Genomic DNA, 57671 nt, shown 5'->3' on the forward strand with positions numbered 1-57671 from the left:
GTTTATTAGCCAAGGCAAGAGATAACAGTAAGGCATCTACAGTGCCGCCGAGCAAAGTAGCAAATTCAGCATGCTCAATAAAATCAGGAGTAATCCCCATATTGCCCGGTAAAATAATCACCGCAGGCAACAGCAAACAACTAAAGGCCATGATGAAATAGCGCGCTGGGGCAAAGCCTTTCATCAAACACACATTGCCACAGGTGATCGCCAACGCAATCCACAGCATGATTAAGACTGAGGCAATAATCGCGGTATAGGGCAATAACCAAATACTAGTTGGCAAGGCTAAAATACACGCAACCAATAAGTACTGGCTCAGTCGCCACAATCGGGGCGAATAGCTAGGCAACTGTAAAAAGTGCTTGTAGAACATAATATTAAATATCGGCAAACTGATAAAAAACAGATGATGTAGTTCTAATTGATGATAGTTAAACAAGTGAGCGGGTAAATGGAATGTTAATGCCCAACCTCCAAAATAGGCCAATACATAAAGGCCATAATATAAGAAGGCTTTATCAAAAATAGAGATATAAATCAGTATATTATATAAAGCGATAAACAGTAATCCCCCTAAACAAATCAGTATCGCCATGGCCACACGGTCGTTGGTTAACTGATGCACCTCTTCTGACGTTAAAGCCAGCTCCGGGGCGGAGGAATAATAGCGGCTACTCAGTCGAGTCACCAACCAATAATCAGTCCCAATATTCAGTTGAACCTTGCGACCGTAATCGAATAAAAATTCATAGGGTGCATAGTAACCACTGTGGGCCGTTTGCACTGAGCCATCACTACCAAGTAACCAATAATCGACCGATTCAACAATAGAATTACTGGCATCGACTACCCAACGAGTTTGACGGCTATTAACCATCACTGGAGACACCATCCAATAGTCGCCACCAGCCAGACTCACAGAGCTAGCTTCTTTGAGTAGGCTCATCCATTGAGTTACCTCATTAAAATCGGCAGGCGGGAGCTGGTTATCTTCTGCATGGAATAAATAAGGGGAGTCCAACGCAATTTCAGCGCTAAGGGCAAATGGACTAAATGTCCAAAACAGCAACAAAAAGCACCAGAAATTATGCACGTTAGTTTTGCTCATTGGTATCTTGGTTTATATACCCGCGTTTAGTTCCACGCAGAAAATCAATTTAGAGTGTTAACTTTATGACTACATTTTATTTTTTACAATTGATTAGACTAAATTAGTCGGCAATTGGATGCCTTATGATGATATTTTAGTCGTTAACTTATAGAACCACACTTTAGCCTCAATATCAGTCGTTAACATGGATACCTATGGCACCTTTATTGATGATTTTAGCGGCACAATTGTTGATAGCCAGCGGTAACCTATTGGTTAAGTTGCTTGAAACTAATACGCCAGTGTTTCAACTTGTACTTTACCGGCAATTATTTGCCACACTTTTGGTACTGCCCTTTGTCTGGCGTTTACAGGGCAATCTCAAGTTAAGTCCCTTTTACAAAGTGCACTTAAGCCGAGCGCTATTAATTGGTTTAGGCAATGCTATCTTTATGCTAGCTGTATTGCATCTGCCACTCGCAACAGTCACCGCAGTCATTTATACCTCGCCATTATTACTGCTGTTATTGTCTGCGTTCTTTTTACATGAGCGTATAGGCTATCGCCGAACAGTAGCAGGCATCATTGGTTTTACGGGCATATTACTGATAAGCCAACCAACCGAATTTAATCTCTACATTGGCTTAGCCTTTTTTGGGGCCATGACTTCGGCAACAAACAGCTTGATTTTGAAGGCATACTCAACCCACGAGCATCCCTTTTCAACACTCTTTTGGTCTAATGCCTTTGCGATGGTTTTTCTGATACCGGCAACTTGGTACGAGGGCGCAGATTTTAATCTCCCCGTCGCTCAAGTCGGCTTAACCTTAGGCGTGTTTTATATCGGCATGACCTACCTGATTATCCATGCCTATCGACGAGCAGATGCGAGCCAAATGGCACCAGTGGAATACACAGGCCTTATTTTTGCCGCGTTGTTTGGTTGGTGGTTTTTAGATGAACACTTAAGCATTGTGGTCTGTACTGGCATTGGGCTGGTGATTTTTTCCTCCATCCTGCCAAGCTACAGTGAACTGAAAGCCAAATGGAAAAGCCGGCGAAGTTAACCTTGGCCGGCTTTGAAATCGAAGTGGCCGCAGTGTAGGCCACTCAATAAAGGCGAGATTTAGAAGCGGAATTTACCGCCGATATAAACGCCATCTTCGAAGGTGAAATCACGGGCATTATCGTATTCAAAGGCAATCTTACGGTAACCCACATAAAGCGCCATATTGGGGTTGATATTGTATTGCACCTTAGAATCCAACTCGTATTGACCATCGACATTACCGAAAGACAATACCGATGGCGCATAGTAAGCGGCGGCATGCACAGAGATATTTGGCCCTAACGCTAAGGCATAACGACCGCCCACTGATACAGTACTGCCATTTGGCGCATCGTCTGCCCATAATTGGCTTAACTTAGCGCCCACTTCAAAATGATGCACTCCCGCATCGTGGGTCATGTGCATTGCACCTTGAGCAATATGACCGCTATCGTCTGAATAAATATATCCTAATACTGCATTAGTATCTTTATTCACTTGCAGCTCTAACTCAGTAGAAACCACATCGTTGTTTAAGCCAAGATTAAATTCTGACGCATTCACTTGCAGCGCGGCTGCACTCAATAATAAGACACTTGCTACTCTGAATTTAGCCATAAAAACACCTCAATAATGACTGTGGGTAATAGCGCGGATCATACCGAATAAAAAAAGAAAATCTGCATATTTAGAATTTTGGTGCCGATATTTTTGAATTTAAAACCAAATAAAAACCTGCAATAAACATCAGTAAAACCTAAATAAAACAATTTTTACACATTAAGGTACTGGTATACGATTTCCCACTAAGGTTTGCATCGTTCCTTCAATATCAATCTCATCACATAAGGTTAAGTAATACCAACCCACGGTATTCCCCGTTCCTCTAATGCTTAAATAGTTACGCCAAAAGTGAAATCCGGCCTTGAGTAAATTCACTCTGCTGGCGTTGTTTTCATCTCGAATAGTGGCATATAACAGGGCGATTCCCTGTGCTTTAGCCACTTCAATCCGCATAAGGGTAAGCCCTTGGGCGATGCCTCGGCGGCGATATAAAGGCGAGACCACCAGATAACCGAGTTCCCCTACTGGGCCAGAACCGGCCTTAATCGCTGCGCAGCCGACTATCTCGCCTTCGAGAGTCTTCGCCAATATCACGGCGCGGGACAGAGCAAAAGCCTGATGGTCGAGGGGATGCGCGTTGTCATCACGCAGGTCAATTAATGCCGCCGCAGCCGCTAATTCGGCCGCGTTTTGACAAAGAACAAATTGAATATCGTTTTGATTCATACAAATGAGTTAAACAACCTAAATCCACTTAAAGATAAAGTATCGTCGCCATACCGAGGAAAGTGAAAAAGCCCACCACATCGGTCACAGTGGTTAAAATCACCGAGCCAGAGAGCGCCGCATCTTGGTTAAATCGCTGCAAGACCATAGGCACGATCACCCCAGCTAAAGCCGCGACCGCCATATTGATTAAAATCGCACAACCTATCACTATGCCTATGGTGCTGTCGGCAAACCACCAGCCCGCCACCAATCCAATAACAATCGCCCACAGAGTGCCATTGACTAAACCAATCCCTAACTCATTCTTCATTAACGAGAATAAGTTACCCGCAGAGATCTGCCCCATCGCCATACCGCGGATCATCAAGGTGAGCGACTGACTCCCCGCAATCCCGCCCATGGACGCCACTATCGGCATAAGTACCGCAAGTGCAACCACTTGAGATAAGACGTTTTCAAACAATCCAATGGTTGCCGAGGCCAAAAATGCGGTGAGTAAGTTAATCCCTAACCACACGGCGCGGCGCTGCGCACCTTTGATGATCGGGGCGAATAAGTCGTCGGACTCATCCATACCCGCGGTCGCCATTAATTGCGCTTCGTAATGTTCACGCACTAAGGCAGTCGCAGCCCTCAGGGTGACACGGCCAATCAGCTCCCCGGCCTCATCGATCACAGGTAACTCAATTTCGCGGCTATGTTCTATCGCCTCGGCGGCATCGAGTAGCGTCGTATCCGCAGTTAATGCACGACTGTCTTCCGATAACAGTGAAATCAGCGGCTCAGAGGGATCATGCTTGAAAATATCATAACGTCTGACCGTACCTAGGTATTTATCCGCCTCATCGACGATAAATAAGTTGTCGTTACAGTCGAGTTCAATTCGCCTGAAAAACCGCTGCGCCTGAGCCACAGTCGCCTTATCGCTGAGCACTAACATTTGATGATCGGTATAACGACCAATTTCGTTTTCCGAATATTGGTCATATAACTCGAAACGCTGCCGCTGACGTTCACCCATCTGCGCCAAGGCGCGGTCGGTAAAACTTTCGGGGAGATAATCACTCCACTCAATCAAATCCTCAGGACTGAGCTGCGCGAATAGCAGATCCACCTCATTGTCGGGCATCTGCTTTAGGATACCCATACGCGGATCGGCGCGCATTAAACTCAGCACTGTCACACGGTCGCTAAACTCAACCTGTTGCCAACGCTCGTAACGCTCGTCTAAGGGTAAAGACTCCAGTGCTAATGCAATAGTACCAGGCTCTGCTTCATTTAAGATTTCACTGAACACTTCAGCCTGTTCTTCACCTTCAACTTCAGTGAGTTGCTGAACAACCTGCCCGACATCGGCCTGTGTGTTTGTTTCGTATTCGGCTTCATGTTCAGTCACATAAACGCCCTTCTGCTGAGATAAAAATTAGCGTAACTATATTGATATTGAAGAAGATTGGCAAACACACAAAATAAATTGCGCACAAATTGATTGATAACAACTTAACTATTATTTATGCTAATCATCACACCTAAGGAGGTAATGATGACATCGACTATCTATAGCCACAGCGCAAACGACATTCAAGGCAATCCAACGGCACTGGCACAATATCAAGGCAAGGTAATTTTAATTGTAAATACAGCCAGTGAGTGCGGTTTTACACCACAGTACAAAGGCTTAGAGGCGCTTTATCAAAAATATAAAGCACAAGGATTTGTGGTTTTAGGCTTCCCATGCAATCAGTTTGGTGCCCAAGAAAAAGCCGATGAGAAAGGCATCCAAAGCTTTTGTGAACTCAACTTTGGCGTGAGTTTTCCCCTATTTTCAAAAATCGAGGTAAACGGTGAGCATACTCACCCTTTATATCAGTATCTTAAAAAAGCAGCGCCGGGCCTATTGGGCACAGAACGGATTAAGTGGAATTTCACTAAATTCTTAGTTAATCGTCAGGGAGAAGTGGTCGCTCGCTTTGCGCCAACCACAAAACCAGAAGACATTAGCGACAAAATAGAAACGCTTTTAAAGTAATCAGCGAGCTATCCCGTTGAAACTTTAATATTAAATAAAAAAGTTAAGTTATTTTTTATTTTCGATGGAACTTTAACCCTATAAGCCCCTCAAACATATTGAACAGCGAATGTCTTTTTCATGTTCATCATTCTCCCAGGGGCTTCTAGCGCGGCCCCCTTGACCTAGGAAGAGGTCACTAGGCAACCAATTGGTTGCCTTTTTTTATGTCTATGTTTTATTTGTAAAATAAATGTAGTCAGCCACTGACTTCTATATTTAGCATGTCGGCATGGTCGAAAATAATTTCAAAAATTTTTAGCCGCAAACTGAACTTTATGAAAAGGCCTTAGTCTGACTATATGTAAGGATTAACAAATCCGCTTTAATGCACAATTGATTGCTAAATGAAAAGTTTAGCAAAGGATTAAATGGATAAAACATGCCGTTTAATTCAATGGAACAGTTTCAAGTTATTGCATAGAGTCGAATTGGTTGGTCGTTCATCATCATCTCCCTTTTGGGAAGCAATCGAATACACGCTAGCGCACTGAATTCCTTTGTCTCCTAGCTTGATTTTCTTATGGCAACCTTTGGTTGCCATTTTTTTTATCTGTTTTTACGAGTTAAACATCCTATCTAACTGCACTTGAATGGATGGGTGATAACCTGCGCGTGCGCTTGCATAAATCTTTTGTAACTCAGCATGATAACCTGCAATCTTTAACTCAGCGTAAAGCGGACGGACAAACTTGCCGCGGCCAATACGCTGTAAATAAGCGCTTAAAGCGGGCAGCACGGGATCGTAATGATTGCGGATAGCGACCCTAAACCAATCGCAGGCAATTTCGGCATTGCTCGACTCGGTTAACTTAAAGGTATCGTCCAAATCCATTAATTGCACCTGAGACAAGACTTCAGGCAATTGGGTCAAAAAGTATTGCCAGTGATGGACACGCCAGCCTTGCACCTTAAGCTCACTAGCCGCTTTGCCCTTTAGAAAGTCCTCCAAGGCGCTATCGACCTTATCTAAACTTCGCGATGTGGGCCCCACATAACCTTGAGGTAGCCCTTCGCCATAAATCCATTCCAGCAATTCGGCTTCGCTTATCTTATCGGAATAGGCTTCAACTAAAGCGACTTTGGCGTATTTGACAAACTCTTCAGTGGTAATTGCCTTAAAAGCAAAGTGCTGCACATAGGCAAACAGAAACTTATCGAATTCGGTGCGGCCAAGTCGATGCTCTAATTCATGGACGAACATCGACGCCTTATCATAAGTAAAACGGTTAAAGGCCAGATTAGGATCGGCCTGTTGTACATTGGCGGGTAGTGTTTGCCTATGGCACGGTAAAACGGCCATTTCTTCTTTTAGTCGACCAAATTCAATAACCCATTCTAGCTCAGCCTGCTCCTTGCCATAGACTTCCTCGACAATTCGATTGGTGAAATAGGTCGTAAAGCCTTCATTTAACCAGAGATCACGCCATGTGGCGTTACTAACCAAATTGCCCGTCCACGAGTGTGCCAACTCATGGGCAACCGTTGACACAAGACTCTTATCTCCCGCAATCAAGGTTGGAGTTAAAAAAGCTAAACGGGGATTTTCCATGCCACCAAACGGAAAGCTCGGCGGCAAGATGATCATGTCATAACGCCCCCAGGCATAGGGGCCTAATAGCGATTGCGCCACATCTAGCATATGTTCGGTATCGGCAAACTCAGTTGCTGCGGCGGCCAACATGCAAGGTTCTGTATACACGCCGCTGCGCGGGCCTATAGCTTGAAATGCCAAATCGCCTACCGCTAATGCCAGCAAATGGGTTGGGATTGGTTTCTCCATCTCAAACGTAAATATCCCTTCAAGCGGTGTATCTGGATGGTTCATCGCACTCATCACTGCACGCATTCCCTTGGGCACTTGGACTTTCGCATCGAAGGTTATCCGCGCCTTTGGCGTATCCTGCAAGGGGATCCAACTGCGGGCATTAATGGGCTGAGATTGACTAAAGAGATAAGGTAACTGTTTGCCGGCCGTTTGCTCAGGCATGAGCCACTGCAACCCTTCAGCTTCTGGCGAGGTGCGATAGTGAATACAGACTTGCTCACACTTTTCAGCGGGTAGCTGGATCACCAATTTCTGCCCGAGGATTTCATTTGGCACTTCAAGCACAAACTCAAGGAGCTCTTGAGTATCAGTCGTGACCGATAAAATATGTAAATCACGGCTATCGAGCCATAACTCGCTAGTCTGTGGTTCAAAGTAGCGAAGTGACAGAACCGCTTCCCCGAGCAAAGTGCGAGTCGCAAAGTCGATTTTCAACGCGAGGGATAAGTGCGTGACCTGCACTTGGTCGCTATTGGCAAAGGAATGGTAATCCCGAGTTAAATCCCATGCTGCGGGAGCGATTGGCATTTGCTGGCTTTCTGATGACATCACTTAGCTAACCTGTGAACGGTAAATTATCTAATCATATTATCGGACGCAGATTTACCGACGCGCAATCGAATAAACTGTCCTCGCATTGGCATTTTGTAACAATGCTTGAATCCAAGTTTTGCCATAATCGACTTTAGTTAACTCATGAAAATAAAATTTACATATTTTTCAATGCATAAAGAAAAATAGTAAAAATTTTTTCAAAAATTTTCTATTTTGGCTGAACTAATTTCGCGCCCTTGAGTCAGATATTATGAACCGAATCTTTGCAATGAGTTTCTTCGTTCATCATCATTCTCCTTTCGATGGTTTCTAGCGCGACCGTCCCCAGATTCCGAATTGGAATTTACAGCAACCTAATTAGGTTGCTTTTTTTATGCCCATTTTTCAGTCGTAAGCGCCAGTTAGCAATCACCTAGCATGATAACCCCATACTGACGTTGGTGGTTTAAGTCCCCAAAACAAAAAGGGCCTCCGAAGAGACCCTTAAGGTTTAGCGATTTAGCATTAGAGGCGGATGCCTAACTGTTCTAAATCTTTAGCAACGACGCTCTTAGGCAGAGTCACATAACCGTCTTTTTCTACCACTTGCTGACCTTGTTTAGACAGCACGTAACGGATGAATTCTTTTTCCATTGGTGCTAAGTCTTTGTTTGGTTGCTTGTTCACGTATACATATAAGTAACGTGATAATGGGTAAGTACCGTTAGCGGCGTTTTCTGCAGTCGCTTCGATAAACTCGTTACCTTTCTTCGCGATGGCAACGGCTTTCACGCCAGCAGTTTTGTAACCGATACCTGAGTAACCGATAGCGTTCAGTGATTGAGACACTGACTGAACTACAGAAGCAGAACCTGGTTGTTCGTTTACGTTGGCCTTGAAGTCACCTTTACACAGAGCGTGCTCTTTAAAGTAACCGTAAGTACCAGATACTGAGTTACGGCCATATAACTGTACGTCTTTAGCTGACCAGTTACCGTCAAGGCCTAAATCGCCCCAACGTTGGATGTCGCTGCTACCACATTTGTGAGTAGAAGAGAAAATACCGTCAACTTGTTCAACAGTTAAGCCTTTAATTGGGTTATCTTTGTGTACGAACACCGCTAAAGCGTCAATCGCAACACGAACTGCAGTTGGCTTGTAACCGTAGTGTTTTTCGAAGGCTTCTTCTTCATTAGGCTTCATCTTGCGGCTCATTGGGCCGAATTGTGAAGTACCTTCAGTTAATGCTGGTGGCGCAGTAGAAGAACCAGCTGCTTGAATTTGGATATTTACGTTAGGGTACATCTGTTTAAATTCTTCAGCCCACAGTGTCATCATATTGGCTAAAGTATCTGAACCTACAGAGGAAAGGTTGCCCGATACCCCGCTTGCTTTCTCGTAAGTTGGCAGAGATTGATCAACAGATGCCATTGCAGTGGCAGAGAATACACCAGCGGCAGTAAGAGTCATCGCGCCGACAAGCTTTTTCAGTTTCATTATGTGCTCCAGTAATAAGCTAACTAATTTGTAACTTAAGTTTCTTCAGACGCAGCCAGTATCAATCGCTACAATGACAATTCTATGTCCAAGATATGACACTTAGATGACAAAACACCTTTTTATAAAAAATCCGCCGATTCAAACCCGATAAAAAACAAAACAGGCCATAATGGCCTGTTTTTAATAAAAAATAACGTTACATTAAATAGCAATTATTTTTTACGTTCAATCAAATGCTGCGGGATCACAAAGCTGAAAGTGCTACCCTTTCCTAATTCACTGCTGATATTAAGCTCACTGTGATGATGACTTAACGCATGTTTCACAATGGCTAAACCAAGGCCGCTGCCCCCCGTTTGCCGTGAGCGCGCGCTGTCAACTCGATAAAAACGCTCGGTTAAGCGATTGATATGCTGCGGTGCAATCCCTTCCCCGGTATCTGTCACACTGAAGAGACCGCCAGTAGCAACGCTACGCCACTGCACCGTAATCTTGCCACCAGGTTCAGTGTAACGAATCGCATTCGAAATCAGGTTAGAGCAAGCACTTCTAAGCTGTAGCTCATTGCCATGGGAATCTAATCCCGGCTCACAATGGAAACTTAACTCATATTTATCCTGCGCTAATGCTTTAGCTTCTTCCTTTAAGACTTCCATTAGCTGCGACATGTTTACCGTGTTCTCAAGATTAATATCCACCGCATCTTCGATACGCGATAACACCAGTAATTGTTCGACCATCGACTGCATTCGCCGAGTCTGCTGCTGCATTAAGGCTAAGGGCTTAGCGTTCATCGAATCGGGTTCCGCCATGCTTTGCATCATCTCTAAATAGCCCTGCAATACAGTGAGCGGGGTTTTGAGTTCGTGTGACACATTGGCGACAAATTCTTTACGCATGCCTTCGAGTTGTCTTATCCGTGTAATATCGCGGGCAATCAACAGTAACTGCCGATCGCCATAGGCCATGATACGAATTTCGAGTAAACGCCGCTCCGATACTGGCGAAGCCAGCTCTAAGGGTTCCTTATATTCAGCCGCTTTGATATAGGCAGAAAAATCGGGATGACGAATTAAATTATCGATTCGTTGACCATTATCCTGTGGCCAAACGAATCCCAACATCAGCTGAGCTAATTTATTACACCATAAGATATTATGCTCTGAGTCGAGCACGACTGCTGCATCGGGTAAGGCTTCAGCGCCTTGACGGAAACGCCCAAGTAGAGCTGCCAATTGACCGACTCGGCGACGATTTTTACCTTGCAGGCGGTAAATACCATTAAATACACCTTCCCAACTGCCAGTGCCTTGGGGAGGCGTTAATTTTCTATCTCGCCATAACCAAAAATTAAGTCGCGCTAACTGACGGTAATGCCAGAACACTAGCCCTAGCAATCCAATGATCAGTATCCAGAGGGGTTTCCCTACCAATAAACCAATGAGCAAACAAAGCAGTAAAAATACGGCTAAGCGCGTAAACAACCGGTACCCTGAATAAGAGTCGAACATAAATAAACCCAAACATCAGGCTAAATAAGAGGAGCACAAGATAGCCGAAAAGCTAACCTGTGCCTATCTCTTATTTGGCACTAACTACGTGTTGAGAAACGATAACCCGCACCACGAACCGTTTGAATGAGACGATCATGGCCCGACTCTTCAACCGCTTTACGTAAACGACGGATATGAACATCTACGGTTCGGTCTTCGACATATACGTTTGTGCCCCACACATTATCAAGCAGCTGTTCGCGGCTATAGACACGTTCTGGGTGTGTCATAAAAAAGTGTAACAATCGAAATTCTGTGGGCCCCATATCGAGTACAGTATCGCCAACACTCACCCTGTGACTCACGGGGTCGAGTAACAATCCTTGTACGTCAATCGTTTCTTCAAGACGGGTCGGCGCGCTACGGCGTAGCACCGCTTTGATACGTGCCACCAACTCCTTGGGTGAGAAAGGTTTAGTGATATAGTCATCGGCGCCCACTTCGAGGCCCTTAACCTTATCTTCCTCTTCTCCACGGGCGGTGAGCATAATAATGGGGATCTGACGGGTAAACTCATCCTGCTTGAGGCGTTTAGCCAATTGAATACCGCTTCCACCAGGAAACATCCAATCCAACAAAATCAGATCGGGGTAAGGCTCCTTTAGCAGCGCAATGGCCGAATCAAAATCTTCTGCCGCAGAGGTGGTAAACCCATGCTGTTCCATTACAAAAGTCAGCATCTCGCGGATGGCTAACTCGTCTTCTACTATCAATATCCTTGCAGTCATAGGTGATTTTCTGTCAGTGAATGTCAACACGGCTATTATTAGTCATTTTTATTACAGATTTATGAATAAGTGTGCCGTACAAGCTATATAGTAGCGATAATTGTCATATTAAGTTTATATAACTGTTTGTTTATCGCAATAAAAAAGGAGGCCGAAGCCTCCTTAATTCAATCTTAATACTGAGATTAGAACTTGTGTTCTAAACCAACACCGATGTATTTATCATCATCTGTATTCGCTTCTAAAGAGCGATTGGTATAGAAAGCAAACACTTTAGTCGGCTTGCCTAAGCTGTAATCCGCACCCACTGACCATGAATCACCTAAGTCTTCCATGTCTTGATATTGTGCTTTTAATGTCACAGCATTGATATCATAAGCAGCACTTAACAGGTAGCCAGTCGCACTGTCTGCAGACACCTCAACTGGTTCGCCCGTTGTTGCATTGAATTTGTACGTTTGTTCCTGCTGCTGATACATACCACCCAACTTGATGCCAGCTAACTTGGCTTGTAAGCTAGCACGCACGATTTCATATCCAGACACATCAGAATCGTACGCAAGGGCTGCATAGACAGCGGTTTTCTTTAACTTAGCGTCACCATACATGGCGGCAGCACTGAAACCATCTTGAGCAAATTGACTTTTAACATCATTACCTTCCGCAACATAAGTGACACCAAACACGAAGTCACCAAAGGAAGGGGTTAAGTAAGTTGCCGTTTGCGCAGCACGAACTTCACCTTTAAATAATTTTGTTAAGTCGCCAGAAAGATCGTTAAATTGGTCAACATCACCTTGAGAAATCTTCAGCAAAGTATCGTTACGACCAACAGAGAACGAACCAAAGTCGCCTTTTAAACCAACAAATTGATTACGCGCAGTAAAGTTGTCGCTTGATGCATTGCCAGTATCTACTTGATACTCAACAGTATAAAAAGCAGTAAGTGAACTTGATAATTCGAAATCACCCTTCACACCAAAACGAGAAGCATTACTTTGAATAGTTGTTGTAGCGTCACCTTTCTCATCGTTTGATTGAGCGGTAACATTCAACTTACCATAAACAGTCAGTGGCTCAGCGGCATAAGCAGAAGCCAGAGTTGCAGAAGCTAGCGCAGAAGCAAGTAGAGTTTTACAAAAAACGTTCATCATTTAATCCTTTCGACGTTATGTTCGTCTTGGTTATTGGTTTGGAACGACCGAAAGTTTGCAATGAATCTGTTTCAGTTTTATTTCAATTGTGACAACTTAGGACTACCACCATAAAACCGCACCACCTACAAAAGACAAAACCCATTAACACCAAGGGTTATAGCTGAGTTTTTCTCAATGTTACATTTTGATGAATTCTGCAACCAAGGCAAAATTTAACGATTTCAGGTAGGTTTACCCCGCCGCAACTATGCCGTAAACTGCGACTTTATTTTTCCAATGAGCGCATCTTATGTGGTTTAAAAATCTTACTCTTTATCGTTTCAATAAACCTTTTTCCATCGAGACAGAAGCACTTGAAACCGCACTTGCCGATTTCACATTTTCCCCGTGCGGCAGCCAAGACGTCAGCAAATTTGGGTTTTCCAATGCCTTAGGTAAACAGGGCAGCACCTTAGTGCACAGCGCCAACAATCGTCATCTAATCTGTGTCACTAAAGAAGAAAAAATTCTTCCTGGTCAAGTAATTAAAGAATCATTAGAAGAAAAAGTGGCACAAATTGAAGACGAAGAAAATCGTAAACTCGCCAAAAAAGAAAAAGATGCGCTAAAAGATGAAATCATCACTAGCCTATTGCCACGCGCTTTTTCGCGCCGCAGCCAAACTCGCGCACTGATTTTACCTGAGCTAGAAATGATCCTCGTCGACAGCTCAAGCGCCACTAAGGCAGAAGAATTATTAGCCTTATTACGCAAGGCCTTAGGTAGCTTGCCAGTGATCCCATTAAGCTTTAAAGCACCGATTGAAAGCCAATTAACTGAATGGCTTAAAAATGGCAGCGCCCCCTTACCCTTTGAAATGCAAGATGAAGCTGAGCTGAAATCAGCCGCAGATGAAGGCGGCATAGTACGCTTTAAGCAGCAAGATCTAAAAGAAGACGAAGTACTTGCCCACCTCGAAACCGGTAAAGAAGTGCATAAGCTCGCCCTGCACTTTGGCCAATCGATTGCGCTACTGCTGCAATCCGATGCCAGTGTGAAACGCTTAAAATTCTCCGAAGAATTTAGAGCAGGCAATGATGAGTTGGGTAATGAAGATCCGATGGCGCGCCTCGATGCTGACTTTGCCTTAATGGGCAGTGAATTAGTCGCACTAATGCACGCCCTAGTTTCTGCATTGGGTGGCATTGAAGAGACTCAAGCTTAACGCTTAAAACGCTGTCTTATTTGGCCAAGGCTCCTTGCTAGCGAGTATTAGAAAAGTAAAAGGCGCAGCAGTTGGACTCAGTTCACTGCGGCGCCTTTTTAGTCTCTATGACGGAAGTAACACGTTGGCAGCCATTCGAGGGCGCGATTCAAGTTAGCCAGCCTTAAGACCGCCACTCACTCAAATCGCAAACAAGTTAACTTTTCGTCAGCAGCTCACCCTTATTATCAAACGGCCAATCAATGCCCAGCCAAGCCTTGAAGAAGGCTTTTTGCTGTTTAGTCGCCTTCACATCGCCTTTGAGCACTAGCTTGCCGCTTTGTTTCTCACCTAAGGTTAACGCCACTTGCTTGATTTTGTCGTTGTTAAATAAGGTGATTTCGACCTTATCACCCACTTTAAAGTCTTTGATGCGCTTATCAAATCCTTGAGCGGTCACCTTTAAGCCATTAATCGCGATAATCTCGTCTCCCGCCATGATACCAGCCCGCCAGGCGGGGCTATTACGCAATACTTGGGCAAGCACCAAAGAACCATATTCGCTGCTTAAAGTCATGCCAGTGAAAGGCTCAGCTTTAGCGTCTTTACCGTAGGACATCACTAATCCCGCCTGAGACAACAGGCTTGAAAACTCGAGGCTCAGTGGACTATTCACATGACTTTGCCACCATGGGCCATAGTCCTTACCCGATAAGTCCTTCAGAATTTGCTGCACATCGGCCACAGCGTACCCCTTAGGTACGCGGTAATCCTGATAGAGTTTACGGTGCACATCGCGATACGAGTGGATGAGGTTCGAGTCCGTTAGCAGGGAGAAATCCAGCGCCAGTGAGGCTAAATAACCTTCGGAGTAAATATTCACACTGTGGTTAATGGCATAATCGCCGCCCGTACTGCTCCATTCGCCTAAACTTGCCTCGGCAACCGATTGAATTTCGCGCCCGGGTGTCAGCTCGCTTTTTTCGATACGTTTGGCTAAGTCTTCTAAAAATTCTTTTGGCGTCATCACTCCTGCACGCAGCAGTAACTGACCTTGGAAATAACTAGTTGATCCTTCGGCAATCCACAACAGTTCAGTCATATTTTCATGCTGATAATCGTAGGGAACAAGACCCGACGGACGATAAGCTTTAACGTTCCAAGTATGAATAAACTCATGGGACGCAGTGCTAATAAAGCGCAGGTAATCCTTACGCTCACGAAAACTAAACCGTGGTAGTTGGATAACCGTCGAGTTTAAGTGCTCGGTCGCGCCGCCCGCACCGCTGGTGGCATGCACCATATACACATAACGATCAAAAGGATAATCATCCCAGATCGCTTTGGCTTGGCCACTCAATGCGGTTAAGTCTTTCACCACCTTATCGGCATCGTAGTTGCCTTCACCCCAAAACACTAATTCATAGTCTTTGCCATTAGCACTAAATTTTTTGTGAGTACTCACCCCTGTTTCAATGGGGGAGTCAATTAGCACATCATAATTAGGTGCAATAAATGAATGCGCCATTTTGCCTGACGACATGCCCGAATAACTCTGCCAGTTTTCGGGCACGGTTAATTGTACTGCAACTGGGTCTTCTCGAAATTGCGGGCTATACATTAATACGCCACTGGCATCGAGATAAGCATGGCTTGAATCAATATGACGCACGCGCTGGCCTAATTCATTGGCGTAAAGTTGATAACTCACGGTTACATTGGTTGGATTATCTAAGGCTATTTTCCACTCGCCACTAGCACTGCGTTTCCATGGGAGTGGATTGCCCTTACTGTCTTTTGCCGTGAATAAACGCACGCCATCAGATAGTGGTAACACTTGGTATTTACCCGTACGCCACACAGGAAGATTAACCGTTAACTCACCTGCTTTAGCTTCGGGAAACGTTACACTCACCTGTGCAAGATGATGTTGGGGTTGGCTTAAATCAATTTTGTAATCCACATCGGCAAATACGTTAGCCGACCCTAATACACTTAATGCCAAAATAGATAATCTATTGGGTTTCACTCTGACTTCCTTCCGTCTTCTGTTATTATGCTTCTTATATTTTTTCCAAGTATAACAAGTCGATGTAGCATCCTCATTAGGCGCTAACAAAAGCTAACAAAATAAGTTCCTTGACTTAGGGAATATAGGGCCACCTACACATGCATAAACTCATTGTTATTTTCGTGACCTTGTTAATATCTATTTCTTTTCAAACCTTGGCGGTCGATCTTGAGGCTGAAGAAATAGAATTGCGTGAAACGCCACAAAAAATGTATGACAGGCTTAATCAGTCGATTTCTTTTCCAATCACCTTTAAGAACCGTGAACAATTCGAACGAGCAGCCCAAGAACAGGGCTACAGCAGTGATGAGTTTGAGCACATACTGCAACTCCTCGCACGGTTAAATCTGGAACCCAATGTCAAAACCAAGGTGGGTTTTCAAGACGCAAACAACTTAATCGAACTTCTGGCAAGCATAGCGCAAACGCCCTTCGAGCAAGCCACCGTCGCCATGCTAAAGGGGCGCTATATCGGCCGCACCGAACAAAAATACCAAGAAGCGATCGCTTTTTATAACGAAGCACTGACACAGATCAGCGAAAGCGTTGATATTGAGTCTATGCTGCTAAAACATACCATCCATGAACATTTAGGTGGCCTGCACTTGGTTATTCGCCAAGATGTACCTGCACTAATGCATTTTCACACTTATCGCGATATTGCTTATAAGCTCAGAAACGACTACCTCATCGCGGCGGCCGAATCGAAACTAGGGCACTACTATAATAAAAATCAACAACTAACCAAATCATTGCAACATTATAGTGAAGCGATTCGACTATCAAATCGCTCCAATTATCCGTCAATGAAAACGCATCTTCAGTTACAACTCGCTAAGGTGTATCGTGATTTAAAACAATGGGATGAAGCGTTAAAAAATGCCCACGAAGCCGCAGCAGGATTTAAAAAGCTAGGGAACGATACTTATCTTTCCAGCTGTATGACAGTTATTGCCATGGTGTATGGTGAGCAAGGGGATTGGAACCGCGCCATTGACTACTACCTTAATGCTCAGCAACTCGATGCTAAACGCGGTAATTACATCGCTCAAGGGCTTAATTTCCACAATTTAGGTCAAGCTTACTCGCATCTTAATGATGATGTGAATGCACTTAAGTATTTGTTGATGGCTAATAAAATATTCACTGAAAAACAAAGCCATCATTACTTGGTCTATAACGAATTACTGATTGGCGAAATTGCTCAAGGCAAGCAAGATTGGCCATTGATGATGGGGCATGCTGAAAACGCTTTAGCGTTGGCGACAGATTTAAATCTACCAGAGGAGCAAAAATCAGCACTGACACAAATCGCCCTTTCGGCAGAAAAACAGCAAGATCAAGCCAAAGTGATCAACACACAAAAAAAGATTATTGAGTTAAACAACTCATTAAAAGACACCGCTAAAGATCCTGGCGTCACTGCTTCAGTCCTTGCTGAACAGCAGCTCAAGTTAGAACTCAATATGATTCAAAGCAAGTTAAATGATGCCATTCAAACCGCTAAGGATACTAATCAATTCCTGGCATTTAGTGGTCTTATCATAACCTTGTTGGTGATAGCAGTTATCTTCTTACTAAATCAACGACGCAAGAGCAAACAGCAAAACGCATCGCTGCTTCAATTAAGCTTAGAAGAACCTTTTACCCATCATAAGGGATATGCTGCACTATTAAACGATCTGACGCTAAACCCGCCTAGCACTCAAACCACTGCGCTAGCTTTAATTGAATTTCGCGACCATATATCGACTGACCTCAATCACGGCCAATATTTTGCCAATACTATGACCCGTCAGCTCACAAACCATATTAGCCATAGTCTGTTTATGCCCGTCTATGTGATCCGCCAAGGCTTATTTGCGGTCAGGTTTACTGAGGCCGTAGAACCACAGCAAGTGTTAACACAACTTCAACAGCAATTCGATAAACAAGCATTTACGCCTAGTTTCAATCTCGGCTTTATCAATTTGCCCCTGCTTGCCAAAGCGGAGATTAACATTGCCCCCAAATTGCTGTTTGAAACCGTGCAAATGGCGCTCGCTGGTGCACGAAGTTTGCCAAATGACACTTGCTATTATGTGAGTCTCAGAGCATTAGATTTTGTGCCACCGACACTGTTTGCCGACCCGCTGTTTTTGCACTTAGAGAAAGGTATTGAACGCGGCCTGATCCGAGTCGAGACGAATGCGATAAAGGAAGATATTGTATGGCCTTGCTGGGAAAATAACCAAAATCGGCATTTGTTAGAAAATATTTGATCAATATCGACAATTAATCACTATCGTACAAGCAAAGCAATTTGCACTCTACGACCATTGTTATAACATTAGAAGCATATGAGTTAAACGCTAATCTGGACAGAGGACGTCTTGCTTGTTAGCCCTGCAGAGTTAGGAAAATACTCCGGATGAAGGATTCCAACGCGACTGTTACACAACTTGCATTACTTCAACAGAAACTTCATTCGGCAAAACTTGCCCTCGATGAAGTCAATGAAGATAGAAATGCTAAGTTACAAACTTTACTCCAATTTATTGGTCATTTAAGTCTTGCCTGCAAAGGTCAAAACTTAGAATTGGATAATAAGCTTGCCAAACTTCGCCATAACTTAAATACCTTTGAGCGAGTCGATGAAGCCCTACCTGAATTGGTCGATGTTGAACGCCTATTAAAAGGCCAATACCACCACGTAATGGTACAACTTGAAGAAAGTCGCGCAGGGCTTGCACAGGTCGTCCGCCAAATTCAACGGGTTAACTCTGTACCAGAAAAGCTCAAAAAAGAAATTAACTACTTTAAGCAAGATCTCGCTAAACCGTTCCATACGGTGTGGGAGTACATTCCTAAAGTAAAACAAATTATCGGCTTCTACGACACCATCCTACAGCAACAGTTTAATGAAACTGAAAAGTTAGATGTGTTACCAAAGCACAGACAACTCGCCCATGAGTTGGCACAAATGATCTCGGAAATTGAATTCCGTAAAGATCAACGCGATCAAGTGCTTGTCATTAAAGAAATGCTAGCATCCGATATTGAAATCGATAATTTACTGGAGGCTTATCAAACGATTTTATCCCTGCTGCTCGATAATATTGCACGGGAAAAATCCGCCTCTCAGGAATTTCTCTACGCCTTAAACGATGCCTTAGCAGCAGTGCGGGAAGTCGTTAGTGAATCCTATAATCACAACCAGCGTAGTTTCCAACTCAAAACCCAGCTTAATCGTGAAATCAATTCTCGAGTCGATAATGTGGGTGAAGCCATTATCGATACCGACGATATTGTCGACCTCAAAGCACGTTTAACCGAACAGCTCAATTCAATTCGCTCCGCACTCGCCCGCAAAGAAGCCTTAGAACAACGGGAGCAAGCCTTACTGCGTAAATCGATGGAAACCATGCGCAAAGAGCTTAACGAGCTGAGCAACGAGGCCAATACCTATAAAGAACGACTTTTCGAACAACAAAAGCTCAATCTGCTGGACAGCCTAACTCAATTACCTAACCGTGCCGCCTTAGAAGAGCGCATGGAGCTTGAGTATCGCAATTACCAACGTCATAAATCTCCGCTATGGATTGCGATTGCAGATATCGATCACTTTAAGAGCATCAATGACAGTTTTGGCCACAGTACCGGGGACAAAACCCTACAGGTCATCGCCATGGCATTAAAAAATTCTTTACGGGATACCGAGTTTGTCGCCCGCTACGGCGGTGAAGAATTTGTGCTCATTTTGCCAGATATTGACGATAACGATATCGCTCAACTTTTAAACAGAGTTAGAGAAAAAGTAAAAAATATTCCATTTAAATTTAAAAATCAGCGGATTACAGTTACAGTATCTATAGGGGCTGCACGAGTCATGGGCAATGAGCTCATACACGAAACCTTTGAGCGCGCCGATGCAGCACTCTACAAAGCAAAACATGAAAGCAGAGACAGGGTCGTGATTGACGTATAACTAAGTCAGACTATACGTCGCTTCTTATCACTCCTGTCGATACGAAGGAGTGATAAATGATAGTAAAAGTCAGCCCTAAGGGCAGCATGGATCAGCTTTCACAACTTGAAGTTGATCGCCTCAAAAAAAGCGCCAAAAGCGCCCTATATCAACTGTATCGTAACTGCTCACTCGCGGTACTCGCCGCGGGTTTAAAGACCGACAATTCTAAAGCACTATTCGAGCAATATCACGACTTCGACATCAATGTACTGCAACGTGAACGCGGGGTTAAGCTCGAGCTTATCAATCCACCGGAACAAGCCTTTGTTGATGGCCAAATTATCACAGGAATCCAAGAGCATTTATTTTCGGTGCTCAGAGATATTCTCTACATCAGCGACAAATACGACACCCTAAAACATATCAATTTAACAAATGCTAGCCACATTACTAACGTCGTGTTTGATATTTTGCGTAATGCCCGCGCCATTGCGCCCATGAAGGATCCTAATGTAGTGGTCTGCTGGGGCGGACACAGCATTAATGCCATCGAATACCAATATACCCGTGAAGTCGGTTATCAACTCGGCCTAAGGGAATTAGATATTTGCACTGGTTGCGGCCCTGGCGCAATGGAAGGCCCGATGAAGGGCGCAGCGATTGGTCACTCTAAACAACGGATTAAAAATGCCCGTTATATTGGTCTCACTGAGCCAAGTATTATCGCCGCCGAGCCGCCTAACCAAATCGTTAACGAGCTGGTGATCTTGCCCGATATCGAAAAACGCCTAGAAGCGTTTGTACGCTTAGGTCACGGCATTATCATCTTCCCCGGCGGTGCGGGTACAGCCGAAGAACTGCTGTATATACTGGGGATTTTGCTCAATAAAGAAAACCAACAAACGCCCTTCCCACTGGTATTAACTGGCCCCAGCGAAAGCGCAGATTATTTTATTAAAATTGATGAGTTTATCGCTGCTACCTTAGGGCCCGAAGCGCAGCAAAAATATCAAATCATTATCGATAATCCTGCCGAAGTCGCTCGGGTAATGAAGCAAGGCATGGAGCAAGTGAAAAACCATCGCCGTGCCACAGGAGATGCTTACCAATATCAATGGGGGCTAAAAATTGAGCCAGAATTTCAACTGCCCTTCACACCCACCCATGAGGTAATGGCAAACTTAAATTTACATTTTCAAACCAACAAAGCGGAGCTTGCAGCCAACCTGCGCAAAGCCTTTTCGGGTATCGTAGCGGGTAATGTAAAATCCGACACCATCAAACAAATTGAGCAATTAGGTCCCTTCCACATTAAAGGGGATCCGCATTTAATGGAGTTGATGGACAATTTGCTGGGAGCCTTTGTCGCCCAGCATAGGATGAAACTGCCGGGAAGCGCTTATGTTCCCTGCTATCAAATCGTGAAGTAAAACAAAAACCGCCAATGAATAAGTTTTTAATTATCGATGGTCTCAACTTAGTCCGCCGGATTTATGCGGCGATCCCAGATGAGAACGATATGGACAGTTTAACGGAGCGTGTGAGTGTCGCCTGCACTAAACTGCTGCGCATTCACCACCCAACCCATGTCGCTATCGTCTGGGATGGGGATGAGATCTCTTGGCGTAAACAGCTCTACCCTGATTATAAAAAGGGCCGTAAACCTATGCCTGAGCCACTGGCGGCGGGCTTAACGGCATTGCAAGAACACCTTAACAGTTTACAAATCCAATCAATTTATGCCGCTGCTGAGGCCGATGATGTTATCGCCACCCTTGCAATGAAAACCGCCAAAGCCCAAGGTGAAGCCATTATTGTGTCGACGGATAAAGGTTTTAGCCAACTCAATCATCCGCGGATCAGCCAGTGGGATCACTTTAATCAGCAATATCTCAACATCGCTGAGCTTGAACAAAAACTGGGAGTCGATCGCAGCCAATTTCTCGATTTAATGGCTCTTGCGGGTGATAGCGGCAATAAAATCCCCGGTATCGCAGGTATTGGCCCTAAATCGGCCGCCGAGTTACTCCGAACCTTTAGAACCTTAGCGACACTGTTTTCCTCGTTGTCCAATCTCGGCGCCAAACAAGCGAAAAAGTTAGCAGAAGGCCGAGATATAGCACGGCTCAGTTATAAGTTAGCCCAGCTACAAACCGATTTACCCTTAAACATCAACTTAAAAGATTTTCGGGTCAATAGCCCTATTCATACGACACCCGTCGACTAGCGCCTCTTGTTAACACTAAGTTGCAATAAAGCCGTTTACCTCAGGTCATCAAAGGCGTATTTTATTCATTTGCCAAATAACACATTGGATATGCAAAGGAATTAGATTCAATGAAATCAAAAACCTCGGTTATTATTGGTAGCATATTTGCCGCCTATGTCGCCTTCGTCGCCGTAGTGGTACTCGTATATGAGCCCACTCCAGATGAAATGGATTGGGAAGATAGGCAAGTCTATAACAGCCAGAAATTAAACGATTTAACACTCGGGCAAGATATTTCCGCCGTCAAAACCCTATTTGGTAAGGCCGATTTTACAGAGGCCAAATCCCTTAAGGATAGCCAGCTACAAGTGCTCTTTTATCGTACTCACCATGAAAAATCCGATGGCGTGACCAGCAAAGAAGAATGCACCCCGCTGATTTTTAAAGACAATAAACTCGTGGCCTGGGGCGATGATACCTATAAACAGTATCTCGAAGCCGGCACAGATATTGTTAGCCGCACCGCCAAAGAGGTCGAAAGCTCAAGCAAAAATTGATTTTGCTCTGATATCACCATCATCCCTAAGCTAAATATCCAAAGCTTATTAAGCTATCCCCCAAAATGGCAGTGTAAATCAATACATTGCCATTTATGTTCCAGAACTGCTTGGAAGCGAGATAACTTTATTGTCAGGTGTGCAGGATGAATTGTCATTTTCCCCTGTGACACGCCACCCTTTAAGTTAATAAAAATCGTCCCTGAGGCTCGACTAAAACCTAGATGTTTTAAAAGGTCGCAGGTACCACAATGCCAATCTTTACGGCCATTGAACTGTTCATCCGGCTAAAAGCTGATGCCCCAAACCTTCTCAGAACTAGCGATGGGAACATCTGCCCAGTACACCAATAAACCAAGTTAATCTAATCCGTACTTTGGTTCTTTATACGGAATCTTTCCGTAGTTCGCCCCTATAACTATATGTTGATTCACAAAAAAGATTGATACCTATTGAGTTTAATAATGAATGGCAGCAACATACACAGCATTCAAAGATGGAAAAAGTCCATCTATAAAGCGTTAGCAATCTTTACAAATAATGGAATTATGAATGGGAAAGTACCATAACGACCAACCGATACAGGGTGGACTCAACGATCCTGATTTACTAAATAGACTCGACTTTGCAAACCATTTAGCAAATATACTTCTATTGAATCATGATGATGATTGTTTAACTGTTTCTTTGGAGGGTGAATGGGGTTATGGAAAAACGTCAGTAATCAACCTTGTCAAAGGCGCTTTAAATGAAAAAGAATCTGCTCCAATTATTATTGAGTATAACCCTTGGTTGGCCGGTAAGCCGGAATCGTTAATTCAAGATTTCTTACTTCAATTTTCATCACAGCTAAATATTAAAGACAGTTCTGAAGTAGCCTTAAAAGCAGCCAAGGAGCTAATTGCATATTCAAGCCTTTTTAGTGTCGCAAAGCTCGTTCCTGGTGCAGAGCCTTGGGCATCAATTTTTGAAAAAGTATTTTCTAAGTTTGGAGATTCAAGTAAGAAGATTGCAGAGCTGAAGAAGCTTGATTTGCTCGGAAAAAAGAAAAAGGTTGTATCTGCAATACAAGAGATTAAAAAACCAATAATTGTTGTGATAGATGATATTGATAGGTTGACCCCATCTGAAACATTTCAAGTGTTACGTCTTGTTAAAGCCGTAGCAGACTTTTCTGGAACATCATTTCTGTTAGCTTTTGATTCAAATTATCTTGTCTCTGTTTTAGATAAAAATGACATAGTTAATGCTTCCGAATATATCAACAAGATAATACAGCTCAGGGTTCCTCTACCTGTAATTTCTGAACGAAGTATGAACGAACTGGCAAATGTTGAGCTGGAAAACTTAAGCGATAAAAACCTAACTGATAGTTTTGAGAGTGATCAAGATAGATTGAGTTGGATTTATCATAATTATTTCAAACACCTAATCAAAAACCCAAGAGAGCTAAAAAGGTTTTTTAATCACTTAAGGTTTGTTCTGGAACAGATTCAAGGGCAAGTTTGTTTTTCAGACCTTTTCTCTTTATCAATAATTGCCACTAAAGCAAATTCTGTGTACGAGCATATTAAGAAATCGCCAGAAGCATACATCGGCAGAAGATATTCAAATGACGGTCTAATGATGGATAAGCCTGAAGATATTGTAGGATCATTCAAAAATGAACGAGATTTTATTCTAAATGTATTTAACGAAATGGATCGTAAACTACTAGAGGGGCTTCTTGGTGACACCTTTCCGCTTCTTGCTTCAGGAGGGTATTCTCATTATGGAGTTTCTGATGCAGATTCCGCCGGTCGGGTGTCTGCACCTCAAAGGCTTCATGTTGCATTTCACTACACAACACCAATTGGTTACCTTTCAGACCAAGATATTCTTGAGTTTATCTCTGGAAAAATTAACAGAAAAGAATTTCTTGAAAGTGTGATTGCAGAAGACGCCGAAGGTCGATTTTTTGAAATGATGACGAATTATGCAAAAGCATGCACTGATAATAGTTCTGATATTCTGGCTAGCATTTATGATGAATTTCTTAATTCTGACAAGCTAATATTGGAACAAGAAAGTAATTTGGCCTTTATGTCCAAGGACCTATATCGCCAAATGAATTGGCTGACAAATAAGGTTATCTCTGAGAGTCACAATAAATATACATTGATCAAATATTTGATTGGCAGAGAACAAAGCGCCCCTATAGCAGCCGATATTCTTTATAAAATTAGAGGCCAAGTGCATGGGAAAAGTCATGATGAGCAATGGGTCACTAAACAACAGCTAGAAGAGCTTGAAATTGATTATCAAGAGGTTGCAATTAAGGCTCTTACTGAAAGGGCATATATCAAAAACCATCTTGAGTCACATATTTTCTACGAATTGAAAAGATCCTCAAAAGAAAGGACTTCTGATTTCATGTTAAAAGTATTGAGCAATGAAAATGGCACAATTAGAGTGGCTGAAATAATTGGAAACTCAGGTAGTGATTCAACTAACGGGCCTTACGTTCAGATTGATGAAGAGACCTTTAGTGATGTTATAGATTTAGAGGCTCTTAGAGAGCACGCTAAGAAATTAGATATTGGAAACCAACCAATTCATATTCAGGCAATATTAAAAAGTATTCTTGATGGAAAAAAATACTATTTAAAAGATGGAGAGCTAGGTGAGCGATGGTAGCCATAATTGCTAACAAGGCACTGTTGTCGGACTGGTTTTTCGCTGCACTCCAAACCAGCCGAAAAGCGCGGCGTTAAACCCATAGAAATTTTAATCCGAAACTGACGAGTTAGAGCAAAGGGTCTATTACGCTTTTTGTCCCAAAACTGCTTAGTATTTCTTTAAAACTTACAGACTAAACTAATGCTAAACAGGTTTGCCATGGTGATTAGCGAGACGACCGTCCGCCCCATGGCCGCTCTTTGGCATCCATGCCACCGCGGCATTCGTGAATCCATTCACATCAGACGGGGCGGTCGAGCATCCACGGATGGACTTGAACAACATCCCTGTTTAACGGCCTGTTCGCCATCCATGGCTCTCGTTCATAAGCTTAGAAATCCTAGATTTCTATTCACCGTGTCGTTGAGCAAATACCATGGTTCGCCCTTAAATATGGTCTGCATTCAATAACCAAGCAATGATATTCGTCTTCCAATATTTAACGCTCTTCTTGCCCCAAAGCATGCTTTGTATTTCTTTAAAACTTACAGACTACGCTAATGCCAAACAGGTGAGCCATGGTAATTCCAAGGGGATAAAAGGACTATTTCAATGAGCTAGCTCGCGCCCTTTTTGCCATAAAAAACGCCACCTTATGGTGGCGTTTGCTTATAGATAAACCTAAAACAGACGATTACTCATCATCGGCTTTATATTCGACATAGGCTTCGCCTTGGCTTAACCAAGTTGGCGCGGGTTTACCTTTAAGATAATGGTCGAAGTATTCCATCATCCGAATGCTGTAATCGAGCTTATTAGGGTATTTCTTCAGATGATGGGGTTCATCTTCATATTGTAAAAACACCACATCTTTACCCGCACGGCGCATCGCCAAGTACATTTCAACACCTTGCTCCCAAGGCACCGCATCGTCTTTATCGCCAAACATGATCATCAACGGCGTTTGAATGCGATCGGCATAAAACACGGGCGAGTTCTCAATGTATTTTTGTGGCGCTGCAAATAAACTTGCACCTATGCGGCTTTGGCCCGTTTCATATTGGAATTGGCGTGCAATGCCGGTGCCATGGCGAATACCGCTGTAGGCGCTGGTCATATTCGCCACTGGTGCACCAGCAACGGCGGCTTTAAACATCTTAGTTTGGGTGATGGCAAATGCCGTTTGATAACCGCTCCAAGAGTGCCCTTGTAAACCAATGGCGTTAGCATCGGCAACGCCCATATCGATAAGCTTTTGCACGCCCGAGGTCAATGTTTGTACTGAGCTGGCACCGGGATAACCGATATCGAAACGAATATCCGGCAAGAATACCGCGTAACCATTATTGACATACCAAGCGAAGTTAGGTCTATGGTTAACCTTCATTTGCGGAAAGGCATGCAGTCTGTCGGTCATCAATTCATAGTAGTACACCAGCACAGGATAACGCTCGCCCGCTTGATAATTGGTCGGTTTTATCAACACACCATCGAGCGGCTTGCCATCGCCATTGGTCCAATGCACCAATTCGGCTTGGCTCCAATTAAAGGCTTGGCGCTGCTTATCAAAATCGGTTTGCTTCACAGCTTGTTGTGGTGCTTGATAGCTTGCGGTGTATAAATCGGGGAAGAGATCAAATCGCTCCTTAGAAAACACCAAGGTATCCGCATCTTTACTACGGCCAAGCACAGTTAGCTTATACTCGCCTTCCATCAGGGTCTTAACGCCCGCTTCGCCAAGGGTCGCTTGATAAAAACCATCGGCCTTAGTCTTGTCGCTGTAACCATGCAGCAGCACAGTGGCGTTGTAGGCAAGCGTCGTTGGCTCATCGGGATTATCGACTAAACCTTCAACACGATATTGAATTTTTTGAGTGCGTCCCTGCCCTGCTGTTAAGGCAAAGCCCGTTTTCGATGCGGTGTTAAACTGCCACACATCGAATTTATCGTAGACGAGGAAGCCGGCATCGTCCTTAAGCCAAGGGCCAAAACCATAACCCGGCGCATTGGAGGGAGAATCATGATCTTCATCGGCAAAACTCACCTTTAAAGACTGGGTCAGATTAGTGCGGCGACCTTCGGCAATATCGTATAAATACACATGACCTTGCTGATAATAGGCCACATATTTACCGTCGCCCGATAAGCTTGGCTCAGCATCACTGGGTTGTTGGGTTAACAGCGGCAACTTGCGACCCGTATTGATATCCACCAAATAATAATCTTGATAGAACCCTGCCCAAGTGATCATCTTGCGATAGGGTAAGTCAGAGCTTGCCAGCATAAAACGCTTATGCTGTGACAGGGTGACATCCGGCACCGTTTTATCGCCAAGCTGCACCACATTGTTAGAGCCTAAATGCAGTACCGCTAAATAAGTACGCTTTTGCTCTGCCTCATATTGCTTAATTTCATGGGGTTTAATCCGCGGATCGTCCCCATGCCAGACTTTAAGCCCGCGCTGGCCAGTCACAATATCCTTATCGTAAAGATCTTTTTCTTCAGCTATTTTCTTCAAGCTAAGCTGCTGGCTCACCTCGGGCACGCGGCCAAAGAAGAGTCGCTCACTGTCTAGCGAGAAGTTTAAACTGGCGTAACGGTTTAACGTCCACTCTTTGGTGTTTGGCACAGGGCGAATTTTGCCCGAAGCGATATCGACTAGGCTTAGCTGATAGCTGCGGCCATAGGGTAATTCACTCGCATCTCCTTGAGTAAAGGCCAGCCAGCGACCATTTTTTGAAAGTGCTAGCGCGCCAATTTGTTGGGTTTGAGAATCAAATGCCGTTGATTTTTTGTAGTTTTTCAAATCAATTAGTTGCAATTGATGTTGCTTTGCTTCGATATCATTAACCGCGACGGCCAAGCGGCGACTGTCTTTATCAATCTGATAGGCGGTCACATGCTCCAGATCCAGCCGCTGCGATGGTGAAGACAAATTCACTAAACTCAAACGACGGCCTTGGTCGAACTTATCGACCTTCACCTTCTCGGCTTTGGGCTTATCATCAGTGCCTTCGGTTTTCTCTTTGGCGTCTTTTTTGGCCTCTTCGTCGGCTTCAAACCAAATGGCTAAATGCGCGCCATCGTCGCTAAAGACAAATTCTTTTACCCGTTCAAATTTGGTTTGCGTGCCCGTTTGGGTATCGAGCAACACCATATCGGCCTTAAGCTTTTTCTTAGCTTTAGCATCGCTGGTTTCAACTTTAAGCAAACTAGGCTTAACGGCCATCGCCACATAACGGCCAGTGTGACTCACGATAGGATCTGAGCCGCCTTCAATCTGAAAGTCTTTTCCTGATTGCAGATTTTTAATTAAACCATGGCTATCGCCACGATCCGGCGCCACCTCAACCGCCAGCACCTGACCATTGTCAGCGATAACGGGCTTTTCGAGGGACTCAAAATGCATAATGTCGGTCAGGGTAAGCGGTTTAGTGCTAGTTTCAGCATGGGCATGCGGCAATATTCCGAGGGATAACAGCACTAGCGATGTGATAGGTAATAACTTCAATGTCTTCCTCTTTTATATAGTTGTTAGACTAAAGTAGACTTTTTTAACCATTGGCTCTCCATCATCGTTATAACCCAGTATTTTTACAAGTTTTACCCAATAAAAAATCGTGACATTGCTCACTATTTCCTGTGAAGTTTGACCAAAGACGGTTAAAATAATAGTGAGAAAAAACACCAAATTCATAGTCATGTTACCCGGCTGATCCCGGGTCGGACAATTGCAGTAACGACGAACCGTGGAAGGACTTCTCCATGTCAAAAAGAACGATAACCGTAATTCCAGGTGATGGAATTGGCCCAAGTATTATTGATTCAGCCTTAAAAATTCTTGATAAAGCAGGTTGTGATTTTGAATATGAATTTGCCGATGCAGGCTTAACCGCTCTCGAGAAGCAAGGCGAACTACTTCCGCAGCGTACTTTAGAACTGATCGAAAAAAACCGCATCACCCTCAAAGGCCCGCTAACTACGCCTGTAGGCGAAGGTTTTACCTCTATCAACGTGACATTACGTAAGAAATTCGGCCTGTACGCTAACGTGCGTCCGGTGTTGTCTTTCAAAGGCACTCAAGCCCGTTATGAAAACATTGATATCATCACAGTGCGTGAAAACACCGAAGGCATGTACTCAGGCCACGGTCAAAAAGTGTCTGAAGACGGCAGCACCGCAGAAGCGACCAGTATCGTCACTCGCCAAGGCGCTGAGCAAATCGCGACATTCGCCTACGAACTGGCCCGTAAAGAAAACCGCAAGAAAGTCACTATCGTGCACAAAGCAAACATCATGAAGTCAACCTCAGGCCTGTTCCTGAAAGTGGCCCGTGAAGTGAGCCAACGCTACCCAGACATCAAAACCGAAGAAATGATCGTCGATGCGACTTGCATGAAGTTAGTGATGAACCCAGAAAACTTCGACGTCATCGTGACCACCAACCTGTTTGGTGACATTCTGTCGGATCTGTGTGCCGGTTTAGTCGGTGGTTTAGGTATGGCACCCGGCGCCAACATTGGCCGTGATGCAGCGATTTTCGAAGCGGTTCACGGCAGCGCGCCAGATATCGCGGGTAAAAACCTCGCAAACCCAACCTCTGTGATCTTAGCCTCTATCCAAATGCTGGAATACTTAGGCATGGCTGATAAAGCCGACATGATCCGTAAAGCCGTATCGGCAGTGATTGAAGAAGGCGACCGTACGACTCGCGATTTAGGCGGCACCCACGGTACGACTGACTTCACTCAAGCGGTGCTTGACCGTCTGTCATAATCGCTTTGCGCGAAACAAAAAACGCACCTTAGGGTGCGTTTTTTATGGCCGCCATTTAGGGCGTGTTGACGTTTCAGGGTTATTTTTGCAGCAATGTGGGCTGGCTTTTATGCAAGGCAAAGTCCGTACAGTGTAGTTATTCTACCTAAACGGACGATAACGCAGCAGAAACGTCAGCCAAATGCTGCCCGAAGGGTTCGTCTGGCAAGCCCTTGCTCTTACTTTCTGTCATAAGAGCCGCTCGTCATTTGAGTAAACTACACATCATTCCTCGTTTCGCGAGCACGTGCTTGCCTGAACGAACAAAATCTAATCTCGAAACGTCAACACGTCCTAGCAGAACAGCCAATAAAAAGCCCCAAACATGACTTGGGGCTTAACTCACTAAAATAGAGGTAAAGAACTGCCGATTAGTTCCAAGGCTGGCTAGGCTTAAGCCATAAGTGCACCGTCACCTCATCGCGGTCATGGTATAAATGCTTACACTGCAACTGGAATTCGTTGATGCCGTTTTCCTTGAGGATTTCCTGCATGGTATTCAAAATCGCCATCACTTCTTTATAACGGCTCTTCATCGGCAGCTTGAGGTTGAAAATGGCTTCTTTAAACCAGCCATTGATGGCCCAAGCCTCAATCAGCTCGGCTACACGCGCCGGTTTTTCAACCATGTCACACACTAACCAATAAATGTTTTTACGCTGTGGCTCGAAGCGGAAACCATCCTCACGGAAATGTTTCACTTGTCCGGTTTCCATTAGTTTTTCGTTCATCGGGCCATTATCGACAGCAGAGACCATCATGCCACGACGCACTAACTGATAGGTCCAGCCACCTGGGCAAGCGCCTAAGTCCACTGCATTCATGCCGCTGCGAACCCGCTCTTCCTGCGCATCTTTAGGCACAAACTGCGCGAATGCTTCATCGAGTTTCAGGCTTGAGCGACTTGGTGCATCGGCGGCCATTTTCAGGCGCGGGATCCCCATAAAATAGGGTGAGCTGTTGTTGCTGAAGGAATAACCAACGTAGGCGCGTCCTGGGCCAACAAAACACACATGAATAATCGGACGCTTAGGGTTTTCCTGAGCGAGTAAACTACCGGATTTTTTCAAATGCTGGCGTAAAGGCACAGTAAACTTACGGCAAAATGCCGACAGCTCTTTTGCTTCATTGGTATCAGGGGTTTCAACCCTCAGCTCGCCCGCTTTACTCACCTCACTAAGCGCTGCCACAATCGGGCTGACACGGTCAGACTCGGGCAAATCGGCTAGCAGTTCACTCGCGGCAAACATCTGACGAGCAAAGATCAGCGAATCTAACGACAGTTGCTTGGCCAAGGTATCGCCGCCATCATCGTCAAAACATTGGTATACCACATAGGCATCGTTATTGTTGGCCTTAACAAAGCCACCCACATTGAGCTCAGCCGCTCGCTGTTGGATTTCTGCTGCGCATTCTTTCTCATAGCCTGCACGGCAAAATAAAAATAGGTTTTTCATGGAGATCCTTAAGAAATCCAAGCCATAAACATGGCCGACTATCGATTTGGGCGCCAGTATAGCAATTTCAATACACAAAAGCCCGATTTGCTATCGGGCTTTTGTGCTATTGGCTGCGTGGACGCACGGCGCAGTGGCTGCGCCATACAAGCATTATGACTCGTTACCATCCACCACTTTATGGCGCCATACGGCCGCGGCCAGCAATAACCAACCTAAGAGGAAACAGCCGCCGCCCATCGGCGTGATAGGGCCAAACCATTTGCTGCCGACCAGCGCCAAACCGTAGAGCGAGCCAGAAAACAGCACTATACCCGCAATAAATAAATACGCCGCCCAATCGAGTAAACGTGAGGTTAACCACTGCCCCGCAAAAGCAACCACAATCAAGGCAAAGGTATGGTAGAAGTGGTATTGCACCCCAAGATTAAACACTTCAATCAACTCTGGGGGCGCCACGGCTTTTAAACCGTGGGCACCAAAAGCACCTAGCGCGACCGCAAAAAATCCGCTTACCGCGGCGAGTAACAACAATCCTTTACGCATTTTAACCTCCAAAAACCAATAGGCTTTACAACGGATGACGCCCGAGCCGTTAATCCAGGCTCTGAGCACTTTACGTCATATCAAGAAGAAACATTAGCCAATAAATTTTGCTGATAAATCAACAGCCAGTGCAAGGTTAGCCGCTTCAGTCGTACCTGACGACTTTCTTGGGACAAAACTATGATCCCCATCGGCTAAGTATTCAATTTGAATATCATTGTTAAGTGGCCAGCTAGGGATTTGCATCTTACCGCCAAACTTATCCCGCTCCCCTTGCAGCACTAACACGGGCACTTGGCAGTCGTTCAGGGGTTCCAACCTAGGCTCACCGCCCTTAAGCGGAATAAAGGGATAACCTAAACAAATAACCCTATCGATACGGCTGGCTTGTACGCTATCACAAGCAAGTAACGCCGCCATGCGTCCGCCCATGGATTTGCCCATCAAGACCACCCGCTTAACCTTAGGCTGAGCGTGCGCCACATCGAGCATCTCGCTAAAACAGGCAAGCAGCTTTGGCGCTCTGTCTGGCGGTCGCTTTTTACCATCCATGGCATTAGCCTGCATGTAGGGAAAGTTAAAACGCATCACTTGAAAGCCCTTGGTGACAAGACCTGCTGCCATTTGGCACATAAAGTCTGAGTCTCGATTCGCTCCCGCGCCATGGGCAAATAAAATCAAGATCTCTGAGGGTTCACCTTCTAACACATGGGCACTTAGTGCAACATTTACCGAGGGATTATCCGGGCAACAACTCACTGCGTGACTCCTCGGCAAACATATCTAACATCCACTCACGAAACGCGACCACTTTACCCAGCTCGGCATGATTCTGTTGGCATACGAGGTAGTAAGCATCTTTGCTCACTAACACTTCTTGGAATGGGCATACCAGTCGCCCCGCCTTAATATCGGGCCGAGCCAACACGCTATAACCTAAGGCCACACCTTGACCGTGGGCAGCCGCCTGCAAGACGAGGGAAGAATGACTGAAAATTGGACCTTGATTCACATTGATATCGGTAATACCGCATTGTCTAAACCACGCCTGCCAATCGTGGCGACTCATATCGTGTAGCAGTGTATGGTGTTTTAAATCTTCCGGCTTCGACAGCGGCTTAGGGCCATTTAACAGCATGGGTGAACACACCGGAATAAGCACTTCATTGCGAAGTTTATCGGCCCGCAGCCCAGGCCAATTGCCTAAACCATAATAGATCGCGACATCAACATCGTCAGTTAAGGAACTGGCCTCTGTGTCCACCGCCTTGATCCGTACGTCAATATCAGGATTCTTTTCACTAAACTTGGACAGACGCGGCACCAGCCACTGAATCGCAAAGCTTGGCGACATGCTCACGGTCAACGAACCAATAGCACTACGTGCAAGCAGCCTATCGGTCGCATCAGCCAATTGAATAAAGATGTCCTTAATATCGAGAAAATAACTCTGGCCTTCCTCGGTTAGCAGCAGTGAACGATTTTTTCGGCGAAATAATTTTAATCCGAGAAAATCTTCCAGCGCTTTAATTTGATGACTCACCGCAGCCTGAGTCACAAACAATTCTTCAGCCGCTCTAGTAAAGCTCAAATGCCGTGCGGCGGCCTCAAATGCTTTAACCGCATTCAGTGGTGGTAAGCGTCTTGACATAGTGATCTCTATCTCAATTTTTAATTAGTTTTTCTAATCCGTATTGTTACATTTAATCGTTTGTAAAGGCCAGCGTTTTTGATTAAATTTTGCGCCAACGAAACACATGAGTTGGACAATCTCGAACGGGTGATGGGAATGTCTGACAGCAATACTTTGTCAGCCCGGAGGCGACTATGTTCAATTTAAAATCTGCTTTTGCGTTAGTGTTAGTCAGCGCACTCAGTGCCAATGTCTACGCTAATGTTATCAATGCCGAAATTATTATCGACACCAGTGATTTACAAACAAGTATCAATGCCGAACTGACGGCAACGATGGAAAAAATGCACCAAGAAGCGCTGCAAGATCCCACCTTATTGATTGCCGATGAGGTGTTACCAGCACAGCAAGTGGTCAAAACCGAGTAAATTGCACTGCTTCGCAATAACATAAAAGCCGCATTCCAATGCGGCTTTTTTGTATTCGTTTGTCCCGTAGATTGCTGCATATCAAGGTCAAACCTGAGGTTTGACCTTGCATACGCTTTGCTGGCTATCGCTTAAGGGCGGTAAACCTTAACATTGTGATAACCTTGTTCAATCAGGTAAAGTGCCTGTAATTTACTCATCACGCCACGCTCACAGTACAGCAGGTAAGTCTTTTGCTTATCGAGATCGGCAAACTGAGTCGCTAATTTGAAGAAAGGAATACGCTTGATTTCCACGCCTTCAATCTCCAGCGGTTTATTCTCTTCTTCCTCTGGGGCGCGAATATCAATCACCACTTCATTGGTGTCGATAGCAACAACGGTCTCAGTTTCAGTGATACGGGTATTCATTTGTTCTGCTATCTCCCGGATATCAATGGCCACGGCTTGCTCTACGATACGGTCAATCAAATCCTCAGAGAATTTCGTCTCTTCCGCTTCCACCTTAGCCAGTACCGCTTTAACAGTCGGCTTTTGTGAAATCACCCCGCAATATTCCGGCATAGACTTAGCAAAATCTTCGGTGCCGATACGGCGGCATTCATTGATAATATCTTGCTTATCCATAGTGATCAGCGGACGCAAAATCAACATATCGGTGCAACGATCAATCACGTTTAAGTTGGTTAAGGTTTGGCTCGACACTTGACCCAAGCTTTCACCAGTCACAATCGCCTGAATGCCCATACGCTCGGCAATACGTGCAGCGGTGCGCATCATTATCCGTTTGAGCACCACGCCCATTTGACCGTTGTCGATTTTCTCTAAAATCTCGGCCACCACAGGCTCAAACGGCACGGACACAAACTTCACCTTGTGGGATTCACCATAGGTTTTCCACAAATGGTAAGCAACCTGCTTAACGCCAATCTCGTGCTGCGCGCCGCCTAGGTTGAAGAAACAGTAATGGGTACGAGCGCCCTTCTTAATAAATTGATAACTCGATACGCCCGAGTCAAAACCGCCCGAAATTAACGACAACACATCTTCCTGCGTTGCCATTGGGAAACCGCCTAAGCCTTCGATACGCTTAGTCACCATATACAGTTTATCGCCCTCGATTTCGAGGTTAACAGTGACTTCGGGGTTCTTTAAGCGCACGCCAATCGCATCGGTAAACTGGTTTAAACCACCACCGACATAACGCTCTACTTCAATAGAGTTAAAATCGTGATTACCAGTGCGCTTGACGCGTACACAGAAGGTTTTGCCGGCAATTTGGTCACGGTAAACGGGCAACACTTGCTGATAAATATCATCAACTGACGTAAAGCTGTATTCATCCACTTGCACTACGTGGGCGATCCCAGGGATACAAGCTAAACGCTCACCAAAGGCCTGAGCTAATTCAGGTTTATCATTTGGCACCTTTACCCAAATACGGTCCCATTGACGTTGCACTTTAGCATCTTCATCAACTTTTTTGAGCACGTTACGGATGTTGGTTTCAAGCATTTTAGTGAAGCGCATGCGCACAGGCTTACTCTTCATCATGATTTCTGGGTACAGCTTTACAATAAACTTCATGGGATTTCCGCGGGCAATTTTGGCAACAGCAAAATTGGTTAAAAGAATAATCGCCGGATTATAACAAACTCACGGCGATTGGCGCACCTGTTTCCACACTAGGGCTGCTCGTGGCGTGCGCTTACGCACAGTTGAACTTATAGTCAAAAAAGCCCAAATAAAAAAGCCGTGAGCAAGTCACGGCGTTTTTATCAAATAACTGATTTGGATTAAAAGCTATTTACCTATTTGAATTTCTTCGGATTCTTTTGCCTTACCTTGTTCAATCGCAATCTCAACTCGACGATTTCGCGCGCGATTTTCAGGCGAATCATTTAAGACAATTGGATTATTTGAGGCCATACCGACCACTTTCATCCGTTTAGGATCAAAACCCTTGACCTGCAATAACACATCAGCCACAGCTACAGCACGTTTACTGGAGAGATCCCAGTTTGAGCTATAGAGCTCATCACTTATCTGCATATCGTCGGTATAACCCGATACGGTGATAATTCCCGGCACATCTTTGAGCAACTCACCCACCGAACGCACCACGGGTTTAAACCGCGGTTGCAGGAAACCAGAGCCTGAGGCAAATGAACCTTTTTCACGGATGCGAATAATAATTTGCTGTCCAAGTGACTCAATTTCAATCGCACCATCGGTGATCTCTTTATTGAGCTCCTGCGCCATTTTTTTCACTTGCTGATTGATTTTATCCTGCGCTGCCGCAGCCTCGGCCTTCACTGCATCTGCGGTTTCTTGAGCTGTAGCCGTTGCTTCGCCACCTCGCTGCGAACCGTTCTGTTGTTGTACCCCACCCGCACTATCATCTTCCCCCGCTTGGAAATCCAACGTGGGTTCGGTCATTTCATTGGTTTGTTGGTTGATGATCTCAATCGGCGTGGGATCGGGACGACCAGGACGGAACTCGAGGGCAATCACAGACGTCCCCTTAGGAATATCTTTGACTTCGACTTTGTTTTGCACCCCAAATGCATACTTCATCGAACCTGCAATCTGCTTAAACTTCATCACATCCATTTCGGAGAATGACAGCAGCAACACGAAGAAACACATCAAGAGGGACATCAAATCGGCAAATGTTGCCAACCAGAGTGGTGCTCCGGGCGGTGGACAGTTGCACTTAGCCATGGGCTACTCTCCGTCCGTTGTATCGATTTTCCGCTGTTTTTCAGCAAGATAGTTTTTCAAAAAGCCTTCAATTACTCGAGGGTTTTGGCCATCTTGAATCGCCAATACCGCATCCATAATCAAGTTACGGTTTAGCATTTCCTCACCCATTCTAAGGCTTAATTTATCGGCGATAGGAATACACACCATGTTAGCCACTACCGCACCATATAGGGTAGTTAACAACGCAACCGCCATTGAAGGGCCAATCGATTTCGGGTCCGACATATTGGATAACATCGCCACCAAGCCCACTAGGGTACCAATCATCCCCATCGCGGGTCCTACGTCACCAAAAGCCCGGAAAATGGCGATGCCGTTGCGATGGCGCTCTTCGGTGAGGGCGATATCTTTTTCAAGCGCGGCACGCACCACCTCACCGTCATGACCATCCACTAACATATCGACGGCTTTTTGCATAAAACTGTTTGAAATTTGTGCTTCTTCAAGAGCAAGAAATCCACCTTTACGCGCCGCATCAGCCATCGTCACTGATTGTTCGATAAGATCTTCAGGTTTATCAATTTTAAACATAAAGGCTTTTACTGCGATTTTAACCGCACCTAAAAACTGTTTTAAATTGAATTTCATCATCACGACGAAGAAGGAACCACCGAATACGATAAAAACAGAGGGGACGTCGATAAAAATGGCAATGCCGCCGCTGGTCATCATGGCCCAAAGGATAAAACCAAAGCCCCCGACTAGTCCAATAACTGTAGCTAAATCCACAACGGCTCCTCAATATTCTGTATAAACGACATGATACTGACTCTATTGGCAAAATAACACTAAATGTCATCCGTCAACGGTAACACTTTGGTCTTAACCCAAGCCTTATTTTATGATGTCTTAAGATGATTATAAGCATAATGCTACTATTGTCATTTATCGGACAAGCTCTAAGCAAGTTTAGTGGCAATTTCTATTTTCTGAAAAAAATTCAGCAACAAAGCGTGCTATCGAGCAAATATCCATCGACTGAATTTGACCCTTGAGCCGCCCTGATATACCTTGTGTCCGCTCTTTCAAAGGAATTATTAACGTGGCAAAGAAACCCGAAAATCTCAGTTTTGAAGAATCCCTTGGTGAACTCGAGCGCATCGTTGCTGAGTTAGAGCAGGGCGATGTCTCTCTCGATGATGCGTTAAAACAATTTGAACGAGGCATCAATCTGGTGCGTAACAGCCAGGCAAAACTTGAACAAGCTCAGCAAAAAGTGGCCATTTTACTCAAGCAGGATGAAAATGCGCCCCTATCTCCCTATGCCGTTGAGGGCGAATAAGCGTGTTAGTCAATGCAATAAAAGAATATCAACTACGAGTTGATAACCAATTAAAACAACGTTTTAGTACACTCGAAGATACAGCTCCTCAGTTAAAAGCCGCGATGACCCATGGTGCCCTTTTAGGGGGAAAACGCATTCGTCCCTTCTTGGTTTACAGTGTCGGGCAAATGTTTGGTGTAACACTTGAAAAACTCGATGCCTGCGCCGCCGCGATTGAATGCATCCATGCCTATTCGTTAATCCATGACGATTTACCCGCTATGGATGATGATGCACTTCGCCGTGGTCAACCCACAGTGCATATCGCTTTCGATGAAGCCACCGCAATTCTTGCTGGGGATGCACTACAAACTTTAGCTTTTGAGATTGTGACTGAAGCCGTGCCAGGGATTACCAGCGAGCAACATATCGCTATGGTCAGAGCATTGGCAAAAGCCTCTGGTTATCGGGGGATGTGTGGCGGTCAAGCCATCGACTTAGCCTCCACCGATAAGCACATTGATCTTAAAGCATTAACTCAACTGCATAATATGAAAACAGGGGCGCTGATCAGCTGCGCTGTTGAGTTAGCCTTGATTGCCGCGAACGCGCCAAAAGATCAATATCAGACTATGATGGAATTTGCCCATGCCGTAGGACTTGCCTTCCAAGTCCAAGACGATATTCTGGACATTATTGCCACCACGGAAGAACTCGGCAAACCTCAAGGCTCAGATGCCGAGTCAAATAAGAGTACTTTTCCGCAACTACTTGGACTGCAAGGCGCAAAAGATACCGCCGCGCAACTGATCCAAGAGGCACTATCAGCGCTGGCTAAATTGCCATACAATAGCCAGTTAATTGCAGACTTCGCCCGCTATATTATTGAGCGAAGAATATAAAAAGAGACGAAGTATCTCGCTATGAGTTTGGACATTTCTCAGTTTCCGGTGTTGGCACAGGCCAACACACCTAATGAACTCCGCCAGCTTCCACAGGCCCTATTACCCCAATTGGCCGATGAGTTGCGGGAGTTCCTTCTTAAGTCCGTTGGCATGTCCAGCGGACATTTTGCCTCTGGGCTTGGCACAGTCGAGCTGACTGTTGCCCTGCATTATGTCTATAACACCCCGTTTGACCGTTTGATTTGGGATGTTGGTCACCAAGCCTATCCCCATAAAATCCTCACTGGTCGCCGTGATAGAATGCACACCATTAGGCAAAAGAACGGTTTACACCCCTTCCCTTGGCGGGAAGAAAGTGAATACGACACCTTTAGCGTAGGCCACTCAGGCACCTCCATCAGTGCCGCATTAGCCATGGCCGTTGCAGCCGAAAAAGAACAGGCAGGCCGTAAAGTGGTTGCAGTGATTGGCGATGGTGCAATGACAGGCGGCATGGTGTTCGAGGCAATGAACCACGCGGGTGATTTGCACAATGATATGCTGATGGTGCTAAACGATAATGAAATGTCGATTTCAGAAAATGTCGGCGCACTCAACAATCACTTAGCCCAATTGATGTCAGGCCGCTTCTACACCACGATTCGTGAAAGCAGCAAGAAAGTGCTCAAGGGCATGCCTGTTATCAAAGAAATGGCCAAGCGCACCGAAGAACACCTCAAAGGCATGGTGGTTCCTGGCACACTGTTTGAAGAATTAGGCTTTAACTATATCGGCCCTATCGATGGCCACGATGTCGATGCCCTAGTGGAAACCCTGCGCAATATGCGCAATCTCAAGGGGCCACAAGTGCTACACATTATGACCAAAAAAGGTCGCGGTTATGAGCCAGCAGAAAAAGATCCTATCGGTTGGCACGCCGTCCCTAAATTTGACCCATCACAGTTTAAGAAGCCAGCGACTAAGCCGGGACTACCAACCTTTTCCCAAGTGTTTGGCAAATGGTTATGTGATATCGCTGAGCAGGATGAAAAAGTCTTAGGCATTACCCCTGCCATGCGTGAAGGGTCGGGTATGGTGGAGTTTTCGCAGCGCTTCCCAAAACAATATTTTGATGCAGCCATTGCCGAGCAACATGCGGTGACCTTAGGCGCAGGGTTTGCCTGTGAGGGCTATAAACCTGTGGTCGCCATTTATTCGACTTTCCTGCAACGCGGCTATGATCAGCTGATCCACGACGTCGCATTGCAGCGTTTACCCGTACTATTTGCGATTGACCGTGGAGGTATTGTCGGCGCCGACGGCCCAACCCATCAAGGGGCGTTTGATTTAAGCTTTATGCGCTGTATTCCAAATATGGTGATTATGGCGCCATCGGATGAAAATGAATGTCGCCAGATGCTGTATACCGGGTATTGCTATGATGCAGGTCCAAGCGCGGTACGCTATCCAAGAGGTAGTGCAACAGGTGCGACTCAAGTTGAAGCCATGACGGCGCTGCCAATTGGTAAAGGGGTGATTAAGCGTTTAGGCAAACGTGTCGCGATGCTTAACTTCGGGACTACCTTAGCCGCAGCACTCACTGCCGCAGAGACTTTAGATGCGACAGTGGTCGATATGCGCTTTGTGAAACCGCTGGATGTGGATTTAGTCAAAGAGATGGCGCAAACCCACGATGTGCTCGTCACAGTGGAAGAAAACGCCATTATGGGCGGCGCTGGCTCAGGTGTGCTAGAGCTTCTGCAAAAGCTTAAAATGCCTAAACCTGTACTACAAATTGGCTTGCCCGATGAGTTTATTAAACATGGATCACCAGAAGAAGTGATCCATGACTTACAACTCGATGCCGAAGGCATGTTAGCGCAGATTAATGCCTATCTCGCCAATTAAGCTCAAGGGAGCTTGCTCCCAGTTTATGAAAAATAAGCTACTGATTAACTTACAATAAAATTTTTAAACTAAAAAGGACTGCATCTGCAGTCCTTTTTATTGGTTTAACGTTTTATCGCTTACGCTTCAATATCAATCGAAGCAGACTCTTGGCTAGGACCACCTTGAGACACCATCACCATGGCTGGGCGCAATAAACGGCTATTCAGTTCATAGCCTTTTTGCATTACTAACATCACAGTATTGGCTGGGAATTCAGCACTTGGTTGCATACCAATCGCTTGATGTTGATCAGGGTTGAAGGCTTGTCCTTGAGGATCGATTTGTTTTACACCAAATTTCGCCACAGCGGTCAACAAACTCTTTTGTGTTAACTCAACACCTTCATAGATAGCTTTAGTGGTTTCATCTTGCGGATTAGTCCCTTGCAGCGCTCGCTCCATATTGTCTATCACTGGCAGCAATTCGTTGGCGAATTTTTCCAGAGCAAACTTATTGGCTTTCTCTACATCCATCGCAGCACGACGACGAATGTTATCCACTTCGGCAGCTGCACGTATTACTGAATCTTTTTGCTCATCAACTTTCGCCAAAGCGTCAGCGAGTAACTGTTCCAGCTCTTCAATACGGAAATTGGCTTGGGTAAGCTCATCAATCAGACTTGCTTCTTCGGTAGAAACTTCAGACTCTACACCCTCTTGGATCAGATCCTGTTCTGCTTTAATCGACTCGTTGCTCATTTTCACTCCAGCTAAAAATGCTTTGTTTCTAAATACTCTGGGCATATTATGGGGATCAATTTTGACGTTTCAAGGCCTAAGGCCAGATCTAGCATAAATATGACCACAAAGTTCCACACCATTGGCCTAATTGGTAAGCCGCATCATCCAGGGACAAATCAAACCCTCAAACGTCTGCACCACTGGCTGACGATGCAAGGTTATGAAGTCCTCGTAGAAGAGCGGGTAGCAACTGAGTTAGGCCCACAAATTGTGGCGGTTGATTTATTAGAGATTGGCGAGCGTTGTGATTTAGCGATAGTCGTTGGCGGTGATGGCAATATGCTCGGCGCCGCCAGAGTGCTGGCGCGCTTCGATGTGGGCGTGATTGGTGTAAACCGTGGCAACCTTGGCTTTTTAACGGATTTACCACCGGATGCATTCGAAGAGGCGCTCGCTAAAGTGCTCGATGGTGAGTTTGATACCGAGCACCGTTTTTTACTTGAGGCAGAGGTCTATCGCCATGGACAGCTAAAAGCCAGTAATACCGCGGTAAATGAAGCGGTGCTGCATCCGGGTAAGATCGCTCACATGATTGAATTTGAGGTCTATATTGACAATCAATTCATGTACAGCCAACGCGCCGATGGCATGATAGTTTCCACTCCCACGGGGTCAACCGCCTATGCACTGTCAGCAGGTGGGGCGATTCTCACCCCCAATTTACAGGCATTAATTTTAGTCCCGATGTTTCCACACACCTTGTCATGCCGCCCTATTGTGGTCGATGCTTGCAGCACCATTAAGATGGTGGTTTCCCCTGAAAATGGCGAAAACCTTGAGGTTAGCTGTGACGGCCATGTGCATTTAGCAGTATTACCCGGCGATGAGATCATCGTGCGCCGCAGCTCTGAGCAACTTAGGCTTATCCATCCTAAAGGCCATAATTACTTCCATGTGTTGCGAAGCAAACTTGGCTGGGGCAGTAAGTTGTTTTGAGTTTGTACGAGGAGATGATGCGAAGCTTAACTCAAGCAACCTACCATAAAAAATATAGATAATGACTGACTATAGTTGTTAACAAAATGGAGTTGTGCAGCTGCATTGCTGTAAACAGCTTTATTAACCGTTATTAAATTTCAGATTAACTCATATTTCATAAAGTGACATTGCTCACGCTCAATTTCCCCACCCGATAAAATGTGAGCTAAGTCACACTAAAAATTTCCATCTAAAAATCATATAAAATAATAAAAATCATAAATTTAAAATAAATCATTAAAAACCACCGTTCCTTTTAATGAAAACCTGCGTGACATAGATCACACCTTAATATTGTCTTAAAAATTCATTAAGTGCCCATTAATGAAATAAATGGATCAGTTAATTGCAATACTGATCGCTAATTTAGTGAAGATCTGATTTTTTATAACTAAAAAGCATACAAGTTAAATTAATTACTGAGCATAGGAATATACAAACCACTCTTTAAGTGACATTGGTCACAGTTGAAGAAATCCTATGAGAGAAGCCTCCCGCAGCACTGTAAATTAGCATTTCATACAGCAGTCAAAATGATCTAGATCATATAAGTTCAACCCCGAATAGCGTCTAGTACACACCACAGAATGTCGTAACAGTGATTATTAGTAGTGAATACTGCTGATTTATCCACCATAAGTTCTGATATCGAAGCACCAATAAGATTCCTATAAAAAATAAGACAGACCACTTTATGTAGAGGCAAGCATGACAATACTCCAACTCCTCGCCAGCTTGACGCCAGTGCTCAGTGTAATGATCTTTCTTGTATTACTGAGAATGCCCGCGTCAAAAGCTATGCCCATTTCCATGGTAGTTACGGCCATCGCCGCCGTATTTATTTGGCAAATGGATACCACTCTATTGGCCGCATCCGTTCTTGAAGGACTGCTGTCAGCGATCACGCCATTAACCATCATCTTCGGTGCGGTATTCCTACTTAATACTCTGAAATATTCAGGTGCAATGGATACTATCCGAGCAGGCTTCACTAACATCAGTGCCGATGCCCGTGTACAGGTGATTATTATTTGTTGGTTATTCGGTGCCTTTATCGAAGGTAGCGCTGGCTTTGGTACGCCAGCCGCCATTGGCGCGCCACTGCTGGTATTACTGGGAGTACCTCCTGTCGCCGCCGCCGTAGTCGCCTTAATTGCTGACTCAGCCTGCGTATCATTTGGTGCAATTGGTTTACCCGTGCTCTTTGGGATGGAACAGGGTCTTATTCAAGGTGGTGTAAGCATGGCTGCTGAGCAGTTTGCTGCCCATGGTGGAACCTATGCGGGTTATGCTCGATATATCGTAATGCATATGATCACTATCGACTTAATCACAGGTTCATTAATTCCGCTGGTTATGGTGACGATGCTGACTGGGTTCTTTGGCCGCAACAAATCCTTTAAAGAAGGCTTAGCCATTTGGAAATTTGCGATTTTCGCAGGTCTTGCCTTTACTGTCCCCGCCTGGATTATTAACTACCTTGCAGGCCCTGAATTCCCATCGGTTATTGGTGCATTAATCGGTATGGCACTGGTGATCCCTGTTGCGCGTAAGGGCTACCTACTGCCTAAAACACCTTGGAATGATTTCGCAGAGAATGACAACCAAGAAGGTGTGAAGATCGAAGCGAAAGCCCAGTTTTCACAAATTGCCGCCTGGACACCTTATATCATCATGGCTGCACTGTTAGTGTTATCTCGTACAGTCACGCCACTGAAAGCTTGGTTATCGAGTTTCAACATTAGCTGGACAGGCCTGATGGGTACTGAGCTTAAAGCGAGCTTTGCGACCTTATACGCCCCTGGTGCCTTCTTCGTCGCAGTGTGTATTATCGGTTTCTTCCTGTTCAAAATGAAAAGTCCTGCGATTAAGCAATCCATCGGTGTTTCATGTAAGTCGATGTTGCCGACCATTATCTCATTAGGTGCTTCAGTACCTATGGTGAAAATCTTCTTAAACTCAGGTGCTAATGGTGCTGGACTAGCCTCTATGCCAGTGGCCTTAGCCGATATGTTGGGCCATTCAATGGGCGCGGTATGGGCATGGATGGCGCCTATCGTGGGGATTTTTGGTGCCTTCCTGTCAGGTTCAGCGACGTTCTCAAACATGATGTTCTCAAGCCTGCAATACAGTGTGGCTGATAATGTTGGCATGAACCATACGCTGATATTGGCACTGCAAGGTATCGGTGCAAACGCCGGTAACATGATGTGCGTAATGAACGTGGTTGCCGCAGCAACTGTAGTAGGTATGGCGGGTAGAGAGTCGGAAATTATTCGTAAAACAATGCCTGTTGCCCTTGGCTACGCCTTACTTGCAGGCACTATCGCAACACTTTGGGGTGGCTTCTAATCCATCTTGTTCGAAGTCACGCCGAGTGACTTCGACTTTCTTCTATAAGATAAAGAGAGTGATGTTATGTCGATTAACTACAAAGAGGTCATCAGTGATCTCAGAACACAATTAGGTGATCGTCCGGTGACGGATGATCCCGTCCGTCGTTTTGCTTGGTCTACCGATGCCAGCTACTTCAGAATCGTGCCCGAAGTTGTTGTCCATGCCGAGACCTTAGAACAGGTAAAACTCACCTTAGCCGTTGCCCGCAAGCATAATGCGCCCGTCACATTTAGAGCAGCAGGCACCAGTTTATCTGGCCAAGCGATTGGTGAAGGGATACTACTTATCCTTGGCCATGATGGTTTTAGAAAGATTGAAGTCAGTAGCGATGCAAAACAAATTACCTTAGGTGCCGCCGTTATTGGTTCAGACGCGAATGCTGTGCTAGCGCCACTGAATCGCAAAATCGGCCCCGATCCAGCGACAATCGCTTCTGCAAAAATTGGCGGGATTGTCGCCAATAACGCTTCAGGCATGTGCTGTGGTACGGCGCAAAACAGTTACCAAACCATCGCATCGGCAAAACTGTTGTTTGCAGATGGCACAGAACTCGATACTGGCTGTGAAAAATCTAAGGCTGAGTTTGCCAAGACTCACGGAAAATTACTGCAAGAGCTGAGCGAGCTCTCCCACCTAACGCGCCATAACACCGTATTAGCCGAACGCATTCGTAAAAAATATTCCATCAAAAATACCACTGGCTACGGTATTAACTCCTTAATCGATTTTACTGATCCTTTTGACATTATTAACCACCTAATGGTCGGGATGGAAGGTACGTTAGCTTTCATTAATGAAGTCACTTATCACACCGTGAATGAAGCTAAATTTAAAGCTTCAGCCATGGCCGTCTTCCATAATATGGAAGATGCGGCACGCGCCATTCCGCTCATTAATGGTGAAAGCGTTTCTGCGGCAGAGCTCCTCGACTGGCCATCCATTAAAGCGGTAACCGGCAAGCCTGGCATGCCTGATTGGTTGTCAGAACTACCAGCCCTATCAGCGATTCTACTGATTGAATCCCGCGCAGATGATGCTCAAACGCTCGAACGCTATACCCAAGATGTCAGCGCCAAACTGGCTGGTTTTGACTTCATCCGTCCGATGGAATTCAGTACCAATCCCGCGGTTTACGACAAGTACTGGGCTATGCGTAAAGGGCTTTTCCCCATTGTCGGTGGCGAGCGTCCAAAGGGAACCTCAGTTATCATCGAAGACGTAGCCTTTGAGCTTGAACATCTAGCCGCAGCAGCTCACGATATCACAGAGCTTTTCCATAAACATGGTTACCCTGAAGGCTGTATTTATGGCCACGCGCTGGCAGGTAACTTCCACTTCATCATTACTCCGACCTTCTCCACTCAAGCCGATATCGACCGTTTCCATGCCTTTATGGACGATATCGCCGATATGGTGATTAACAAGTACAACGGCTCGATGAAAGCTGAGCATGGTACTGGTCGTGCGGTGGCACCATTCGTTGAAAAAGAATGGGGACAAGATGCTTATGTTTTGATGAAGAACATCAAACAACTGTTTGATCCTCAGGGTATTTTAAACCCAGGCGTTATTCTTAACGATGATGCGAACGTCCACGTTAAAAATATTAAGCCCTGTCCTGTCGTCGATGATTTTGTTGATAGATGTATCGAATGTGGCTTCTGCGAAAAAACCTGCCCAACATCAGCACTTAACTTCTCGCCACGTCAGCGGATCGCGACTCTGCGTGAAATCGAGCGCTTAGAGCAATCTGGCGATAAAGCCGCCGCCGAGAAAATGCGTGCCGATGCCAAGTATGATGTGATTGATACCTGCGCGGCTTGTCAGCTCTGTACTATCGCCTGCCCTGTCGACAACAGCATGGGTCAGTTGGTACGTAAACTGCGCACCCCATATATCAGCACCACTGAGCAAAAAGTGTTGGATTTCCAAGCCAAACACTTTGGCGCCGTTAACCAAGTGATCAGTACGGGCTTTGATGTACTTGGGGTTATCCATAAAATCACCGGCGATGGTATCACCAACGCGCTGATGAAAACTGGCCGCTTACTCTCTAAAGAAGTGCCCTATTGGAATCCAGACTTCCCGAAAGGTGGCAAACTGCCTAAACCGTCCCCAGCTAAAGCAGGCCAAGAAACCGTGGTTTACTTCCCAGCCTGTGGTGGCCGTACCTTTGGCCCAACACCTAAGGATCCGGATAATCGCACCTTGCCAGAGGTGGTTGTTACCCTGCTCGAACGTGCGGGCTATAACGTTATTACACCAGAGAAGACCCGCGATTTATGCTGCGGCCAAATGTGGGAATCTAAAGGCGACTTTAAAAACGCCGACGCCAAACGCCAAGAGCTTATCGATGTGGTCAGCAAGATGAGCAATGGCGGCAAGATCCCAGTGTTAGTCGATGCCCTATCTTGTACTTATCGCACCCTCACGGGTAACCCACAGGTACAAATTACGGATCTAGTTGAGTTTATGCACGACAAGCTGCTGGACAAGCTGACCATCAACAAAAAGGTCAATGTTGCTTTGCACTTAGGTTGTAGTGCTCGCAAGATGAAGTTAGAGCCTAAGATGCAAGCCATTGCTAATGCTTGCTCGGCGCAAGTGCTCAAACCTGCGGGTATTGAATGTTGTGGATACGCCGGTGAAAAAGGTTTATATAAGCCAGAAATCAACGCCAGCGCCCTGCGCAATATTAAGAAGTTAATCCCAGTTGAGGTTAAAGAAGGCTATTACGCCAACCGTATGTGCGAGGTCGGTTTGACCCAACACAGTGGTATTTCCTACCGCCACTTAGCGTATCTGCTCGAAGAGTGCAGTCGCTAACACACTGACCAAACGGGGCTAAAGATAGCCCCGTTTTTCTTTAGAAGAAAACTATTCTCATTTATCGACAACTCCGCAAAGTTAACGAAATAAATCTTAAAATAAAAACCAAATTAACCATTTAAAATCATATTGTTAAAAACTTCTCATTTTTGCAAAAATCTAGTAGATCATTTACTAAATTAGCGCTACTTATTTACTTAAGATAAGCCTATATTTGATCAACTACCTTAGCATTTGTGTGGACTTTGGGGTCACAGTGCAAGGCAATGTCGTTCACTAACAAGAAAGAGAAAAACACAATGAAAATCGCTCTTTTCATCCCGTGTCTCGTTAACCAAATGATGCCAGACGTGGCGATTGCCACCCTGGAATTACTGGAAAAACTCGGACACCAAGTGATTCTACCCGCAGGCCAAACATGCTGTGGCCAACCTATGACCAACTCGGGTTGCTTCGATGCAGCACGCAGTACTACCTTGAAATTACTCAATGCTTTCAAGGGTGTGGAATGTGATGCCATTGTTTGCCCTGCCGCGTCTTGTTTAGTGGCCGCCAAAGAAAACTTCCACGAGTTTGACAACAGCCCTGAAGCCCAAGCCGTTATCGACAAACTCTATGAACTGACCGAGTTCCTCCACGATGTCGCTCCAATTCCTGCCTTCAACAAGCCTTTTGCCCATAAGATCAGCCTGCAACTGAGCTGCCACGGTATTCGTATGTTGAGCCTTGCCACACCAAGTGAGCAAATGGGCCCACGATTCAACAAAGTAGAAGCCGTACTCGCCAATATCGCCGGAATCGACATTGTCTATCCAGACCGTCGCGACGAATGCTGTGGCTTTGGTGGGACTTTTGCCGTCGACGAAGGCGCTGTATCGGCCAAGATGGGTAAAGACAAGGCTCAAGCCCACGCGGCAACAGGCGCGCAATATGTGGTTGGCTTCGACCCTTCATGCCTATTACACCTCGATGGCATGATCCGCAGACAACAATTGCCAATTGAAATTCGCCACATAGCGCAAGTACTTAACGCCGCGCTCTAGGAGACCCACTATGGCATATCAACATAATCACGAGGCAACGGGTTCACAGGTTCACGCCTACAAGGCCGATATTTTCTGCCGTGATGAAACCCGTGTTGACTGGCACTCTAAGGCCCTTTGGGTGCTGCGGGAAAAACGTGACCGCGCCGCAGGCAGCTTACCCGAGTGGGAACAACTGCGTCAGTTAGGCTCAGAAATCAAACTGCATACCTTAACTAACCTTGCGCAATATCTTGAAACCTTTGAGCAAAATTGCCTAGCAAACGGTATCAAAGTCCACTGGGCAAAAGATGGCGCCGAGCACAACCGTATCGTACACGGCATCTTAGCCAGTCATCAGGTGAAGAAGTTAGTTAAGTCAAAATCCATGCTGACCGAGGAATGTCACCTCAATCCTTACCTAGAGCAACACGGGATTGAAGTTATCGACACCGACTTGGGCGAGCGGATTATTCAGCTGGCGAAAATGCCGCCTTCGCACATTGTGGTGCCCGCTATCCACATGAAAAAAGAAGAAGTCGGTGACCTCTTCCATGAGAAACTCGGCACTAAAGCGGGGGCAGCCGATCCCTTGTATTTAACCCGTGCCGCCCGCGCGCATTTGCGTGAAAAATTCCTCAGCGCCGATGCCGCCATGACAGGGGTAAACATGGCGATTGCCGATAAGGGCGCCGTGGTCGTTTGTACCAACGAAGGTAACGCCGATATGGGCGCTAACCTGCCCAAGTTGCAGTTGCATTCAATGGGGATCGACAAAATTGTCCCCGATATCGACAGCGCCGCCGTGTTACTACGCACCCTCGCACGCAACGCAACTGGCCAACCCGTCACTACTTATAGCGCCTTCTACCGTGGACCACAGGTCGATGGAGAGATGCATGTGATCATCGTCGATAACGGCCGTACCGAGATGATGAAGGATAAAATCCTTGCCGAATCATTGAAATGTATTCGTTGCGGCGGTTGTTTAAATACTTGTCCTGTGTATCGCCGCTCTGGTGGTTACAGCTACAACTACACCATTCCCGGCCCGATTGGGATTGCGGTGGGTGCCAAGCATGACGATACCAACTCCATCGCTTGGGCTTGTACTCTGTGTGGTAGCTGTACCTATGTCTGCCCGACCAAGGTGCCGCTCGATAAGATTATTCACCACCACAGACGTCTTAAAGCCGAAGCCGGACAACTCCCCTACGGCAAAAACGGCTATATGCCATTAGTGGGTAAATTTATGGCAAGCACTACTCTGCTCAATTGCTCAATGGGCGCGGCCCGAACTGCACTGCGCATTCTGCCGGGTAGTCTGCTCAAGCCCTTTAGCGGTGCCTGGGGTAAATACCGTGAACTGCCCGTCGCCCCCAACTCCAGCTTCGAAGCTTGGTTTAAGAAACACAGGAGCCTATAAGATGTCTAGTAAGCACGAAATTCTCAATGCGCTCAAACTGTCGGCTTTAACAAACCATCCAATGCCAAGCATCGATGTCGCCCCGCGGGTAGAAGATCTGGTTGGCCAGTTTGAAACCAATCTTAAAACCGTGGCGGGAACACTTCACCGCGAAGGCGGTCTTGCGGCACTACAAGCCAAAGTGGATGAGCTTCTCGCCCAAGGCTTACAAGTCATCTCACTCGTTGAGGGCGTCACAGCAAACCGTGATGTGCCGCCAACGGCACATGAACTTAGGGATATCGATTATGCGGTGATCCCTGGGGATGTTGGTGTTGCCGAAAATGGTGCCATTTGGGTAAACAATAAGAACTTAGGCCACAGAGTAACGCCTTTTATCTGTGAAAACCTGATCTTAGCCCTGCCAACCAATAAGATTGTGCCAAACATGCACCAAGCGGCAAAAGACATCACGCTAGCCTCAGGTGAGTTTGGGGTGTTTATCGCAGGCCCCTCAAAAACCGCCGATATCGAGCAAGCCTTAGTCGTCGGTGCCCACGGTGCCTGTAGCTTGAACGTGTATTTGCTGTAATGCCTCAAGATTTAATGTAACCAAGAAAACGCAAAGGTTACGGGACAATCGAAACAAGAAAGCCGACCTTCATTGGCGGCTTTCTTATTTAAAATTTAGCATAACGATATTTGAACAATTTGATTTATAAGGCTTAATCATCTAAAGGTACAGGCTTGCCATGGCCTTCGCTCGCCGACTAGGTGAATAGAGCAATCTAGGATTTTTAAGCTTATGAACGAGAGTCATGGTCGTTATCACGTATCCCTGCATTGCACGACATTCAGGCGCCTACTCTTTGATAAGCGCCGCAGCCAAAGCAATAGCTAGTGATAAGTAAGGGATCTTTATCAAGTCGCTTTAACCAAGTGCGATAGCGCAATACTGAGGATGCCTTGCGAGTATCCTCGACGTGGCTGGTCGTATTCTCGACTATCTATTTGGCATTTATAGTAAAGGTGAGTAAATGAACGAGGTATTACTACAAATAAAGGCGCTCACCAATAGTGATCCTTTGTTGACGGCTGTCATTGTCGGAGTATTAACATTTACGTTAATTGGACTCGTAGGCTACATACTAAAAGATGTTCCCGCGAAACTGTTTAGTTGGCTCAGCAGCCTGCTATTTGTGCGGCTCACTATAGACGATAGCCATCAGGCACGCACAGAGATATTCAATAAGCTGTCCTTTTTGATCAGTAATACTACCATTCCGTTTTTTTCACGCTCTATCTCTGAGGCTGTGTACTTTGACTATGGTGTGAACTACGACGGGCGTGTCAGTGTCAAGTCTATTGGCTACGGTATGCACCTGTTTAAATACGATGGCTGTTTTATGTTGGCAACCCGCACTAAGGTCGATAGTACGATGGCATACGATTCTATTACTGTAAGCGCACCATGGTGGGCAAAAGATAAACTATATCGTTTTTTAGAAGATACTCGTGGAGACATTTCTACTGAGCCGAAAGTGAATATTTTCGAAGAAACCGAATGGTGTCGCTACGGTACATTGAAATCATCAGGTTTTAGTGACTTAGTGCTAGATGAAGGGTTTAAGCAGGAGTTGATGAGGGAAGTTGATAACTTCGCAAGTCGGGGAAAATCGGTTGTCAGTAAGCTAACCATACTGCTACATGGAAAAACGGGCACGGGTAAGACGGGTATCGCGAGGGCCTTAGCGGTTGAGTATCATCGCAATCTATACATATTAAATCTATCGACTGTCAATGATGCCACTATTCATAAAGCAATTAGAAAGGTAGCGCCCGGAGCGATGTTGTTAATAGAGGACTGTGATTGTGTAAAGGCTACGGTATCACGTGCAGCTGAAAGCAATGTAGACAACCCACCACTCACTTTAGGTGGCGTACTAAACGCGTTAGACGGGATCATTCCTCTTGATGACTGCCTAGTCATAATGACCACAAATCATCTTGATCATCTTGACCCAGCGTTGATACGTAAAGGTCGTGTAGATGTCAGTGTTGAAGTGCCACTTATCAGTGCAAAGCAAGTTAATGAGGACTACTTTGAGCGTTTTGGCGCAGTACTGAATAGAACTGAGCCATTGTTAGGTTGTGAAGTCTATGAACTCCATCGCAGAGCGAAGTTAAGATATGGTAGTGTCCATAATTCTGTGTGATTTTAGTAAAAATCTGACTATCCATTTTAGATCAACAACATAAGCACTTTTGGTTTGTCTACAACTTGTACGAGCTAAAGCTGAGACATGAAATTGAGCTAACTCATTAAAATATTGGTGTATTTAAGACATATTAACCCACCCAATAAAACAAATGGGCAGTAATTGGTTTGGTTAAGCAAGGTTACAGTGAGTTGCAGGACATGACATCCCATTTTTGAGATTGGCCAGTCAATAATTGATTTTTTACTTTTTATAAGGGAACGACCAAGTGTTGTTGGGTGTTTTTATATTTGGGTTAACTAACCGCAATGCATCGTATAGTTCACTTCGCTTATATGGATAGTTAGGGCTCAATAAAACTGATGAACCATTATTCATTTTCACTAAAATAAGGCTAGCGTTTGATCCTATATCTGTACTGTGCTCAATTTCAATAATGTCTTGCGGATTGACGCTGAACGTCCATTCTTTAAAAGTAGGGTGAAATGAGCTGAACTCGGAGTTTGTCAGCTTGATATAAAATTTAGCAGGATGAGTAAGCAACCATGCTGTTAGCGATAACAGAGCAAGCTCAGAAACCACAACAATATATTTTACGTAAAATAAAAATTCGTTATAAAAAGGATCACTTTTTGGAATGAATATCAAAATAAGCCAAAGGATAACGGGCAAAAAAAGCATATTAAAAGCGAGCATTTTGGCTTGTTGTTTTCTGTTTCTTTCATAATAAAAAAAGGTGCGTTTAATATTCATATAATTAACGCCTAGATTCAGATCGAAAAGCACCGCAGTTGGTTGACGTTATCACCTGCACCTTCTGCTGGCGATAAAATTTGATTATTACAAGTCTGAGCATTCATCAAAAATCCGTATAATTGGGATTGTCTGAAACTCCATCTCAACGACTCCATCACTGAGATAATCAAACAACTGGCGATTTTAAAACAACAACATAATGTACTTTCGGTTTGCCTACAACACGCTCAGATTAAAATGGTTTATTAAACGATCGGTTGGGTAAATTGCGTATATAAAAAATGGCAGAGAAAAATTGTTTCTCCGCCATTTTGATGAAAAAGCTCAATCTATGTTTCTACAACAACCTGCTACATAAAGGCTTTCGTAAAGGCTTCCTTCGACTGGCGAATATAATTGCGTGCACTTTGAGCATGTTGTTCCCATACCGCCCTATCGCTTGGATCGGTAAAGGGATTTTGCTCGGCGGCAATCGAGCGCTCAAAGCGGTCATAGAAGGTTAACATCGCTGAAGTAATTTGATTAAAACGTTCTTTAAACTCCTGAAACTCATCCATTTTTTCAGTCGTTTTAATCATGTACTGTACCAGTTCAGCATTACTATTAGAGGCAAGTAAGGCTTCGGCTTTGGCGCTGATATTGGCATTCACTTCAGCCATGATTTGCGCCCGAGTCTGCTCATCTTTACTCATCACCTTGCTGTAATTTTCGGGCGTACGGGCAATGCTGGCGTGTTGCAGATAGCTACGCAGATGTTTGTCTAAATCCTTGCGGAAATTATCTAAGTTCTTCTGCATACTGACTAAATCATTATCGAGTGCGGTCACCTGTTGCAACTCTTTTTCGATTTCAGACATAAAGCGCTCGGCCTGTTGATAAATCTTAAGGCCGTTTTCCTCGGCAAACTTTTTATCACTGCGACTTAAGTCGCTGTTGTCATAGTTTGAGCGGTCAAAGGTGGCCGCAAGGAAGGATTTAAAAGGTTCAGCAAAGGCTGAGTAGGCGCCAGCACTCACCACATTTAAGGTGGCGGTTGCTAAGTCACCAAAGGGCTTGACCATAGAGCCTAAACGCGCCTGTTGAATCGGCGACGCAATCCGCTTAGCGTCAGTTAACACCGACCTAAAGGTGTTATAACCCAAAGGGTTAGACATTTTATTGCGCTCAGAGGTCGCCAGTACAAAGGTGATACTGGAATAAATCGCATTCGAATACTCAAGGTATTGTCTTTGGCTTTCGAGCTGGGCGGCGTAGTTTTTCCCCAGCGTTCTAAAGGATTCGGCCTGAACCTCGTAGTTTTTGTCTTCTTTAAGTTTATCTAAAATGCCGCCGATAATTTTTTGCTCGTTTTTTTGCAGGGCAATATCTAAGCGAATTTTATCGAGGGTTAAATCATCCAAACTGATAGGGCCATTAATCGCTTCAATATCGAGGCGAACATATTGACGACTCGGATCGTCAATCGACACCCGATGGGCTAAATATTCATTTGTGCCAGGAGTAACATCGATAAGCGCCACATGCTGCCACTGGGCATCCAGTTTTAATACGGGCGATGTGAGCACATTAATCCGATATTGGGTTTGGATATTTTGAGTTTTTACCCAAAACTCTAATAGACCCGCTTCCGATACAGGGTATTTACTGACAATACTGCTATTGCCTTCTGCACATAACAACGCACTCTCACCACTATGGGGCTCAGCACCCTCAAATTGGCACCCCATGATCCAAGACCAAGGTTGTGATAAGCGGTTACCCTCAAAATCGCTAGCAAACACTAACTCATTATCCTTGGCGCTGGCGTTAACACTGGTTAACACGCCAAACAACAGCATAGAGATGACTGCAGCGGTGCGCATAAGAGCCTCATAAAACTTAAATAACAAACGAAAAGCCAGACAAAGTGGCCCAGAATTTATCCTATCCACCTGCATTACTGTCAGTCGGTAACGGTATTTTATCGACAACACTCATACTACAGACTGAGCTCATTTTAAGCAGGGTTTAAACCAGCGAAATGTATCAGAGCCCATGCCGACACGCCAGTATTAAGTCGGTTTCAAGACTAAGATAATAACTAAACAAAAATTAGGCTTTAATCTTAAGCCGCTGCATGGCAATGAACATCCAAATGACCAATAGCGTGCTACAGGTCGCGAGCGATATCCACACACCGATCACGCCAAAAGCCCAAGCAAAACAGTAGATAATCGCAGCAATCAGTATGAGTTTTGCGCCAGTTAGAATCGATGCTTGTTTCGAACAATTAATCGCTTGGAAGAAGCTCGCCCCCACTAAAATGAGGCCTTCCATCGGCAAGCCCCAGAAATACCATCGCATGCCTTCAATCGCGACGGGCGTAAGGCTTGGGTTATCACCGGCAAACAGGTACACCAACCATTCAGGGCGGGAATAAATCAACACTAGACCGAGTGCGGCGGTGAGTAGGGTCATGCCAAAGGCAATATTGCGTGCCTGTTTAACCCTATCGAAGCGCCCTGCTCCCGCATTAAAGCTATAAATCGGCTGAGTACCGAGGGCAATCCCCTCAAAAATCAGGTAGAAAAACGCTTCGGTATAACTGACCACCCCGTATGCTGCCACATGCAAAGGGCCACCAACCCATAAAAATGCGGTGTTATGCAGAGTCAATACAATCGACAGATACAGATTCATTAAAAAGCTTGGCAAACCAACACGGGCGATGTTGATGCAGTTATCAAGCTTAAGCTTCATCTGCTCTAGGTTGATTTTGAGCTGAGTGCGCGCCCCAAAAAAATGCTGCAGGCAGAGCAAGCCAGTCACAGCCTGCGACAACATGGTGGCAATCGCCGCCCCTGCTAAACCGAAGGGAAACACCACAATAAACAGCCAATCTAAAAAGGTGTTCAGCACGCCACCTAAGATCAGCACAAAGGTCACCATGGAGGGGCGACCATCGTTACGCAGTAAGGTGGTAAATGTCATTGAGATAATAGGGAAATGACATAAGGCAAAATACCAAAACAGGTATTCATTAGCATTTTCGAGTATTTCTCCCTCAGCGCCGAGGGCGATTAAAATATCTCGCGAAAAAATCCCGCCGATTAAGGCAAAAAATGCCCCCGCCAGTAAACACAAGCTAAAGGCGTTGCCGAGCAACTTACGCGCCTTGGCGACATTACCTTGCCCCAAGTTAATCGAGACTAACGCGGCACTGCCCATGCCAATCATGGCACCGACGGCGTAGAGAATCGCGCCCACGGGATAAGCCAGCATCATGCCAGCAAGCCCCGTTTCACCGAGATAATGGCCGACGAAGATACCATCAATGGTGACATATACCCCAGTCACCAGCATGGAGGCGATTGTTGGAATGGTATAGCGCCAGAAAAGCTTCGAAATCGGCTCTTGCAGCAGGCGTTGATCCGTTGCGCTATGGGAAACAGCAGTCATAACCAAATCTCACAAAAATAAAGGCAGGGTGCGCACTCAGATTGTTCTAGCGGTATTCACTTAGATAAATAGAATGATGAACAAAAATGCGGCAATGGATTGTACCTAAATTTTACTTTAATACCAAACCCGATTAGCAGGATAAATTTATAACAAAAACTAATCTACACAATATCTTACTGATGGCACACTTTTACCAACCCATCACGACAAATAAAACACTACTCAATAACAGATGTGGCGAAACTCATCATTTTTCACTACTTTTTTGGTATTTACCCCTTAATTAGGTAAAGTGTAGGTTTATATTGCCAGAAATGAGTTAATTATCGAGGCATTATTTGTCTCTGCAATTGAGCTAACCATTTAATTAATAATGAATTAGTTAAATTAAAGTCAATAACAATAATAAAGGGAAGGACATGAGTCACAATAGTCCAAATGCAGAGAATGATCTGCGCGAAGTCAAACAGTTAGGTATGTGGGCCTCCATCACTAGCCTAAGTTATATTTTTTGGTTAGTGGGCGGCATGGAGCTGGTCGAGCGAATCGCCTATTACGGCGTAAAAGCCAGTGCTGGCTTATACGCCAAAGCGCCTGAATCGGCTGGCGGTCTGGGGATCAGCCTCAGCGACTATGGCATTATTATTTCGCTCTGGGCGATTATGCAGACATTTGTACCCGTCTTTACTGGCGGGATTTCCGACAGAGTCGGC

Annotated in this window: 44 protein-coding genes (2 of these 44 cut by a window edge); 22 read left to right on the plus strand and 22 right to left on the minus strand. The window is 45.2% G+C overall.

From position 1 onward, the window contains the following. A protein-coding gene (locus JM642_RS13665) for a diguanylate cyclase (RefSeq protein ID WP_203431986.1) crosses the window boundary here: on the minus strand, positions 1-1111 show its 5' portion. It extends 557 nt beyond the left edge of the window; 1111 of the gene's 1668 nt are visible here — the first part of the coding sequence; its start codon is at positions 1109-1111; the stop codon falls past the left edge of the window. 197 nt (positions 1112-1308) lie between these two features. Between JM642_RS13665 and JM642_RS13670 the strand changes: the two genes are divergently transcribed. Beyond that, complete coding sequence (locus tag JM642_RS13670) at positions 1309-2160, plus strand: DMT family transporter (RefSeq protein WP_203431987.1); 852 nt, start codon at positions 1309-1311, stop codon at positions 2158-2160. Positions 2161-2219: 59 nt separating this feature from the next. On the opposite strand, the gene JM642_RS13675 is transcribed toward JM642_RS13670, so the two are convergent. The 3 genes from JM642_RS13675 to JM642_RS13685 form a co-directional block, all read right to left on the minus strand. Then, entirely contained in the window at positions 2220-2759 is a 540-nt protein-coding gene (locus tag JM642_RS13675; protein ID WP_203431988.1) for a YfaZ family protein, read from the minus strand. Positions 2760-2921: 162 nt separating this feature from the next. Further along, positions 2922-3431, minus strand: coding sequence for a GNAT family N-acetyltransferase (locus JM642_RS13680; RefSeq protein WP_203431989.1), 510 nt, complete (start codon positions 3429-3431; stop codon positions 2922-2924). Positions 3432-3459: 28 nt separating this feature from the next. Beyond that, positions 3460-4830 (minus strand): magnesium transporter, encoded by a 1371-nt coding sequence (locus tag JM642_RS13685; RefSeq protein WP_088585845.1) that lies wholly within the window; start codon positions 4828-4830, stop codon positions 3460-3462. A gap of 147 nt (positions 4831-4977) precedes the next feature. Here JM642_RS13685 and JM642_RS13690 point away from each other — a divergent pair, with 147 nt between their 5' ends. After that, a complete protein-coding gene (locus JM642_RS13690) occupies positions 4978-5463 on the plus strand; it encodes a glutathione peroxidase (RefSeq protein WP_037425797.1) in 486 nt (161 codons plus the stop codon). Between the two features lie 598 nt (positions 5464-6061). On the opposite strand, the gene JM642_RS13695 is transcribed toward JM642_RS13690, so the two are convergent. From JM642_RS13695 to JM642_RS13715, 5 genes are all read right to left on the minus strand, one after another. Continuing rightward, positions 6062-7879, minus strand: a complete 1818-nt coding sequence (locus JM642_RS13695; RefSeq protein ID WP_203433820.1) for a M1 family metallopeptidase — start codon at positions 7877-7879, stop codon at positions 6062-6064. A gap of 510 nt (positions 7880-8389) precedes the next feature. After that, positions 8390-9361, minus strand: a complete 972-nt coding sequence (locus JM642_RS13700) for a phosphate ABC transporter substrate-binding protein PstS family protein (RefSeq protein ID WP_011623458.1) — start codon at positions 9359-9361, stop codon at positions 8390-8392. A gap of 215 nt (positions 9362-9576) precedes the next feature. After that, the gene (phoR, locus tag JM642_RS13705) at positions 9577-10875 is read right to left on the minus strand and encodes a phosphate regulon sensor histidine kinase PhoR (RefSeq protein WP_047538675.1); all 1299 of its coding nucleotides are present in this window, start codon (positions 10873-10875) and stop codon (positions 9577-9579) included. Positions 10876-10955: 80 nt separating this feature from the next. Then, on the minus strand, positions 10956-11645 hold the full coding sequence (gene phoB, locus JM642_RS13710) for a phosphate regulon transcriptional regulator PhoB (RefSeq protein WP_011071727.1): 690 nt from the start codon (positions 11643-11645) through the stop codon (positions 10956-10958). Positions 11646-11830: 185 nt separating this feature from the next. Next, complete coding sequence (locus tag JM642_RS13715) at positions 11831-12799, minus strand: porin (protein WP_203431990.1); 969 nt, start codon at positions 12797-12799, stop codon at positions 11831-11833. A 292-nt stretch (positions 12800-13091) separates the two neighbouring features. Between JM642_RS13715 and rdgC the strand changes: the two genes are divergently transcribed. Further along, entirely contained in the window at positions 13092-14006 is a 915-nt protein-coding gene (gene rdgC, locus JM642_RS13720; RefSeq protein ID WP_037416582.1) for a recombination-associated protein RdgC, read from the plus strand. A gap of 196 nt (positions 14007-14202) precedes the next feature. On the opposite strand, the gene JM642_RS13725 is transcribed toward rdgC, so the two are convergent. Further along, positions 14203-16014, minus strand: a complete 1812-nt coding sequence (locus JM642_RS13725) for a PDZ domain-containing protein (RefSeq protein ID WP_203431991.1) — start codon at positions 16012-16014, stop codon at positions 14203-14205. A 140-nt stretch (positions 16015-16154) separates the two neighbouring features. Between JM642_RS13725 and JM642_RS13730 the strand changes: the two genes are divergently transcribed. The 6 genes from JM642_RS13730 (at position 16155) to JM642_RS13755 (ending at position 25447) form a co-directional block, all read left to right on the plus strand. Beyond that, positions 16155-18317, plus strand: coding sequence for a tetratricopeptide repeat protein (locus tag JM642_RS13730; RefSeq protein ID WP_203431992.1), 2163 nt, complete (start codon positions 16155-16157; stop codon positions 18315-18317). A gap of 149 nt (positions 18318-18466) precedes the next feature. Continuing rightward, positions 18467-20023, plus strand: a complete 1557-nt coding sequence (locus JM642_RS13735; RefSeq protein WP_037416573.1) for a GGDEF domain-containing protein — start codon at positions 18467-18469, stop codon at positions 20021-20023. A gap of 56 nt (positions 20024-20079) precedes the next feature. Beyond that, complete coding sequence (gene ppnN / locus JM642_RS13740) at positions 20080-21435, plus strand: nucleotide 5'-monophosphate nucleosidase PpnN (protein ID WP_037425808.1); 1356 nt, start codon at positions 20080-20082, stop codon at positions 21433-21435. Between the two features lie 14 nt (positions 21436-21449). Beyond that, positions 21450-22232 carry a flap endonuclease Xni gene (gene xni / locus JM642_RS13745; protein ID WP_069454575.1) on the plus strand — a complete coding sequence of 261 codons (783 nt, stop codon included), beginning with the start codon at positions 21450-21452 and terminating at the stop codon, positions 22230-22232. Positions 22233-22342: 110 nt separating this feature from the next. Further along, on the plus strand, positions 22343-22771 hold the full coding sequence (locus tag JM642_RS13750) for a DUF3192 domain-containing protein (RefSeq protein WP_037416564.1): 429 nt from the start codon (positions 22343-22345) through the stop codon (positions 22769-22771). Positions 22772-23323: 552 nt separating this feature from the next. Next, positions 23324-25447, plus strand: coding sequence for a P-loop NTPase fold protein (locus tag JM642_RS13755; protein ID WP_203431993.1), 2124 nt, complete (start codon positions 23324-23326; stop codon positions 25445-25447). 676 nt (positions 25448-26123) lie between these two features. Here JM642_RS13755 and JM642_RS13760 read toward each other — a convergent pair. Next, positions 26124-28940 carry a prolyl oligopeptidase family serine peptidase gene (locus JM642_RS13760; protein ID WP_203431994.1) on the minus strand — a complete coding sequence of 939 codons (2817 nt, stop codon included), beginning with the start codon at positions 28938-28940 and terminating at the stop codon, positions 26124-26126. A 254-nt stretch (positions 28941-29194) separates the two neighbouring features. Here JM642_RS13760 and JM642_RS13765 point away from each other — a divergent pair, with 254 nt between their 5' ends. Continuing rightward, positions 29195-30205, plus strand: a complete 1011-nt coding sequence (locus tag JM642_RS13765) for an isocitrate dehydrogenase (protein WP_037416541.1) — start codon at positions 29195-29197, stop codon at positions 30203-30205. A 410-nt stretch (positions 30206-30615) separates the two neighbouring features. On the opposite strand, the gene rlmM is transcribed toward JM642_RS13765, so the two are convergent. From rlmM to JM642_RS13785, 4 genes are all read right to left on the minus strand, one after another. Further along, on the minus strand, positions 30616-31701 hold the full coding sequence (rlmM, locus tag JM642_RS13770; RefSeq protein ID WP_047535846.1) for a 23S rRNA (cytidine(2498)-2'-O)-methyltransferase RlmM: 1086 nt from the start codon (positions 31699-31701) through the stop codon (positions 30616-30618). Positions 31702-31854: 153 nt separating this feature from the next. Continuing rightward, positions 31855-32247 (minus strand): DUF423 domain-containing protein, encoded by a 393-nt coding sequence (locus JM642_RS13775; RefSeq protein ID WP_037416529.1) that lies wholly within the window; start codon positions 32245-32247, stop codon positions 31855-31857. Between the two features lie 93 nt (positions 32248-32340). Beyond that, positions 32341-33006 carry an alpha/beta fold hydrolase gene (locus tag JM642_RS13780; RefSeq protein WP_069454567.1) on the minus strand — a complete coding sequence of 222 codons (666 nt, stop codon included), beginning with the start codon at positions 33004-33006 and terminating at the stop codon, positions 32341-32343. After that, positions 32987-33898, minus strand: a complete 912-nt coding sequence (locus tag JM642_RS13785; protein WP_037416523.1) for a transcriptional regulator GcvA — start codon at positions 33896-33898, stop codon at positions 32987-32989. Before JM642_RS13785 ends, JM642_RS13780 begins: the two co-directional genes overlap by 20 nt. A gap of 176 nt (positions 33899-34074) precedes the next feature. Here JM642_RS13785 and JM642_RS13790 point away from each other — a divergent pair, with 176 nt between their 5' ends. Then, positions 34075-34308, plus strand: coding sequence for a hypothetical protein (locus JM642_RS13790; RefSeq protein ID WP_037416521.1), 234 nt, complete (start codon positions 34075-34077; stop codon positions 34306-34308). A 131-nt stretch (positions 34309-34439) separates the two neighbouring features. Here JM642_RS13790 and thiI read toward each other — a convergent pair whose 3' ends face one another. The 3 genes from thiI to pomA all read right to left on the minus strand — a co-directional run bounded on the left by thiI (position 34440) and on the right by pomA (position 37802). Continuing rightward, the gene (gene thiI, locus JM642_RS13795; RefSeq protein WP_203431995.1) at positions 34440-35894 is read right to left on the minus strand and encodes a tRNA uracil 4-sulfurtransferase ThiI; all 1455 of its coding nucleotides are present in this window, start codon (positions 35892-35894) and stop codon (positions 34440-34442) included. Positions 35895-36110: 216 nt separating this feature from the next. Then, positions 36111-37031 carry a flagellar motor protein MotB gene (locus JM642_RS13800; RefSeq protein WP_037416086.1) on the minus strand — a complete coding sequence of 307 codons (921 nt, stop codon included), beginning with the start codon at positions 37029-37031 and terminating at the stop codon, positions 36111-36113. A gap of 3 nt (positions 37032-37034) precedes the next feature. Further along, positions 37035-37802 (minus strand): flagellar motor protein PomA, encoded by a 768-nt coding sequence (pomA, locus tag JM642_RS13805; RefSeq protein ID WP_037416085.1) that lies wholly within the window; start codon positions 37800-37802, stop codon positions 37035-37037. Between the two features lie 313 nt (positions 37803-38115). On the opposite strand from pomA, the gene xseB reads away from it, so the two are divergent. From xseB to dxs, 3 genes are read left to right on the plus strand one after another with little or no spacing between them, the layout of a single operon-like run. Next, positions 38116-38355 carry an exodeoxyribonuclease VII small subunit gene (gene xseB, locus JM642_RS13810; RefSeq protein WP_011623480.1) on the plus strand — a complete coding sequence of 80 codons (240 nt, stop codon included), beginning with the start codon at positions 38116-38118 and terminating at the stop codon, positions 38353-38355. Between the two features lie 2 nt (positions 38356-38357). Next, positions 38358-39239, plus strand: coding sequence for a (2E,6E)-farnesyl diphosphate synthase (ispA, locus tag JM642_RS13815; protein WP_203431996.1), 882 nt, complete (start codon positions 38358-38360; stop codon positions 39237-39239). Between the two features lie 21 nt (positions 39240-39260). Continuing rightward, positions 39261-41129, plus strand: a complete 1869-nt coding sequence (gene dxs, locus JM642_RS13820) for a 1-deoxy-D-xylulose-5-phosphate synthase (RefSeq protein ID WP_172590075.1) — start codon at positions 39261-39263, stop codon at positions 41127-41129. A 119-nt stretch (positions 41130-41248) separates the two neighbouring features. Here dxs and grpE read toward each other — a convergent pair whose 3' ends face one another. Beyond that, the gene (grpE, locus tag JM642_RS13825) at positions 41249-41869 is read right to left on the minus strand and encodes a nucleotide exchange factor GrpE (RefSeq protein ID WP_037416074.1); all 621 of its coding nucleotides are present in this window, start codon (positions 41867-41869) and stop codon (positions 41249-41251) included. 99 nt (positions 41870-41968) lie between these two features. Between grpE and nadK the strand changes: the two genes are divergently transcribed. From nadK to JM642_RS13860, 7 genes are all read left to right on the plus strand, one after another. After that, positions 41969-42847, plus strand: coding sequence for an NAD(+) kinase (gene nadK / locus JM642_RS13830; RefSeq protein ID WP_086023973.1), 879 nt, complete (start codon positions 41969-41971; stop codon positions 42845-42847). A 750-nt stretch (positions 42848-43597) separates the two neighbouring features. Continuing rightward, complete coding sequence (locus JM642_RS13835) at positions 43598-45241, plus strand: L-lactate permease (protein WP_047535865.1); 1644 nt, start codon at positions 43598-43600, stop codon at positions 45239-45241. A 66-nt stretch (positions 45242-45307) separates the two neighbouring features. Further along, positions 45308-48112: an FAD-binding and (Fe-S)-binding domain-containing protein gene (locus JM642_RS13840; RefSeq protein ID WP_203431997.1), complete on the plus strand. Its 2805-nt coding sequence runs from the start codon at positions 45308-45310 to the stop codon at positions 48110-48112. A 302-nt stretch (positions 48113-48414) separates the two neighbouring features. Further along, positions 48415-49158, plus strand: coding sequence for a (Fe-S)-binding protein (locus JM642_RS13845; RefSeq protein ID WP_011626788.1), 744 nt, complete (start codon positions 48415-48417; stop codon positions 49156-49158). 10 nt (positions 49159-49168) lie between these two features. Continuing rightward, positions 49169-50563 (plus strand): lactate utilization protein B, encoded by a 1395-nt coding sequence (locus JM642_RS13850; RefSeq protein ID WP_203431998.1) that lies wholly within the window; start codon positions 49169-49171, stop codon positions 50561-50563. A gap of 1 nt (position 50564) precedes the next feature. Then, positions 50565-51134 carry an LUD domain-containing protein gene (locus JM642_RS13855; protein WP_203431999.1) on the plus strand — a complete coding sequence of 190 codons (570 nt, stop codon included), beginning with the start codon at positions 50565-50567 and terminating at the stop codon, positions 51132-51134. A gap of 445 nt (positions 51135-51579) precedes the next feature. Then, positions 51580-52758, plus strand: a complete 1179-nt coding sequence (locus JM642_RS13860; RefSeq protein WP_203432000.1) for an AAA family ATPase — start codon at positions 51580-51582, stop codon at positions 52756-52758. A gap of 246 nt (positions 52759-53004) precedes the next feature. Here the strand turns inward: JM642_RS13860 and JM642_RS13865 are convergent, their stop codons facing one another. The 3 genes from JM642_RS13865 to JM642_RS13875 all read right to left on the minus strand — a co-directional run bounded on the left by JM642_RS13865 (position 53005) and on the right by JM642_RS13875 (position 56955). After that, positions 53005-53514, minus strand: a complete 510-nt coding sequence (locus tag JM642_RS13865) for a hypothetical protein (RefSeq protein WP_099457769.1) — start codon at positions 53512-53514, stop codon at positions 53005-53007. Between the two features lie 353 nt (positions 53515-53867). Next, positions 53868-55379 (minus strand): hypothetical protein, encoded by a 1512-nt coding sequence (locus tag JM642_RS13870; RefSeq protein WP_037416051.1) that lies wholly within the window; start codon positions 55377-55379, stop codon positions 53868-53870. A gap of 229 nt (positions 55380-55608) precedes the next feature. Continuing rightward, positions 55609-56955 carry an MATE family efflux transporter gene (locus JM642_RS13875; protein WP_169547025.1) on the minus strand — a complete coding sequence of 449 codons (1347 nt, stop codon included), beginning with the start codon at positions 56953-56955 and terminating at the stop codon, positions 55609-55611. A gap of 422 nt (positions 56956-57377) precedes the next feature. On the opposite strand from JM642_RS13875, the gene JM642_RS13880 reads away from it, so the two are divergent. Continuing rightward, positions 57378-57671, plus strand: the 5' portion of a protein-coding gene (locus tag JM642_RS13880) for an MFS transporter (RefSeq protein ID WP_203432001.1). It continues 1251 nt past the right edge of the window; the window shows 294 of its 1545 coding nt (coding positions 1-294); the start codon lies at positions 57378-57380; its stop codon lies beyond the right edge, outside the window.

The organism is Shewanella sp. LZH-2 (genome assembly GCF_016859145.1).
GTDB lineage: Bacteria > Pseudomonadota > Gammaproteobacteria > Enterobacterales > Shewanellaceae > Shewanella > Shewanella xiamenensis.

What these genes read in the sequence shown, in the direction of transcription:
- JM642_RS13670 (WP_203431987.1), top strand. Translation starts at nt 1,309, where the DNA reads ATGGCACCTTTATTGATGATTTTAGCGGCACAATTGTTGATAGCCAGC.
- JM642_RS13675 (WP_203431988.1), bottom strand. Translation starts at nt 2,759, where the DNA reads ATGGCTAAATTCAGAGTAGCAAGTGTCTTATTATTGAGTGCAGCCGCG.
- JM642_RS13680 (WP_203431989.1), bottom strand. Translation starts at nt 3,431, where the DNA reads ATGAATCAAAACGATATTCAATTTGTTCTTTGTCAAAACGCGGCCGAA.
- JM642_RS13690 (WP_037425797.1), top strand. Translation starts at nt 4,978, where the DNA reads ATGACATCGACTATCTATAGCCACAGCGCAAACGACATTCAAGGCAAT.
- JM642_RS13695 (WP_203433820.1), bottom strand. Translation starts at nt 7,879, where the DNA reads ATGTCATCAGAAAGCCAGCAAATGCCAATCGCTCCCGCAGCATGGGAT.
- JM642_RS13700 (WP_011623458.1), bottom strand. Translation starts at nt 9,361, where the DNA reads ATGAAACTGAAAAAGCTTGTCGGCGCGATGACTCTTACTGCCGCTGGT.
- phoR (WP_047538675.1), bottom strand. Translation starts at nt 10,875, where the DNA reads ATGTTCGACTCTTATTCAGGGTACCGGTTGTTTACGCGCTTAGCCGTA.
- phoB (WP_011071727.1), bottom strand. Translation starts at nt 11,645, where the DNA reads ATGACTGCAAGGATATTGATAGTAGAAGACGAGTTAGCCATCCGCGAG.
- JM642_RS13715 (WP_203431990.1), bottom strand. Translation starts at nt 12,799, where the DNA reads ATGATGAACGTTTTTTGTAAAACTCTACTTGCTTCTGCGCTAGCTTCT.
- rdgC (WP_037416582.1), top strand. Translation starts at nt 13,092, where the DNA reads ATGTGGTTTAAAAATCTTACTCTTTATCGTTTCAATAAACCTTTTTCC.
- JM642_RS13730 (WP_203431992.1), top strand. Translation starts at nt 16,155, where the DNA reads ATGCATAAACTCATTGTTATTTTCGTGACCTTGTTAATATCTATTTCT.
- JM642_RS13735 (WP_037416573.1), top strand. Translation starts at nt 18,467, where the DNA reads ATGAAGGATTCCAACGCGACTGTTACACAACTTGCATTACTTCAACAG.
- ppnN (WP_037425808.1), top strand. Translation starts at nt 20,080, where the DNA reads ATGATAGTAAAAGTCAGCCCTAAGGGCAGCATGGATCAGCTTTCACAA.
- xni (WP_069454575.1), top strand. Translation starts at nt 21,450, where the DNA reads ATGAATAAGTTTTTAATTATCGATGGTCTCAACTTAGTCCGCCGGATT.
- JM642_RS13750 (WP_037416564.1), top strand. Translation starts at nt 22,343, where the DNA reads ATGAAATCAAAAACCTCGGTTATTATTGGTAGCATATTTGCCGCCTAT.
- JM642_RS13755 (WP_203431993.1), top strand. Translation starts at nt 23,324, where the DNA reads ATGGGAAAGTACCATAACGACCAACCGATACAGGGTGGACTCAACGAT.
- JM642_RS13765 (WP_037416541.1), top strand. Translation starts at nt 29,195, where the DNA reads ATGTCAAAAAGAACGATAACCGTAATTCCAGGTGATGGAATTGGCCCA.
- rlmM (WP_047535846.1), bottom strand. Translation starts at nt 31,701, where the DNA reads ATGAAAAACCTATTTTTATTTTGCCGTGCAGGCTATGAGAAAGAATGC.
- JM642_RS13775 (WP_037416529.1), bottom strand. Translation starts at nt 32,247, where the DNA reads ATGCGTAAAGGATTGTTGTTACTCGCCGCGGTAAGCGGATTTTTTGCG.
- JM642_RS13785 (WP_037416523.1), bottom strand. Translation starts at nt 33,898, where the DNA reads ATGTCAAGACGCTTACCACCACTGAATGCGGTTAAAGCATTTGAGGCC.
- JM642_RS13790 (WP_037416521.1), top strand. Translation starts at nt 34,075, where the DNA reads ATGTTCAATTTAAAATCTGCTTTTGCGTTAGTGTTAGTCAGCGCACTC.
- thiI (WP_203431995.1), bottom strand. Translation starts at nt 35,894, where the DNA reads ATGAAGTTTATTGTAAAGCTGTACCCAGAAATCATGATGAAGAGTAAG.
- JM642_RS13800 (WP_037416086.1), bottom strand. Translation starts at nt 37,031, where the DNA reads ATGGCTAAGTGCAACTGTCCACCGCCCGGAGCACCACTCTGGTTGGCA.
- dxs (WP_172590075.1), top strand. Translation starts at nt 39,261, where the DNA reads ATGAGTTTGGACATTTCTCAGTTTCCGGTGTTGGCACAGGCCAACACA.
- grpE (WP_037416074.1), bottom strand. Translation starts at nt 41,869, where the DNA reads ATGAGCAACGAGTCGATTAAAGCAGAACAGGATCTGATCCAAGAGGGT.
- nadK (WP_086023973.1), top strand. Translation starts at nt 41,969, where the DNA reads ATGACCACAAAGTTCCACACCATTGGCCTAATTGGTAAGCCGCATCAT.
- JM642_RS13835 (WP_047535865.1), top strand. Translation starts at nt 43,598, where the DNA reads ATGACAATACTCCAACTCCTCGCCAGCTTGACGCCAGTGCTCAGTGTA.
- JM642_RS13840 (WP_203431997.1), top strand. Translation starts at nt 45,308, where the DNA reads ATGTCGATTAACTACAAAGAGGTCATCAGTGATCTCAGAACACAATTA.
- JM642_RS13845 (WP_011626788.1), top strand. Translation starts at nt 48,415, where the DNA reads ATGAAAATCGCTCTTTTCATCCCGTGTCTCGTTAACCAAATGATGCCA.
- JM642_RS13850 (WP_203431998.1), top strand. Translation starts at nt 49,169, where the DNA reads ATGGCATATCAACATAATCACGAGGCAACGGGTTCACAGGTTCACGCC.
- JM642_RS13855 (WP_203431999.1), top strand. Translation starts at nt 50,565, where the DNA reads ATGTCTAGTAAGCACGAAATTCTCAATGCGCTCAAACTGTCGGCTTTA.
- JM642_RS13860 (WP_203432000.1), top strand. Translation starts at nt 51,580, where the DNA reads ATGAACGAGGTATTACTACAAATAAAGGCGCTCACCAATAGTGATCCT.
- JM642_RS13865 (WP_099457769.1), bottom strand. Translation starts at nt 53,514, where the DNA reads ATGAATATTAAACGCACCTTTTTTTATTATGAAAGAAACAGAAAACAA.
- JM642_RS13870 (WP_037416051.1), bottom strand. Translation starts at nt 55,379, where the DNA reads ATGCGCACCGCTGCAGTCATCTCTATGCTGTTGTTTGGCGTGTTAACC.
- JM642_RS13875 (WP_169547025.1), bottom strand. Translation starts at nt 56,955, where the DNA reads ATGACTGCTGTTTCCCATAGCGCAACGGATCAACGCCTGCTGCAAGAG.